Annotated in this window: 42 protein-coding genes and 2 tRNA genes (1 of these 44 running past the window's edge); 13 read left to right on the top strand and 31 right to left on the bottom strand. The window is 63.4% G+C overall.

The genetic code is table 11. From position 1 onward, the window contains the following. The 4 genes from KIH81_RS10530 to KIH81_RS10515 form a co-directional block, all read right to left on the bottom strand. On the bottom strand, positions 1-527 hold the beginning of the coding sequence (locus KIH81_RS10530; protein WP_214305274.1) for an autotransporter outer membrane beta-barrel domain-containing protein. The gene continues 2134 nt to the left of window position 1, outside the view; the window shows 527 of its 2661 coding nt (coding positions 1-527); it begins with the start codon at positions 525-527; its stop codon lies beyond the left edge, outside the window. An 888-nt stretch (positions 528-1415) separates the two neighbouring features. Further along, positions 1416-4763, bottom strand: a complete 3348-nt coding sequence (gene ileS, locus KIH81_RS10525; protein ID WP_214305273.1) for an isoleucine--tRNA ligase — start codon at positions 4761-4763, stop codon at positions 1416-1418. 514 nt (positions 4764-5277) lie between these two features. Then, positions 5278-6267, bottom strand: a complete 990-nt coding sequence (locus KIH81_RS10520; RefSeq protein ID WP_214305272.1) for an adenosine deaminase — start codon at positions 6265-6267, stop codon at positions 5278-5280. A gap of 99 nt (positions 6268-6366) precedes the next feature. Next, positions 6367-6453: transfer RNA gene (locus tag KIH81_RS10515), tRNA-Arg, on the bottom strand. Positions 6454-6575: 122 nt separating this feature from the next. Between KIH81_RS10515 and KIH81_RS10510 the strand changes: the two genes are divergently transcribed. The 4 genes from KIH81_RS10510 to KIH81_RS10495 all read left to right on the top strand — a co-directional run bounded on the left by KIH81_RS10510 (position 6576) and on the right by KIH81_RS10495 (position 8679). Next, on the top strand, positions 6576-7274 hold the full coding sequence (locus KIH81_RS10510; protein ID WP_214305271.1) for a hypothetical protein: 699 nt from the start codon (positions 6576-6578) through the stop codon (positions 7272-7274). Positions 7275-7373: 99 nt separating this feature from the next. After that, complete coding sequence (locus tag KIH81_RS10505; protein WP_214305270.1) at positions 7374-7709, top strand: helix-turn-helix domain-containing protein; 336 nt, start codon at positions 7374-7376, stop codon at positions 7707-7709. Further along, a complete protein-coding gene (locus tag KIH81_RS10500; RefSeq protein WP_109058085.1) occupies positions 7706-8158 on the top strand; it encodes a hypothetical protein in 453 nt (150 codons plus the stop codon). Before KIH81_RS10505 ends, KIH81_RS10500 begins: the two co-directional genes overlap by 4 nt. A gap of 17 nt (positions 8159-8175) precedes the next feature. Beyond that, positions 8176-8679: a hypothetical protein gene (locus tag KIH81_RS10495; RefSeq protein WP_214305269.1), complete on the top strand. Its 504-nt coding sequence runs from the start codon at positions 8176-8178 to the stop codon at positions 8677-8679. Positions 8680-9163: 484 nt separating this feature from the next. Here the strand turns inward: KIH81_RS10495 and KIH81_RS10490 are convergent, their stop codons facing one another. The 3 genes from KIH81_RS10490 to KIH81_RS10480 all read right to left on the bottom strand — a co-directional run bounded on the left by KIH81_RS10490 (position 9164) and on the right by KIH81_RS10480 (position 11865). Continuing rightward, positions 9164-10408, bottom strand: coding sequence for a tyrosine-type recombinase/integrase (locus KIH81_RS10490; RefSeq protein ID WP_217624925.1), 1245 nt, complete (start codon positions 10406-10408; stop codon positions 9164-9166). 2 nt (positions 10409-10410) lie between these two features. Further along, positions 10411-11628 (bottom strand): tyrosine-type recombinase/integrase, encoded by a 1218-nt coding sequence (locus KIH81_RS10485; protein ID WP_214305267.1) that lies wholly within the window; start codon positions 11626-11628, stop codon positions 10411-10413. A gap of 163 nt (positions 11629-11791) precedes the next feature. Beyond that, positions 11792-11865: transfer RNA gene (locus KIH81_RS10480), tRNA-Arg, on the bottom strand. 112 nt (positions 11866-11977) lie between these two features. Between KIH81_RS10480 and KIH81_RS10475 the strand changes: the two genes are divergently transcribed. After that, entirely contained in the window at positions 11978-13084 is a 1107-nt protein-coding gene (locus KIH81_RS10475; protein ID WP_214305266.1) for an ATP-binding protein, read from the top strand. 53 nt (positions 13085-13137) lie between these two features. Here the strand turns inward: KIH81_RS10475 and KIH81_RS10470 are convergent, their stop codons facing one another. Then, entirely contained in the window at positions 13138-14007 is an 870-nt protein-coding gene (locus tag KIH81_RS10470; protein WP_214305265.1) for a MurR/RpiR family transcriptional regulator, read from the bottom strand. Between the two features lie 248 nt (positions 14008-14255). Between KIH81_RS10470 and KIH81_RS10465 the strand changes: the two genes are divergently transcribed. Further along, positions 14256-16526 (top strand): alpha-L-arabinofuranosidase C-terminal domain-containing protein, encoded by a 2271-nt coding sequence (locus tag KIH81_RS10465; protein WP_217624923.1) that lies wholly within the window; start codon positions 14256-14258, stop codon positions 16524-16526. A gap of 208 nt (positions 16527-16734) precedes the next feature. On the opposite strand, the gene KIH81_RS10460 is transcribed toward KIH81_RS10465, so the two are convergent. After that, positions 16735-17913 carry an anion transporter gene (locus KIH81_RS10460; RefSeq protein WP_214305264.1) on the bottom strand — a complete coding sequence of 393 codons (1179 nt, stop codon included), beginning with the start codon at positions 17911-17913 and terminating at the stop codon, positions 16735-16737. A gap of 617 nt (positions 17914-18530) precedes the next feature. On the opposite strand from KIH81_RS10460, the gene KIH81_RS10455 reads away from it, so the two are divergent. From KIH81_RS10455 to phnX, 4 genes are all read left to right on the top strand, one after another. Beyond that, positions 18531-19358 (top strand): ABC transporter ATP-binding protein, encoded by an 828-nt coding sequence (locus tag KIH81_RS10455; RefSeq protein WP_214305263.1) that lies wholly within the window; start codon positions 18531-18533, stop codon positions 19356-19358. 1 nt (position 19359) lies between these two features. Next, the gene (locus KIH81_RS10450; RefSeq protein WP_214305262.1) at positions 19360-22242 is read left to right on the top strand and encodes an extracellular solute-binding protein; all 2883 of its coding nucleotides are present in this window, start codon (positions 19360-19362) and stop codon (positions 22240-22242) included. 445 nt (positions 22243-22687) lie between these two features. Then, the gene (locus KIH81_RS10445; protein ID WP_214305261.1) at positions 22688-23896 is read left to right on the top strand and encodes a 2-aminoethylphosphonate--pyruvate transaminase; all 1209 of its coding nucleotides are present in this window, start codon (positions 22688-22690) and stop codon (positions 23894-23896) included. A gap of 181 nt (positions 23897-24077) precedes the next feature. After that, a complete protein-coding gene (phnX, locus tag KIH81_RS10440; protein WP_214305260.1) occupies positions 24078-24860 on the top strand; it encodes a phosphonoacetaldehyde hydrolase in 783 nt (260 codons plus the stop codon). 200 nt (positions 24861-25060) lie between these two features. Here the strand turns inward: phnX and KIH81_RS10435 are convergent, their stop codons facing one another. The 9 genes from KIH81_RS10435 to alr form a co-directional block, all read right to left on the bottom strand. Further along, entirely contained in the window at positions 25061-26764 is a 1704-nt protein-coding gene (locus KIH81_RS10435) for an aminotransferase-like domain-containing protein (protein ID WP_214305259.1), read from the bottom strand. Between the two features lie 271 nt (positions 26765-27035). Continuing rightward, positions 27036-27677: a pyridoxal 5'-phosphate synthase glutaminase subunit PdxT gene (pdxT, locus tag KIH81_RS10430; RefSeq protein ID WP_214305258.1), complete on the bottom strand. Its 642-nt coding sequence runs from the start codon at positions 27675-27677 to the stop codon at positions 27036-27038. A 175-nt stretch (positions 27678-27852) separates the two neighbouring features. Then, positions 27853-28728 (bottom strand): pyridoxal 5'-phosphate synthase lyase subunit PdxS, encoded by an 876-nt coding sequence (gene pdxS / locus KIH81_RS10425; RefSeq protein ID WP_109057582.1) that lies wholly within the window; start codon positions 28726-28728, stop codon positions 27853-27855. Positions 28729-28955: 227 nt separating this feature from the next. Then, the gene (locus KIH81_RS10420) at positions 28956-29216 is read right to left on the bottom strand and encodes a helix-turn-helix domain-containing protein (RefSeq protein WP_214305257.1); all 261 of its coding nucleotides are present in this window, start codon (positions 29214-29216) and stop codon (positions 28956-28958) included. Positions 29217-29221: 5 nt separating this feature from the next. Then, complete coding sequence (locus KIH81_RS10415; protein WP_214305256.1) at positions 29222-29869, bottom strand: hypothetical protein; 648 nt, start codon at positions 29867-29869, stop codon at positions 29222-29224. 147 nt (positions 29870-30016) lie between these two features. Beyond that, positions 30017-32449: a transglutaminase domain-containing protein gene (locus KIH81_RS10410; protein ID WP_214305255.1), complete on the bottom strand. Its 2433-nt coding sequence runs from the start codon at positions 32447-32449 to the stop codon at positions 30017-30019. Positions 32450-33175: 726 nt separating this feature from the next. Beyond that, positions 33176-35278: a DNA primase gene (dnaG, locus tag KIH81_RS10405; protein ID WP_214305254.1), complete on the bottom strand. Its 2103-nt coding sequence runs from the start codon at positions 35276-35278 to the stop codon at positions 33176-33178. Between the two features lie 60 nt (positions 35279-35338). After that, positions 35339-36625 carry a deoxyguanosinetriphosphate triphosphohydrolase gene (locus tag KIH81_RS10400; protein ID WP_214305253.1) on the bottom strand — a complete coding sequence of 429 codons (1287 nt, stop codon included), beginning with the start codon at positions 36623-36625 and terminating at the stop codon, positions 35339-35341. 196 nt (positions 36626-36821) lie between these two features. Further along, positions 36822-38180, bottom strand: coding sequence for an alanine racemase (gene alr / locus KIH81_RS10395; RefSeq protein WP_214305252.1), 1359 nt, complete (start codon positions 38178-38180; stop codon positions 36822-36824). Positions 38181-38489: 309 nt separating this feature from the next. Between alr and KIH81_RS10390 the strand changes: the two genes are divergently transcribed. Continuing rightward, positions 38490-39950, top strand: a complete 1461-nt coding sequence (locus tag KIH81_RS10390) for an APC family permease (protein ID WP_214305251.1) — start codon at positions 38490-38492, stop codon at positions 39948-39950. A gap of 83 nt (positions 39951-40033) precedes the next feature. Here the strand turns inward: KIH81_RS10390 and KIH81_RS10385 are convergent, their stop codons facing one another. The 3 genes from KIH81_RS10385 to KIH81_RS10375 form a co-directional block, all read right to left on the bottom strand. Then, positions 40034-40576 (bottom strand): GNAT family N-acetyltransferase, encoded by a 543-nt coding sequence (locus KIH81_RS10385; protein ID WP_214305250.1) that lies wholly within the window; start codon positions 40574-40576, stop codon positions 40034-40036. Positions 40577-40720: 144 nt separating this feature from the next. Then, the gene (locus tag KIH81_RS10380) at positions 40721-41227 is read right to left on the bottom strand and encodes an S-ribosylhomocysteine lyase (RefSeq protein ID WP_214305249.1); all 507 of its coding nucleotides are present in this window, start codon (positions 41225-41227) and stop codon (positions 40721-40723) included. Positions 41228-41373: 146 nt separating this feature from the next. Continuing rightward, positions 41374-43029, bottom strand: coding sequence for a L,D-transpeptidase (locus KIH81_RS10375; RefSeq protein ID WP_214305248.1), 1656 nt, complete (start codon positions 43027-43029; stop codon positions 41374-41376). Between the two features lie 201 nt (positions 43030-43230). Between KIH81_RS10375 and recQ the strand changes: the two genes are divergently transcribed. After that, positions 43231-45192 carry a DNA helicase RecQ gene (gene recQ, locus KIH81_RS10370; RefSeq protein WP_214305247.1) on the top strand — a complete coding sequence of 654 codons (1962 nt, stop codon included), beginning with the start codon at positions 43231-43233 and terminating at the stop codon, positions 45190-45192. 36 nt (positions 45193-45228) lie between these two features. On the opposite strand, the gene KIH81_RS10365 is transcribed toward recQ, so the two are convergent. The 10 genes from KIH81_RS10365 to KIH81_RS10320 all read right to left on the bottom strand — a co-directional run bounded on the left by KIH81_RS10365 (position 45229) and on the right by KIH81_RS10320 (position 56395). Continuing rightward, the gene (locus tag KIH81_RS10365; RefSeq protein ID WP_214305246.1) at positions 45229-46413 is read right to left on the bottom strand and encodes a cystathionine gamma-synthase; all 1185 of its coding nucleotides are present in this window, start codon (positions 46411-46413) and stop codon (positions 45229-45231) included. 95 nt (positions 46414-46508) lie between these two features. Then, positions 46509-47531 (bottom strand): pyridoxal-phosphate dependent enzyme, encoded by a 1023-nt coding sequence (locus KIH81_RS10360; RefSeq protein WP_214305245.1) that lies wholly within the window; start codon positions 47529-47531, stop codon positions 46509-46511. 673 nt (positions 47532-48204) lie between these two features. Then, on the bottom strand, positions 48205-49236 hold the full coding sequence (locus KIH81_RS10355; RefSeq protein WP_214305244.1) for a twin-arginine translocation signal domain-containing protein: 1032 nt from the start codon (positions 49234-49236) through the stop codon (positions 48205-48207). Positions 49237-49238: 2 nt separating this feature from the next. Next, positions 49239-50180: an ATP-binding cassette domain-containing protein gene (locus KIH81_RS10350; protein ID WP_214305243.1), complete on the bottom strand. Its 942-nt coding sequence runs from the start codon at positions 50178-50180 to the stop codon at positions 49239-49241. Beyond that, positions 50177-50545 carry a GntR family transcriptional regulator gene (locus tag KIH81_RS10345; protein WP_214305242.1) on the bottom strand — a complete coding sequence of 123 codons (369 nt, stop codon included), beginning with the start codon at positions 50543-50545 and terminating at the stop codon, positions 50177-50179. Before KIH81_RS10345 ends, KIH81_RS10350 begins: the two co-directional genes overlap by 4 nt. A gap of 268 nt (positions 50546-50813) precedes the next feature. Continuing rightward, positions 50814-51689, bottom strand: a complete 876-nt coding sequence (locus KIH81_RS10340) for an ABC transporter ATP-binding protein (RefSeq protein WP_420829149.1) — start codon at positions 51687-51689, stop codon at positions 50814-50816. A gap of 64 nt (positions 51690-51753) precedes the next feature. Beyond that, positions 51754-52548 (bottom strand): ABC transporter ATP-binding protein, encoded by a 795-nt coding sequence (locus KIH81_RS10335; RefSeq protein WP_214305241.1) that lies wholly within the window; start codon positions 52546-52548, stop codon positions 51754-51756. After that, positions 52545-53486, bottom strand: a complete 942-nt coding sequence (locus tag KIH81_RS10330; protein ID WP_420829148.1) for an ABC transporter permease — start codon at positions 53484-53486, stop codon at positions 52545-52547. Before KIH81_RS10330 ends, KIH81_RS10335 begins: the two co-directional genes overlap by 4 nt. Before the next feature lie 101 nt (positions 53487-53587). Then, complete coding sequence (locus KIH81_RS10325) at positions 53588-54565, bottom strand: ABC transporter permease (protein ID WP_214305240.1); 978 nt, start codon at positions 54563-54565, stop codon at positions 53588-53590. 207 nt (positions 54566-54772) lie between these two features. After that, a complete protein-coding gene (locus KIH81_RS10320) occupies positions 54773-56395 on the bottom strand; it encodes an ABC transporter substrate-binding protein (protein WP_214305239.1) in 1623 nt (540 codons plus the stop codon). A 152-nt stretch (positions 56396-56547) separates the two neighbouring features. On the opposite strand from KIH81_RS10320, the gene KIH81_RS10315 reads away from it, so the two are divergent. After that, positions 56548-57318 carry a type III pantothenate kinase gene (locus KIH81_RS10315; RefSeq protein ID WP_214305238.1) on the top strand — a complete coding sequence of 257 codons (771 nt, stop codon included), beginning with the start codon at positions 56548-56550 and terminating at the stop codon, positions 57316-57318. The last annotated feature ends 353 nt before the right edge of the window (positions 57319-57671 follow it).

Below are 57671 nucleotides of genomic sequence, written 5' to 3'. Positions count from 1 at the left end.
CCACCATTTACGACGAAGATTGCGTCGCCGGTGGTAGAAGTCAGGGCCGGGTCTACGCCAGCGGCCGCGGTGAGCGTGATATCGCCGGCGATGGTGGTCGGGGCACCGTTCGTAGGCGCGGTGACGGTCTTGGTGATGGTGACGAGGCCTGACTGGCCTTTGGTCACACAACTGACAAGGGCGTCCCAGTCCTGCACGTCCTGGCAGTTGTCGATGGGCGTGACGTTAGCACTTGGAGTAGCAACCGAATCGGAAGAGCCTGTACTGTCAGCCGCATTAGAAGAGTCGGATGAATCACTGGACACACCGTCGGAGTTGGAATCGCCGAGAGCTCCGTCAGGCAGGGCGTCGACCTCGCCGTCGGCCTGGTCGGCCCAAGTACTGCTGCTGGAATCGCTGAAGGTGGTGCCGGGGAGGGTGAAGTCGTCGGCGAGGGCGGAACCGGCGTAGGTGAGGCCCAGGGCGGCGGCGGTCAGTACGCCTACGAGTTTGATCCAGCGCTTGTTGGGCTTGTTGTTGCGCTTCATTGGTTGCGTCCTTCCATGGCTGCGGCCTTGGTCGTCGTGCTGTTCATGTCTGTCTTGGATGTGCTGTCGGGTGCGTCGTTATATCGGCGTTCGGGTGGTTTCGTTGGGGGTGCGAAGTGGAACCGATATCTGGGGATGCGGCGGTTTCGGGCGCGCGAAACGTCAGGTACGGTGATTCGCGGGATGTGGGTCGGACCGGTATTCGCCATCGTTGCGAACCGGCGGATTCGATGCGTGATTGCCGTGATGTCTTGAAGGAGGGGTGTGGTGAGGGTGGTTGGTGCGCTTATGGAAGCATCCGATATGACCATCGGCATGTTTCGGCTTCCTCCTGCCCTTTTTGCCACGCGCTAGCACCACAGCGCTCGTCCGTGAGCGCTCACAAACGCGGGCGCACTTCGTTCTTCTATTAGGCTCTTATACCCCCCTTGAGGAGGGTTTGTCAAAGGAGAATGCGTGTTTGCAATGAATATGCAGGGGGCTTGTGCAAGTGGGATTTTGTTAGGGGAATTGACTATTTGGTGGGATGTGTCAGGTGGGGTTGGGAATTAGTTTGGCTCCGTTAAACCGAGATTGGCATTAATTCTACGGACTACCCCTCAGTCGGCTTCGCCGACAGCTCCCCTGACAAGGGGAGCCAAGGACCGGATATGACGAAGTTTGATCGTATCCTGTCAGCTCCGACAGCTCGCCCTGCAGTTACAGATGGGCTGCGCCCATTTTTTATTGCGGCTTTGGCCGCGGCCGCTACCCCTCAGTCACGCTGCGCGTGACAGCTCCCCTGACAAGGGGAGCCTAGGTTGGTCAAAACAAAAACAAGGTGGGCCGAACCCTTGCGGTTCAGCCCACCTTGTTGCATGTAGCTCTAGTCAATGGCTAGTCAGTCAGTCAGGCCTTGGCGACCTCGACGGACAGCTCCTTGGCAGCATCGTCGGCCTTGATGTCGAGCGACGTGGCGAGGGTTTCGTGAGCGATGAGGTCACGGAACTGCTCGGCCTTCGGCGCATCGGCGGCCGGCACGGTCAGCGTCAGGGCGATGCGGTCGGCGATGTCGAGACCGGCGTCCTTACGGGCGTCCTGCACGGCGCGGATGGCGTCGCGGGCGTAGCCCTCGGCCACCAGATCGTCGGTCAGGGCGGTATCGAGGATCACGAAACCACCGGTCGGCAGGGCGGCGGAGACGGAGGCCGCGGCCTCGGCGGCGTTCTCCTCCTCCACGCGGTTGATGAGCTCGTACTCGCCCTCCACCAGCGCGACCTCGCCGTTCGGGGTCTCGACCACCGGGGCGCCGGAGGCGTCCACGTGCCAGGCACCGGTCTTGGAGGCCTTGATGGCGAACTGCACCTGCTTGCCCAGACGCGGACCCGCGGCGCGCGCGTTCACCTTGAGCTGGTGCACGATCTTCAGACCCTGGGAACCGGCGTCCTCCATGGTGCAGAACTCGATGTCCTTGACGTTGAGCTCGGACTTCAAGACGTCAGCATAGGCGCGCACGTCGTCCACGTCCTCGACCACCACGGTGAGCTTGGCGAGCGGCTGACGCACGCGGATCTGCTCGGCCTTACGCAGGGACAGGGTGCCGGAGACGACCTCGCGGACCTTCTCCATGGCCTCGACCAGCTTCGGATCGTCCACGAGCACGCGGCCCAGCTCGGTGGCCTCGCCAGTCTCTTCGGAAACCACGAACGGCCAGTCGGCCAGATGCACGGACTCGCCGCCGGTCAGGCCGCGCCACACGGACTCGGCCTCCATCGGGGCGAGCGGCGCCAGCACGCGCATGAACACCTCGAGCACGGTGTACAGGGTGTTGAAGGCGTTGGCATCCTCGTTCCAGAAGCGGTCGCGGGTGTTGCGGATGTACCAGTTGGTGAGCACATCGATGAAGTCGGACGCGGCGTCGCAGGCATCGGAGATGGCGAAGTCGTTGAGCGACTGCTCCACCTTCTCCACCAGGCGGCGGGTGCGGGCCAGCAGGTAGCGGTCCATCTCGGGCAGGCCGGCCACCTCGTCCGCACGCAGGTGGCGCGCGTCGAAACCGGCCCCGCCGTTCGCCGCGTTGGCGTACAGCGTGAAGAAGTAGTAGGAGCTCCACACCGGCAGCATGACCTGGCGGACCGTGTCGCGGATGCCCTCGGCGGTGACGATGAGGTTGCCGCCGCGCAGGATCGGCGAGGACATGAGGAACCAGCGCATGGCGTCGGAACCGTACTTGTCGAACACGCCGTTCACGTCCGGGTAGTTCCTGAGGTGCTTCGACATTTTCTGGCCGTCGGAGCCGAGCACGATGCCGTGGCAGATCACGTTCTTGAACGCCGGGCGGTCGAACAGGGCGGTGGCCATGACGTGCAGCAGGTAGAACCAGCCGCGGGTCTGGCCGATGTACTCCACGATGTAGTCGGCCGGGAAGTGCTGCTCGAACTTCTCCTTGTTCTCGAACGGGTAGTGGAACTGCGCGAAGGACATGGAGCCGGACTCGAACCAGCAGTCGAGCACGTCGGGGATGCGGCGCATCGTGGACTTGCCGGTCGGGTCGTCCGGGTTCGGACGGGTCAAGTTGTCGATCCACGGACGGTGCATGTTGACGTTGCCGTCCTTGTCGCGCGGGTAGTCGCCGAAGTCGTTCTTCAGCTCCTCGAGCGAGCCGTACACGTCCACGCGCGGGTACTTCGGGTCGTCGGACACCCACACCGGGATCGGGGAGCCCCAGAAGCGGTTGCGGGAGATGGACCAGTCACGGGCGTTGGCGAGCCACTTGCCGAACTGGCCGTCCTTCACGTTCTCCGGAATCCAGTTGATCTGCTGGTTGAGCTCCAGCAGGCGCGGCTTGATCTTGGTCACGGAGACGAACCAGGAGGAGACCGGCTTGTAGATCAGCGGGGTGGCGCAGCGCCAGCAGTGCGGGTAGGAGTGGACGTAGCTCTTCTCCTGGAAGAGGATGGCGCGCTTGTCCTCGTCGATCTGGGCGAGCGGGCCGTCGCCGGCGCGCAGGTTACGCAGGATCGGCAGGTTGGCGTCGAACACGAACATGCCCTCATACTCCGGGCACTGCGAGGTGAAGCGGCAGCCGGCGTCGAGCACGTCGGTGCTCTTGATGCCCTTGGCGTTGAGCGTGTTCATATCGTCCTCGCCGTAGGGGGCCTGGTGGACCAGACCGGTACCTTCGACGGTGTCGACGTAGTCGGCGGTGAAGATGGTGTAGCCGTTCGGACCGGGCACGTTGCCCTCGGTCTCGGCCTTCTCGCCCGCGAAGTACGGGAAGACGGGCCAGTAGCGGCGGCCGGCCAGCTCGGAGCCCTTGAGCTCGCGCACGACCTCGTAGTTCTCGCCGAGTTCCTTGGTGTAGTGCGGCAGCAGGTCCTTGCCGAGGTAGAACTTCTTGCCGGCGAACTTGCCCTCGGTGGGCTGGACCTCGACGTAGTCGATGTCCGCGCCGACCACGATGGCGAAGTTGGTGGGCACGGTCCACGGCGTGGTGGTCCAGAAGACGGCGTAGGCGTCCTCGTCGCGCAGCTTGACGGCCACGGAGACGGTGGTGTCCTGGCGATCCTGGTACACGTCGGCGTCCATGCGCAGCTCGTGCGCGGACAGCGGCGTACGGTCCTTCGGGCAGTACGGCAGCACGCGGTAGCCCTGGTAGGCCAGACCCTTGTCGTAGAGCTGCTTGAAGGCCCACATCACGGACTCCATGTACGGGATGTTCAGGGTCTTGTAGCCGTGCTCGAAGTCCACCCAACGGGCCTGACGGTGCACGTAGTCCTGCCATTCATGCGTGTACTTGAGCACGGAGGCGCGGCAGGCGTCGTTGAACTTGTCGATGCCCATCTTCTCGATCTGGTCGACCGAGTCGATGCCGAGCTCCTTCTGCGCCTCAAGCTCGGCGGGCAGGCCGTGGGTGTCCCAGCCGAAGACGCGGTTGACCTTGCGGCCCTTCATGGTCTGGTAGCGCGGGATCACGTCCTTGGCGTAACCGGTCAGCAGGTGGCCGTAGTGCGGCAGGCCGTTGGCGAAGGGCGGGCCGTCGAAGAACACGAACTCGTTCTGGCTGTGGTCGCCGGAGGGGTTGCGCTCCACGGACTTCTGGAAGGTGTCGTCCTTGTCCCAGTAGTCCAGGACGGTCTCCTCCATGTGGGGGAAGCTGGGGTTCGGCGCCACGTGCGCGGTTTCGCCGCCCTCGTTCGCCTTGGGATATACGTTTTCGCTCACCGTAGATCTCCTCAATGGTTCTGTGTGGTCCATCAGGGGCGATTGGTGACGTTTCGGTGCGATTGGCCGGCTCGACCGTTCGTGTGTGCGCGGTCCGCCGGCAACCTCGCCGATTGCCCTCGTAGCCGGAAACCTTCGGGTTCCGTCCGGGGCGACCGTCGTGTCGTCGCTCCTGCTACGAGGACGATGCCGGACGATTGTTCGCCCGCCACCGCGGTACCACCTCGCTTGCCGCCTCCCGTCCGGGTGTTGCCCCGGTCAGGCGCGACCGCTTGCGTTCGGCTGTCTCGGGCCGATCCCGTCGGTTCTACTGGGCCACTTCCCCGCGATCGCTCGCGAAAGCCGCCGTTCTTCCGAAGGCTCCTCGCTGATAACGGATCATCGCCCTACAACGAGGCACATCGTAGCACGGGCGCGGGCCAAAGCCGGGCGGGTGTCCGGCGGACGGTTGATGGGCCGGACGCGGGGAGAACGCGGGGCGGGCGGCGAGCGGCGGGAGCTGCCCAGCCAGCCTGCACGTTCCCTGGCCTGACAGCCGTCCGGCCGCTCAGCCCAGCAGCGCCCGCTTGTCGGCTTCGGGCAGGAAGGATGCGCGGATGGAGTCGGCGGCGAGCGCCTTGAGCTCGTCGTACGTGAAGCCGATTTCCGCGAGCGCCTCGTAGTTCGCGCCGATGTAGCCGCCGAAGTAGGCGGGGTCGTCCGAGTTGACGGTGACCGTGACGCCGGCCTCGATGAGCTTGCGCAGCGGCAGGTCGCGCAGGTCGTGGACCACCTGCAGACGGCGGTTGGACAGCGGGCAGCAGGTCAGGGGGATGTGCTCCTCGGCGAGGCGCCGCGTCACGGCCGGGTCGTCGGCGGCGTGCACGCCGTGGTCGATGCGTTCGGCGTGCAGCAGGTCCAGCGCCTCGGTCACGTATGCGGCCGGGCCTTCCTCGCCGGCGGGGGCCACGCAGTGCAGGCCAAGTTCGCGGGCGCGGACGAACACGTCGGCGAACAGGGACGGCGGGTAGCCGACCTCGGCGGAGTCCAGGCCGATGCCGATAAGGTCCGCGGCGCGCGGGGCCGCGAGTTCCAGCACGTGCCGCGCGGATTCGACCGGCAGGTCGCGCACGATGCACAGGATGAGCCCGCCGCCGATGCCGTACCGTTCACGGCCGAGTCGCAGGCCTTCGAGCAGGCCGTCCATCACGGTGTCGAGGTCCAGGCCGTTGCCCAGGTGGACCTGCGGGTCGAAGAAGATCTCCGCGTGACGCACGCCGTCCGCGGCGGCGCGCTTCAAGTAGGCGAGCATGAGGTCGCGGAAGTCGTCGGCGGTCTTCAGCACGGCCATGAGCTGGTAGTACAGGTCCAGGAACGACTGCAGGTTCTCGAAGGCGTACTGGCGCTTGAGTTCGTCGAGGCTGGTCCACGGCAGCATGACGCCGTTGCGCTCCGCCAGTTCCAGTGCCAGTTCGGGCTCCAGCGTGCCCTCGATATGCAGGTGCAGCTCGGCCTTCGGCAACGCGCGCAGCGCCGCCCGCATCGATTCGTCCACCATCTTCGGCTCCTTGCCCGGCCCATGCGCCGTGAGTGTTCCGTTATGCAAACGGCGGAACCTCAAAGACTTGAAATTCCGCCGTTTTCATGATTATTGCCGTGACCCCGGCCGGGCTCGAACCGGCGACCCTGAGATTAGAAGTCACTGCCGTTTTCATCTGTAATGCCTTATTTTACAACGGGTTTCGACTAGAGCTGCAACCGCCTGCACCCTCCGTGCACCTCTACGCTTCAAAATATCCATTACGCATAGTCTCAAACTGAGGACTACAGCAGAAAAACCGGGGTAGTCTAGTCGGCATGGAAACCATGCACGAGATCACGCCGAGCGATACACGCCGTATCGCTCACGCCGTCGTGCTGGGAAACGGCGGGACGGCCCACGGTTCACATTGTCGTGATCTCGTGGCGCAACTGTCCAAGGTGCTGCAATCCGTCGAGGTTGCCCCCGCCGACACTGCCACAGGAAAGATCACCCCCGGCCGCGCAGGTGCCTTGTTCACTGCCTCGGTGACAGGACTTGACGACATGGCCCGCCGTTGCGCGCTGTTCGTCGGCATGGCTAACGGTTCCATCTCCGTTACCGCCGCCGCTGAACTTGTGCTTGACGACGATTTACAGCTAACGGCAGAGGAAACCGCCGAACTGTTCAACCTGTGGAAGCTGGAAGTAAGGCAAACGCCCGCCCCGGCCGAAACTGTCCGCCAGTGGGCGCGTATGCACGCCTTGGCGGCGCTTGCCCAGTACGCCATGGAATACACCGCCGCTGGGTTGCTTGAACTCCGCGCCGACTGTCTGCGCATACTGTCCGATAGCCGGGCGCATGTGGCCCCCGCCGCGTACGTCTTGGCTGCCCTTATGCTGCTCGCTGCGGTGCTGCAACAGCTCGCCGCGCTGCAATTCCCCGATACCGGGCTACCTCCTGACATTGCCCCCATTGTGTCTCTTCTGGTTATCGCGGCCATACTCGCGCCGCGCGCCCCTCAGTATTGCCCCTCAATGGCGTGAATCTTGGGGGATAGTGTCGGACGTGCCCGCGCATCGGCCTTAAGGGCATGACTCTATGACGTTCTGACGCTCCCCCGCATACTTGAGGGAGTAAAAACCATGTCTAAGCAAGTCCCCGGCGTGCCCGCCTTGCTTGTGAATCGAACCAACGCCGCCGCAATGCTCGGCGTGGAAGCCGTGACCGTGGATAGGTGGACGGCTACCGGCGCATTGCCTGTGGTCAAGGTGCCCGGTACGGGTAAAGCCGGGCGGCCCCGGAATATGTACGCCGTGGCTGATCTCAAGCGCTTTATCGAAGCGCACACAACCACGATGCAGCATCCCAGCGCCGCCCCGATACCTCGCCCGTGCCGACGCGCCGCGTCTTCTGCCGCTGATCTGCCACACAGCAGCGCCGCCGCGATTCTCTCCATGGGAAAGGCGGGCGAGCGATGACTAAGCGCAGTGCGATAGATCACAAGACCGGGCAGCTAAGGAATTACGCAGTAAAAGAGCTGTATTTGTATATCGCCCGGCAAGTCAAGGGCACAAAAGGTTATCAGCAATTCGACTATGCAAGGTTGGCGCACCTCGTGGGGTTGCCGTGGCATTTTGATTTGACCAGCGGGCGCAATGCTCCCGTGATCGTGCAATTGCGGGCGGGACTCGAACGCTTGGAGCGCGAACGGTGGATATTGGTAAAGCCCCACACCTATAACACGGTGCTCGTGCTGCTGACCGCTAATCCCGCGAAGCTAGCGCGCAAGTATGGCGAAAACCACATAGACCGCTGCTTGGGCTTCTTGCCCGAACAACAGAAACGCGAATGCCCCAGCCGCGAATATGAGTCAGCCTGTGCCCTTGAGACAAGCGAGCGGAACTCACGGCATGTGCAAGTGCGATAGTGGCGGGAGGTGCTGTTATGGCGAACCTCCCTAGCCTCGGGCGCATGATAGATAGCCTCATGCCGTTCTATCCACCCAAGGTGGTAACGCTCAAAGACTGGCTCGTGCTGCATTACATGGCCGATCATGTGAAAACGTCCGGCGACATGTGGACTGTCTATCGCTTCTTCGGGAGCCGTGACAAGTGGGCACGCAACATGTACCCCGACACGGCCCCGGCCAACGCTGTGCGCTACATCGGCAAGTCGTTACGGCATCTTGCCGCGGCCGGACTGATAGAGCAAACGCAAGACGCCGGGCGTGGCAGAACGGCGGAATACAAACTATTGATAGCCGAGCGCTACAAGGAACGCCGCCATGTTGTCGCGCTGCTGCAAGAAACGGCCCGAGTTCACTACGAACTAGGCATAGAGATAGCCAAGCAATGCCGGGACGGATTCACGCCTCGAAAAGGCCTTGAACCGGTTGCTGTGCCTCAGTGCCTAATCGCGGTGGATAACCCCGACTGGGAGTGTGGATAATCCACGTCGGGGCAACGTCTCACGGGATAACAGACATACACCAAACGGGATAATAAAAATCCCTATGGTGTATGTCTGTTATACACAATGGTGTATGTTCAATATCCCTAATGGTGTATGTCAGATATACACCCTAGTAAGAGATAGTTAGAGAGAGTAAGAGTTAGTTAGAACGTAGTGAGAGGAATCGGCGCGGCGGGCCGCCCGTTTTTTTAAAACGCCCTCCCCTGAAAAGACCCCGCGTCTAGTTTTTTATTTCCCCGGACTCAGAAAAAAAAATTTTGATAATCATTATCAAAAACTGCCGTTGCCGGACATGATGACGGCCGGCCGTACTCCTCGCCGCCCCACCTCCCGTGGCATTCGCCCCATATTAGATATTGATAATCATTTTTAATTGTTGTAGAGCGCGGCCGCCTTCGGTATATGGCGGGCCGATCTCTATGCGCTATGTCGTAGAACCGGCCCGTCGTGCGGCGCGTGCCTATCGGGTCATCTTGCTTGTGTATTCGGCCGCCAGCATGCCGGCAAGGCCGCAGAGCGTGGCCACGTCGAAATTGATCGTGCCGCGTATCTGCCCTAAGTGGTTGGGTACAAGATCGACCATGCCGGCCTTGCTGAGTCTGCGGGCCGCCGCCCGCACCACGCTTGAACGCCGCGCGTATCCGATGGCCCGCACCCTGTGCAGCTCCGCGAACCACTCCGCCGAGATATCGAACTCACGCGCCCCGCCCGCTCGGTGCTCGGCAAGGTAGAGCGTGAGCATAAGCGCCATGCGCACGGCCTCGGGCGTGGTCTGCGCCGTCTCACGGCCGTTCTTGCCCTCATACGGGTAACGGATATCGCCGTTGCTCCGTCGCGGCGGCGCGGGGCTGTCTTGGCGGCTGGGCGGTTCCATGCGCACCTTGTCGCCTTGCATGGCCGCCGCATTCACCAGCGAACACAAGGCATACTCAGGCAATGCCACGTAATGCTCCGTGGTCTTGGTGCTCGCGTGCCCGAGCGCGCGGGCCACGCCCAGCATGTCGTGAGACTGCGCATAGGCCACTGTGGCAAAGCGATGGCGTAATTTGTGCGCGCTCCACCCTTCGGGCAGCAGCCGAGAAATGTGTTTGCCCACGTAACCGTCGGCCACATGGCCGCCATTCCGGCCGGGGAACACGTAGCCGTCCGCCGCTCTGAGACGCTGTGCCAGATCGTCACGGATAGGCAATATGCGTTGCTTGTCGCCTTTGCCGTTGACCATGAGCGCCCAGCCGTTCTCACTCGGGATAACATCGTTGCTATGCACGCGGGCTATCTCGCCGCGCCTTAGCCCATATTCGGCCGCCAGCGCCAGCATGAGCCGTTCGGGTTCCGTGGCCTTGCCCAGCGCCTCGGTTATGTACTCCTCGGGGCATGGCCTCGGGTGCGGGCGCGGCATCTTCATTTTCGGTATGGCTGCCGCCAGATCGTCGCCGCGTATCCCCTCCCGATAACACCATGAGAAGAACGTGACCAAGGCACTACGCAGATTGCGGCGCGTCTCTTGCGCCTTGGCCGCCGCCAGCACCTCCACTATCTGCGCCGCCGTGACCTGTTCGGGCGGCGTGCCCGTAATACGCGCGAAACGACATAGCTGGATGCGCCGTGTGTTTAACGTGCTGTCCGCCATGCCCTGCGCCTTCTCATACTCCAGAAAGCCGTTCACGGCTTCACGCCACACCTCGGGTATCGGCTGAGATTTCATGCTCACAGAGACTCACCGCCCTTCACTCGCACGGCTACGGCCGGCGCGGAACCAACGCCGAGACCTGCCGCCATTGCGTCCATACGTGCCACAAGCCTCAAGTCGTCCTCTTCGGCCGCATGCTGGTAGATCAACGCCGCCCGCATGCTGCTATGCCCCATGCGCCGCATAAGTTCCTTGGTAGTGGCCCCGGCCTTGGCCGCCAACGTCGCGCCAGTATGCCTTAGATCGTGAAAACGCATATCGGGACGCCCGGCGATTACACGTGCACGCCGAAACATCTTGCCTACGGTGCTGCTAGTCATGGGGGTACCGTTGCGCGTGCCGAACACATACGCCGCATTGTCGGCCCCGGTGAACTTCTCCATGTGTGCCGTAAGCAAGTCCGTGAGATGAGCCGGCAAATACACCACGCGACGGCCTGCGTCGGTCTTGGGCAATGCCTCCTCGTACAGCTTGCCGCCCAACCGGTATGCCTGTTTATCGACGTTCAGCCGGTAGCAGATCACCCCGGAACCATCGACAACAAGCACCGCGTCGGCACGCCGCAAGCCCGCAAGCTCGCCAAAGCGCAAGCCTGACCACGCTGCCACATGGATAAGCGCCCGGTAACGCTCCGGCATGTTCGCCGCTATCGTGTCTAGTTCCTCAAGGGTGGCGGGCTTGCGCTCCGTCGCCTTGACGCGGGCCGCCCCCTTGATGACGCAAGGGTTATGCCGTATCACTTCGTCGCGCACACCCTCGGCCATGATCGTATGCAACAGCCTATAAGCCTGAGACGCGCGCGTTTTGCCCGTGCTGCGCTTATTCGGCATTTTCCCGGCCTTGGCCCGAGCCTCGAACATCTCCGCGATCTTGGCCCACCACTGCTTAACCACGAGTGGCGTTATATCATTCATCGGCAGCGCTCCCAGCAAGGGCAACAACAATTGATCGAGTAGTTCCGCATACATGCGTGCGGTTCCGGGCGCTAGGTTATCTTTATGCCCCTTGAGCCACGTCAGCGCGTACACCCTGAACGTCTGACCGGCTAAACGCGGGTCTACCCACTCATTGCGATTAATTGACGTTCGCACATCGCTAAGCCATGCGTCGGCGTCCGCCTTGCTGCCGAACGTATCGGGCGCGTTGAATCGCTCGCCGTTCATCATGTAGGAAGCCTGATAGCGCCCCGAACGCATCTTCACGACTTTTCCGAAACTCCGTCTTTTCTGCGGCATGTGTTCACCTCCGGCGTGTCGCGGGGCTTAGGGTGCTGAATAAGCCTTTGCACCCTCCGTGCACCCTAAGCCCTGTCGATTTTGGTTAATTTGAGATGAAAACAAGCAGAAAACGCAAATAGAAAAACCCTCGAAATCGGCATGATTCCAAGGGTTTCACTAGTGACCCCGGCCGGACTCGAACCGGCGACCAAATGATTAGAAGTCACATGCTCTATCCAGCTGAGCTACGGGGCCAAACCTGCCTTAGTCTACCCATAGGGGTGTAGAAACGTCCGGACGAAACGGATACGCGCATTTGCGCGGTGTTGCGCGTGTCCGCAACACAAGGGTACGTACCATCGAGAGCATGGGGACGAAGTCGCATATTCCGAATCAGCAGCCGACGAATCAGGACGTGCCGGATCAGGACGTGCCAGATCAGGCCACGTCGGAGCCGACGGATTCGCTGCAGTCCATGCTGCTTTCGGACCAGTGCCCGTTCGTGACCAAGGTCATCGTGTTCGACGGCGACGCCAAAACCACCATTCGCAAGCGCCGCACGTTCACCGGTTCGCTGCTCAAACAGCTCGACGAGGCGGGCGCGATGCTCAACCGGGCGAACGGGGACGGGCGATTCCCCGCCGTCGCGGTGCGCGAGGCGTTGGTGAACGCGCTGGAACACCGCGATTACGGATATTCGGGGCCCACGATCGTCAACGTGTTCGACTCGCGGCTGGAGATCATCTCGCTCGGCGGTCTTGCGGCGGGACTGGAAATCAACGACCTGCTCAACGGGGTCAGCCAGCCGCGCTATCCCGCGCTAGCCGAGCAGCTGGCGAACCTTGGCCTGTGTGAGGATTGCGGCACCGGCGTGCAACGTATCATGGACGCCTATGCGGACCAGCCGGTCAGCCCGCAGCTGCGCGTCGGGCCGACGTCGGTGGCGCTGGTGCTGCCGTCGCTGGTTCCTGCGAGCTCCGGGCCATCGCCGGACGGGCAGCGTACGAACAGAACCGCCGGCGAGCGGCAGGACGCGCCGACCGAGGACGACACAAGCGACACCCATACCAACGTGCTCCGCTTCCCCACCATCCAGCGCATGACCGATCAGGCTTCCGAAGCCCTGACGGGCGCGCGGGTCATCGGATGCGCGCCGATGCAGATCCTGGTGCTGGGCCGCGGATTCGACACGGAACTGCTCGGTATGGCCGCGGAGGCCACGGATACCGGCGAATCGCAGTCGGCTTTGGACGTGAAGCTGATGGACCAGTCGAACGAAGCGCTGGAACAGGCCACGTTGAACCTGATATCCGGCAGCGGCGTGCCGATGAGCCGACAGTCCATCCAGAACCAGATGCAGCTCAGCAAGGACAAGGCCAACCTGATTCTGCGGCGGCTGGTACATGACGGCAAGGTCGTCAGGAGCGGCAAATCACGGGCCACCACGTATTCGGCCGCGGAGGCCGGGCAGTAAGCCGGCCTTCTCCCCCGGCTCGGCGGCCGGCCGTTCAGCGCGCGATCTCAGCCTCAACCTTCGAAGACGCGGTCGCGGATCATGCGGCCGGACTCGTCCAAGGCGGTGGAGAACCGGCCGTAATCGGAGAGAATCACGCCCATGTACAGCATGTCCACGAGCGCGGTATCGGCCACGCGCGAGAAGATCGCATTGCCGTAGATGGTATGCGAGTCGCGCCCGGTCAGCAGCACTACATCAGCCCAGCCGGCCAAGGGAGCACCCACGGCGTTGGTGATCGCGATGGTTTTGACCCCACGCGACTTCGCCAACCGCAGCGCCTTGACCGTATCGGCCGAGCTGCCGGAGTGGGAGAACGCGATGGCAACATCGCCATGAGTGAGGTGGCCGGCACCGATCTGCTGCAGGTAGGCATCGGTATTGAGACGGCACGTCAGTCCCAGATACTCAAGCTTGGTGAACAGATCCATGGCCGGCGTCAGGGAGTTCTCCACGCCGAAAATGTCAATGAAACGCGCTTCGGCGATCAGCGCGATCGCCTTGCGGTAGGCCTTGCCGTCCAACGCGCTGTACAGCTCATCCATAAGCGATTTCGCGCTGTCCACGGCCTTGGCGGGGATGTCGTCCGCACTGTCCCACGGGTTCAGGTCGAACCCGGCCAGCGGGTTGAACGCCACCTTGTGCTCGGCATCCGGGTGACGCAGCACGTAGCGCAGTTCGCGGTAGCCGCCGAAGCCGAGCTTGCGGGCGAAACGAATCACCGTGGGCTGGCTCACGTGTGTGATCTCCGCCATCTGGCCCACGGTCAGGTCGGCCGCTTCCTCGATGTGGTCCCGGATGTACTGGGCCACGGACCGCTCCGCCGGACGGAGCGACGGATACACGTGGTCGATGCGCTCACGTATTCCCACCGAGGATTGCACGGGTCAGCTCCTTGACATGCTTCGTCTTGTCGTTTCTGTTTTACGAGCGTACCGGCTGAGGGCGGCGGATGCGCCGGATTGGATTGACTGCAATATGAACTGTGGGCGAACTTTGCCGTTTACCTTTATACAGGTGTTTGCTTTTGGCACCCCGGCCAGGAGGGAAGCCGCGGATGCCGCGGCGTGTGGGGCATGCAGGTCTCCAAGTGGCTCGACCGTCATGCCGGTCCGCTACTAGAATTGGTGCCATGGTGCGGATCAGCGTGGGTGCGCCCACCCATCACACAAGCGGCAGACTCTACGGCGTGTTCTTCGAGGACATCAATCACAGCGCGGACGGCGGACTGAACGCCAATATGGTGAACAACTACAGTTTCGACGGCGTCTACCTCGACCACCACACCTGGCGGCTCGCCGGCGCGGACCGATGGCGCACGCAGGCCGATCCCCTGCGGTTCTGGCGGTTCTCCGGCTGTTCGGCCATGAGCTGCGGCACCGAAATCAGGGGCGCGCACGGCCAGATCGTGGACACGTCCATGTCCTGCCCCGCTCCCCCGATCCACTCGCACAGCCGGTACGCGCGCATCATCGTCGGCGAGGCGGCCGGCGGCGATGTGACGTCTCGCGACAACGTTCGCACAGTCAATGACGTCACCGAGCCGACCGCGACCGCCGCGTTCATCGAAAACCTCGGATACAACGGCGGCGGCACGAACGGCGAGGAACCCGCGTTCTCCATCACGGACGGGCATACGTATGACGTGAGTCTGTGCGTCCGGCCGGTGTCCGGGAAGGCCGTGCTGTCCGTCGCGGTGGTCGACCGGTCCGGCCGACCGCTCACCGATACCGTTCGGATTACGCTCGATGATACCGACGGTGCCGTTGCCGCCGATGGCGCGACCGTCACCGCACTTGACGACGGCTGGGTGCGGGTCGACGCGCGGATTCATGGCAAGACGACCGACTATGGCAAACTGCGCATCGACATCGAATCCGCAACGGCCCCGGTCGCGTTCGACCTAGACCTCGTGCAGGTCATGGACGCGGATTACTGGGGCGCTGGCGACCCGAAGTGGCGGTATGGCAAGCTGCGACGCGATCTGGTGGAGGCCATCAGGGATCTGCATCCGTCGTTCATGCGTTTCCCGGGCGGCTGCATCGTGGAAGGTGTGACGCCGGGCAACGAATACCGTTGGAAGGATACGGTGGGCGCGCTGCAGGCACGCCGGGCCCAGTATTCGATGTGGTCGTTCAAGATGTCGGACGGGTCGAGCTACTGCCAGAGCTACCAAATTGGGTTTTACGAATACTTCTGCCTGTGTGAGGATTTGGGCGCGAAGCCTCTGCCCACGCTGTTCGCCGGCATCGCATGCCAGTCGCCGGGGCGTGATCCGCGGCATATGGACATCGATTCGGCGGCGTTCCAGCAGAACGTGGTTCAGGATTATTTGGACCTCATCGAATTCGCCAACGGCGACCCGGACACGAGCCCGTGGGCCGCGGTCCGACGCGACATGGGCCATCCCGAACCGTTCGGACTGGACATGATCGGCGTGGGCAACGAGAATTTCGGCGCCGACTACGTCGCCAAGTTCGACCGCATCTCGGCGGCCATCCACGAACGCTACCCGGACATACTATGCGTGATGAGCGCCGGACTGTTCCCGTTCCGGCCGGCCATGAAGCGTACGTGGGACCATGCCCGCGCCATCGCCGGCAACGCGCGTGACCCCAAGCTGGGCGCGGTCGGCTCGGCCACGGGCGACGCGATTCTGGTGGACGAGCACTCCTACCACTCCCCCGAATGGTTCGAATCGCAGGCCTCGCGCTTTGACCGTTACCCACGTTGCGGGGCCGGCGTGTATTTCGGCGAGTATTCGGCCAACGGCTACTTCGCCGGCCAGACGCAGACCGAGGAGGGCGCGAACACGTGGCGTTCCGCCTTGGGCGAGGCCGCGTTCCTGACCGGATGCGAACGCAATTCGGACGTGGTGCGTATGACCTCCTATGCGCCGCTGCTGGCGCACATCCCCGCCAAGGGCTGGGCGCAGAACCTCATCGAATTCAATCCCGCGCATGTGAACCCCACGGTGAACTACGAGGTAGAGCGGCTGTTCGCCGCGCATCTGGGACCGGAGACGTACGACATTACGGTGGAACGCGGCGATGCGGCACAGCACCTGTATGTCAGCGTCACCGGTTCGGATGGCGGAGACGCAGCCGGTGACGACAGCCCGTACCGGTACATCAAGATCGTCAATACCGGAGCCGGCTCGGTGGATGTGACGCTGGAAATCGCGCATGGGCTCGCCGGACTGACCGCCAAACGCCACGGTCCGGTGCATCTGGAGGTTCGGACGCTGACCGCCGCCCCGGACGCGAAAACCGTCATCGGCTATCGCGGCGAGGCCACCGAGGTCATCGAACGCACCGCCAAGACCTACGCGCTACCTTCGCCTTCGTCCCTGCTGGCGATGAAGATCCGCCCCTACAGCGTCACGCTGGTCATCTCTCGATAGGAATCGGCCTGCGGCCGATGCTGTGTTTCCGCGGCCGCACGGCCGCTTTCTACTACCCCTCAGTCTCGCTACGCGAGCCAGCTCGTCCTACAATTAAGGACGAACTGCGTTCGCGTTCTGCTGGCTCGACTGTCGTCTCGCACATTGCCTACAAACAGCTCCGCTGTTTGCTTTACGGCAATGTCCTTCAAGGGGAGCCGAGATATTGCTACTCGATGATCCAGCTCAGGCCTAGCAGGGCGATGAGGAAGAGGACGTTGACGGCGGAGTAGACGGCCAGGTAGCGGCCCTTGCGGTCCGGGTACTGGCGCACCACGTTCTTGTAGGAGATGAGCGAGGCCATCGAGGCGATGAGGGTGCCCATGCCGCCCAGATTGGTGCCGATGATGAGCTCGCGCCACTGGTCGCAGAAGCCGGAGAGCAGGATGGTGGTGGGCACGTTGCTGATCACCTGGCTGGAGGCCACCGCCACCTCGAGCGGGTGCCCGCCCACCAGCGAGCGCGCCAGTTCGTAGAATTCAGGCACGCGCTTCATGTTGCCGATGAAGATGAAGAACATGCAGAACGTGAGCGGCAGACCCCAATCCACGTACCGGAACACGCGGCGGTCGGTGAACAGGAAGGTCACCACCACGATCACGCACATGGCCCACAGCGGAATCACGTCGGACACGGCCAGCAGACACACGCCGAACAGCAGCGTGTAGACCACGGTACGCCAGCCGCCGTAGCCCGCGCCGTAGCCGGTGATGCGGATTTCGTCGGGCTGGTGCTTGTTGCGTTCGGGGGCCAGCACACCGGTTTCGAGATTGCCGAGGTCTCCGACCTCCTGACGGCCGAACACCACGGATATCACCACCACGAGCAGTATGGCGGCGGTGCATGAGTATGGTGCCATGATGCCGATCATTTCCGACGCCGGCATGCCGGTGAGGGCCTTGAGGTACAGGTTGTGCGCGTTGCCGATCGGGGTGAGCATGCTGCCGACGTTCGCGCCGATGGTCATAAGCGTGACCACCAGAATTGTCTTCTCGCCCTGCCCCGCCATGATGAGCACGGCCACCGCGAACGGCACGAACGTGACGAGCGCCACGTCATTGGTGATAAGCATTGCGGAGAAGAACGTGAGCGCCACGAGCGTGATCACGAGGCCACGCATGGTGCTGGTCTTCTCCAGCAGTCGGGAGCCGATGATGCGGAAGACGCCGATGCGCTGGAAGCCGCACACCACGATCATCAGGCAGATGAGCTGGCTGATGGTGCTCGCGTGGATGTAGCCCTTGTAATCGGCGTCCGGCGGGACGATGAAGCAGGAGATCAGGGCGAGCACCGAAGCGACAATGAGAATCGTTTCACTTTTCAGCAGCTTGATCAGCATGCGCCGCATCGATTCCTCCGGGTTTTCAAGCGTTTTTGCCGTGGTCAATAGTATCGGAACACGCCGTCGATTACGTAGTCTCGGCGTGCTGTTTTCCGACCGTTTTCGCGAAAATCGGCCGTGACACTTACTTCTTTCTGGGCTCAGCTTCCGACTTTTTGGTCGAAGCGTAGGTTACGAAAGAGTGAACGGCCGACAAATTATGAATATATGCATGATTGGTTTCGATGTCGGCCGGGACCAACCTTCGGCTGGCTTACTTGACTCCCTTCAGTCGCTACGCGACAGCTCCCCTCAGAGAGGGGAGCCGAAAACACGTTCTACATTGGCTCTGTCGCATCGAGGCATAAAAACTACGCCGGCTACATGTAATTCGTGTAGTTTCACTCGCTGTTCACCATCGCTTCCCTGAACTTTCCTCGATGTAAGACTCCCGTCGCCCGCCGCTGCACGACGATGGAGATATACGGCGTGAGGTTCGGCCGCGATAACTGAAATTCCCATAACTCAACACACCACAACTGAACACCGATCCCGATGCCGGCAATCGGCCCGGCACCATCACAACGGGCCCGCACACGCCAGACGGCGTACCACGGCCCGAACAGAAGGCAAGTTGACGAAATATGCTCGAACTCAAGAACATCACCAAGTCGTTCGGTGACACCCATGTCCTGAACGGCATCAGCCTCACGCTCGGCGACGGCCAGATCATGTCCATCCTCGGTCCCTCCGGCGGCGGCAAGACCACGCTGCTCAACATCATCCTGGGCATCACGGACGCCACCAGCGGCCAGATTCTGTACAACGGCGAGGACCTGACCCAGGTGCCGATGGAGAAGCGCGGCTTCAACATCGTGTTCCAGGACTACGCGCCGTTCCCGAACCTCACCGCGTACGAGAACATCACGTACGGCCTGCGCAACAACCCCGGCATCTCCTCCGAGGCCGAAATCAAGGAGATGATTCGACTGCTGGGTCTCGAGGAGCACCTCAACAAGCGCATCGATGAGCTGTCCGGCGGCCAGAAGCAGCGTGTGGCGCTGGCCCGCACGCTCGTCATGAAGCCGAAGCTGCTGCTGCTCGACGAGCCGCTCTCCGCCCTCGACGGCGTGATCAAGGAGTCCATCAAGGCCAAGATCAAGCAGATTGTGGACCAGTACAAGCTGACCACCATCATGGTCACGCACGACCCGGAGGAAGCCTGCACGATGAGCGACCGCGTGCTCATCATCAACCACGGCAAGATCGCCCAGTACGATACGCCGGAGAACATCATCGAGCACCCGGCCTCCGACTTCGTGAAGAAGTTCATCCTGCACCAGCTCGAGGTCAAGCGCAACAACATCTACTCGCTGTTCAACGAGGCCGCGGAGGACGCGGCGAAGGCCAAGGACGCCGACAACGCCTCCACCGCCCAGTCCGAGCCCGTCACCGCCGGTCAGGAGGCCTGAGATGTCGGTCGAATCGATTCAGGCGGGCAAGCAACTGCCCAACATCCGTCCGGAGATCGTCAACTACGAGCGCCGGCCCTCCAAGCCGAAGCAGACCGAGCTGTGGACGCTGCTGGCGATCGTGGCCTTCTGCTTCGCCGTGTTCCTGGTGGCGCCGATGCTGCTGGTCATCATACGCTCGTTCACCACCGCATCCGGCTCGGCCACGCTCTCCAACTACGCCGCCGTGCTCTCGCGGCCCGAATTCCTGCGCTCGATCACCAACTCGCTGGCCGTCTCGGCCACGTCCGCCCTGGTGGCTGTGCTGCTCGCGTTCCTGTTGGCGTACACCATCAACTGCACCAACGTGCCGGCCGGTTTCAAGAAGGCCGTGGGACTGCTCGCCCAGCTGCCGATGCTGCTGCCGACCATCACGTACGGCTTCGCCATCATCTACTCCTTCGGCAAGCAGGGCCTGATCACCCGGCTCTTCGGCCACCAGCTGTTCGACATCTACGGCTTCAACGGCCTGCTGATGGGCTACGTGATCTACACGCTGCCCACCTGCTTCCTGCTCATCAACAACAGCTTCCAGTTCGTGGACAAGAAGTTCATCATCGTCTCCCACATCATGGGAGATAAGCCGCTGACCACGTTCCTGAACACGGTGCTGCGCCCGCTCATCGGCACGATGGCCGTGGCGTTCATTCAGTCGTTCTTCCTGGCGTTCACCGACTACGGCATCCCGACCTCGGTGGGTGGCGAGTACGACGTGCTAGCCATGACCCTGTTCAACCAGATGCTCGGCTCCATCCCGAACTTCAACCGCGGCGCCGTGATCGCCGTGTTCATGCTCATCCCCTCGATCATCTCCATCATCCTGATGACCGTGCTGGAGCGCTTCGCCATCCGCTACAAGCAGATCAGCCAGGTGGACCTGCCCAAGGGACCGCGCCGTGACTGGCTGTGCGGCATCGCGTCCGTGGTGGTGCTGGTGTGCACGCTGTCGGTGTTTGCGGTGATCCTGCTGATCCCGTTCGTCACCGAATGGCCGTTCAACGTGGCGCCCACGTTCTCGCACATCGCGAACATGTTCACCGATTCCGAACTGACGCAGGTGTTCACCAACTCGCTGTACGTGGCCGTGATGACCGCCATCGTGGGCTGCCTGTTCGCCTACGCGGCAGGACTCGTGACCTCCCGCTCCAAGCTGCCGAACTGGGCCAAGCGCTCGGTGGACGCGATCTCCGCGATCATCAACACCGTGCCTGGCATGGTGCTCGGCATCGCCTTCCTGTTCGCCTTCTCCGGCTCCTCGCTGCAGAACACGTTCTGGATCCTCATCATCGCGAACATCATCCACTACTTCGCCACCCCGTACCAGATGATCAAGGACTCGCTGTCCAAGATGAACGCCGGCTGGGAGACCACGGCCAAGCTCATGGGCGACAACTGGATCAAGACCATCGTGCGCGTGGTGACGCCGAATGCATGGCCCACGATCTTGCAGGTCTTCGGCTACTACTTCGTCAACGCGATGGTGACCATCTCCGCGGTCGTGTTCCTGACCGGCGCGCGCACGCAGGTCATCACCACCAAGATCTCCGCACTGCAGCACATCGCCAAGTTCGACGACGTGTTCGTGCTCTCGCTGCTGATCCTCGTGACGAACCTCGTGGTCAAGGGCGTGATCGCCTTCGCCACACGCGACCGTTCCGCCGAACGAGCCCGCGCCCGCGCCGCCTCGCGTGTGACCGTACGGACCCCGCAGGTGGCAGCCGCCCGTTCCACCGTGACCGCCGACTCCCGACTGACCGCCGCCGCGCAGGCCGCGCACAACGGCACGCCCGACTTCCCGCTGCCCACCACCGGCAACCGCAAGGCCCGCAACGCCTTCACCGCAGGACTTTCCGCAGTGCTCACCGTACTGCTCGTCGGCTTCGGCTTCGGTGCCACGGCCACGGCCAGCACCAACGGTCAGGTGGTGATCTACACGAACGCCGACGACGAGGCCGTGGTGGCCTTCCAGCACGCGCTCGACGAGAACGGCTTCAAGAACCAGTACATCATCCAGAGCTTCGGTACCTCCGAGCTCGGCGGCAAGATGCTGGCCGAAGGCAAGGCGCTCGAGGCGGACATGCTCACCATGAGCTCCTACTACGTGGATTCCGCGCAGGATCGCAACCACATGTTCGCCGACCTGACCGACGTGCATTCCAAGCTGCTCGGCACCTCCGAGAACTCCAAGGCTCCCGCATACCGCTCCCCCACCACCGCGCAGGAAGGTGCGATCATCGTGAACACCACTGCGCTCAAGGAGGCCGGCGTGCCCGAGCCGAAGAGCTTCAAGGACCTGGCCGATCCGCAGTACAAGGGCCTGATCTCCGTGCCGGACATGGAGGGCTCCTCCACTGGATGGCTCATGATCCAGGCCATCGCGGACGCCTACGGCACCGGTGATGAAGGCAAGCAGATCCTGACCTCCATCTACCGCAACGCCGGCCCGCACCTCGAACAGTCCGGCTCGGGGCCTTTGAAGGCCGTGCGCTCGGGCGAGGTGGCGATCGGCTTCGGCCTGCGTCACCAGGCCGTGGCGGACAAGAAGAAGGGCCTGCCGATCGACTACGTGGATCCGGAGGAGGGCAACTACTCGTTGACCGAATCGGTGGCCGTGCTGGACAAGGGCGCCAAGACCAACCCCAAGGCGCAGAAGATGGCCGGCGTAATCATCGACAAGGGCCGTGCCGAGCTGCTCAAGACCTATCCGACGCCGCTCTACCAGGGCGAGAAGGCCCCGGCCAACGCCTCCAAGCGTTCCAAGACCTTTCCCAAGCCCCTGACCGTTGACCTGCTGCAGGAACATCAGGATTTCTCGTCCGAGTGCAAGCGCCGAGCCGAAAACTGAACAGTCCAGTGGACTGTTCATCGGCGAGGCCTGAGTGAGGCGACAGCCGAACGAAGGTAACGATGAGCCTCGCCGTAGGCGAGTCCATAATTGCCGCACAGGGCGAATAGTTTTCTCCCATTGCGCTTGGTCAGTGTGAAGTGGGTATGTGTGTTGTGCGACACGCTCAAGGCCGTTCGGCCAAGCCTACGGTCTTACAACACACATGCCCACTTCGCACTTCCCCGTTCCATCAGTTCTTGATGACCCTTAAGGCCTCTATGACGAGCTGATGGTTGTGATGCGTGTCAGGCATCACACACCCCAACCGAACACGTCAATCCCCATCACATACAGAACTACATACGACACTCCGTCTTTCTTCAACAAACTACGTAGAAGATTACAGACACTACGCAACTGATTAGACTCAGCCGCAGCAACCCCAAGAAAGGAAATCCCCACCATGGCAAACGAATACAAGCTGCTGACCCCCGGTCCGCTGACCACCACCCGCACGGTCAAGGAAGAGATGCTCTTCGACCACTGCACCTGGGACGAGGACTACCAGCAGATCACCCAGAAGATCCGCCGTCAGCTGCTTGAGCTGGCCCACGTGAACGCCGACGACTACACCGCCGTGCTCATGCAGGGCTCCGGCACCTTCGGCGTGGAAAGCGTGCTGACCTCTGTGATCGGTAAGGACGAGAAGGTGCTGCTGTGCACCAACGGCGCCTACGGCGACCGTCAGGCCAAGATCTGCGACCACGCCGGCATCGCCTACACGCAGTACGCCGAGCCGTACGATCGCATCCCGGACGCCGCCAAGGTTGAGGAATACCTCACGGCCGACCCGTCCATCACCCACGTCTCGATGATTCACTCCGAGACCACTTCCGGCCTGCTCAACGACATCCAGGCCGTGGCGGCCGTGGCCAAGGCGCACGGCTGCACCTTCATGGTGGACGCCATGAGCTCCTTCGGCGGCGTGGACATCCCGGTGGCCGACTGGGGCATCGACTTCCTGGTCTCCTCCGCCAACAAGTGCATCCAGGGCGTGCCCGGCTTCAGCTTCATCATCTGCAACAAGGCCAAGCTCGAGGCCTCCAAGGGCAAGGCCCGTTCCCTCTCCCTGGACCTGTGGGACCAGTGGAACACCCTCGAGAAGGCCAACGGCAAGTGGCGCTACACCTCCCCCACCCACGTGGTGCTCGCCTTCTCCAAGGCGCTGGACGAGATGTTCGCCGAGGGCGGCATCCCGGCCCGTTCCGCCCGTTACGCCCTGAACAACCACCTGCTCATCGCCCGCATGAAGGCGCTCGGCTTCCGCGTGTTCCTCAAGAATCACCAGGGCCCGATCATCACCACGTTCCTCTACCCGGAGGGCACCGCGTTCGACTTCCACGACATGTACGAGTTCATCAAGGAGCGCGGCTACGCCATCTACCCGGGCAAGCTCACCAACGAGGACACGTTCCGCCTGGGCAACATCGGCGAGATCTACACCGACGACATCGAGAAGGTGACCGAGCTGCTGGCCCTGTACATGGGCGAGCGCGGCCTGCTGAAGGCCGCCACCGGTTCCGATTCCGTGCCGGAGGCCATCGCCGCGATGGACGAGGCGGGCGCCCCAATCAAGGCCGCCGCCCCCGCCGGAGTCAAGCTCGTTGCCTGAATCCTGACGGCTTGGCGGTGCGGTGTGCGTCTCCCGACACACTCAAGGCCGTTTGGCCTCGCTCCGGCGTGTGCTCGCAGAGCTTAGCACACGCCTGCGCTGCTTATTACAGTCGGGCGACGCACACCGCACCGCCAAGCCTTCCGCATGACATTCATTCGATGACCAAAAAGGAAATACAATGACCAACCGTTTTGAAGCTGTTATTTTCGATTGGGCCGGCACCACCGTGGATTACGGCTGCTTCGCGCCGGTGCGCGCCTTCCAGGAGGCGTTCAAGGAATTCGGCGTCACGCCCACCATGGACGAGACCCGCAAGCCGATGGGCATGCTCAAGCACGACCACATCAACACCATGTTGCACATGAACCGCATCGCCCGCGCCTGGGAGGACGCCCACGGCGCCGCCCCCACCGACGCTGACGTGGATGCGGTCTACAGCCACTTCGAGCCCAAACTGCTCTCCATCCTCGACGGCTTCGCCGATCCGAAGCCGGGTGTGGTCGAGGCCGTGGCCGCTCTGCGCGATGCGGGCATCAAAATCGGCTCCACCACCGGCTACACGGATAAGATGATGGAGATCGTGGTGCCGAAGGCCGCCGAGAACGGCTACTCCCCCGACTTCTGGATTAGCCCGGACGGCACGAACGGCTTCGGTCGCCCCTACCCGTACATGGTCTTCCGCAATCTCGAGAAGCTGGGTGTGACCGATGTGCGCCGCGCCGCCAAGGTGGGCGACACCCTTTCCGACATCCGCGAAGGCAAGAACGCCGGCGTATTCACCATCGGCGTGACCGAGGGCAGCTCGCAGATGGCGCTGAGCCAAGACGAGTTCGAAGCGCTGTCCGAGGCCGGCAAGGCTCAGGCCCGCGCCGCCGCCCGCGAGGCGTTCGTGAACGCCGGTGCCGACGCCGTCATCGACACGATGGCCGAACTGCCGACGCTCCTCGCTCAGATTGTCTGAGCCGGTTTCACGCCGTTTCGGATTCACCTGCTTAAGCCCTCTGCTCACGCATCATCCGCAATGCATGAGCAGAGGGCTTTTCAGTGAACCCGTTAAACCAAGATTGACATGAATCCGAAAGAACTACCCCTCAGTCGGCCATGCCGCCAGCTCCCCTGACAAGGGGAGCCAAGATCTTGGTGTGACAGAGTCTTTTGCGTTCAGAACCTCGTCACCGTCTCGCCGATGATGCGGATGCCGCGCTCGATGTCCACAGCGGCCGGGCGCACGAAGTTGAGACGGATATGGGAATCGTCCATTTCATCAACATCGAAGACGCTGCCCGGCATGAACGTAACGCCCTGTGCTCGGCAGGCGTCCAGCACGTCCAGCGAGCGCACACCTTCAGGCAATGCAACCCACAGGTAATATCCGCCTTCCGGCACGGTCCAGTGCGTACCGGCCGAAGCGAATCGTTCCAATGCCTCGACCGCGGCGTTCCGCCGTTTTCCGTATGCGGCGGTCAGCGTGCGGACGTGTTCGGCGATACGTCCTTCCTTCAGCAGTTCCAGGCAGATGCGTTGCGAGGACGTGCTCGTATGCTGGTCCACCATGCGCCTGAGTCCTGCCAGCCGCGAGATCACATGCGGATCGGCCACGATCCATCCGGTCCGCAGGCCCGAAGTCACGGTTTTCGAGAACGTGGACAGGTACATCACGTATCCGGCGTTCTCCATGCCTTTGAGCGGTATTGGACGACGCTCCTTTTCCGTAGCAGCAAGCTGACCGATAGCGTCACGCGCGACGATTCCGTTTCCGGCAACGTCATCGGCGGCTCGGGAATCGCCTGCAACTGCCGTTCCCCCATACCACAGTTCGCCGTAGGCGTCGTCTTCGATGATGAGGCACTGGTAGCGGCGGGCCACGTCAATAAGTGCACGTCGGCGTTCCGGCGGCAACGTGGTGCCGGTGGGGTTCTGGAAGGTCGGGATGGTGTAGATGAGCTTGGGGTGGAATCGTGCGCAGTAGCCGTCCAGCAGGTCGGTGCGCATGCCGTGCTCGTCCACGGGCACGCCGATGATGCGCGCGTCGGCGGAGCGGAAGGCCTGCAGCGCGGGGAAGAACGTGGATTGTTCGACCAGCACGCAGTCGCCGGGGTTGACGAACGCGCGCACGCACAGGTCGATGCCCTGTTCGGAACCGGAGAGCACCATCACGTTGCGCACGTCGCATTGGACGCCACGGTCGCGCATGTGTTCGGCAAGCAGGGCGCGCAGCTCCGTGAAGCCTTCTATAGGCGATTCGGGTTGGCCGTCGAATTCGTGCGAGGCGAACGCCTCGATGCTCACCGCGCGCAGGAGGTCGTCCGGGATGTCGGCCGGGTTGGGCGATCCGGTGGCGAAGTCAATCACCGTGTCGCCGCGTTGCGCACGTTCGGCGGAGGCGATGTCGTGATAGGTGAATCGGTTGGAATAGTCGGAGAAGAGCACCGACCACGGCGGGCGAGCCACGGTCGGTTCGGTGGTTTCCGGAATCTCGTGCCGTGCCAGTCGCACGGGGGACGACGAGGATTGTCGTGATGCATCCGGACGTGACGGTGATGATGATGATTGAGACGCCGATTGCGATGCTACCGTTTCCGATGCCTGCAGCAATGGGCGTGAATCCGATGGAATCTGCGTCTCGCCGCGCGGCAGTACGAAAGTGCCTTTGCCGACCTTGGATGCGATCAGGCCTTCGTCCTTCAACTGCTGATAGGCCTGCAATATGGTGGTGCGGTTGACTTCGAGACGCGCGGCGAGCTCGCGTTCGGGCGGCAGGCGATAGCCTTCGGCGAGCGTGCCGGAGATGATCTGTTCGCGCAGTTCGGCGGCCAGTTGCCGGTACATCGGCATGCTGCTGTGCCGATTGAGTTCCAGTCGCATGTCCGCCGCCTTTCGTTATGCCATAGGTCGCCGCCGTACCCTGTGGACCATGATATGCGGCTGGACCGCGTGCATGTCGTTGCCGCCGACGCCACGCGGCCGGCGACAGCGGGCTTGTGCCGCTCCGTGGCACGTCGGATGTCTCATGGTGTAGGGAAATTCCCATGATGTAGGGAGCCGTTTTAGGGGAATGGCGGAATTCCGCCGTTTTGCATCCCTACATCATGTGAGGATCCCTGCACCATGAGATTTTGCCTACATCATGGGTCCCCTACAGCGAGAGGAACAGCTCGTGGATGCGGGTGTCGTCCGTGAGTTCGGGGTGGAACGCGGTGGCGAGGATGTTGCCCTGCCGCAGGGCCACCGGATGGCCGTCCACCTCGGTCTCCACGGTGGCATCCGGCCCCACGGAGACCACGTACGGGCCACGGATGAAGACCAGCGGGAAACCGGCGATGTACGCCTTACCGTCCTCGGGCTTGCCGAAGTCGGCGGTGGCGGCGAAGCTGCCGAGCTGGCGGCCGTAGGCGTTGCGGCGCACCACGGCGTCGATCGCGCCGAAGTACACGTTTGGGTCGTTGTCGAGCTTCCTGGCGAGCAGGATCATGCCGGCGCAGGTGCCGAACACGGGCTTGCCGGCCTTGATGTGCGCGTCGATCTTCTCGAACAGGCCGGTGGAGTGCAGCAGCTTGCCCTGCGTGGTGGACTCGCCGCCGGGCAGGATCACGCGGTCGATGGAATCATCGAAGTCCTCGGCGGCGCGCAGCAGCTTCCACGGCGCGCCCAGTTTGTCCAGCACGGCCGCGTGTTCGGCGAACGCGCCCTGGACGGCCAGGATGCCGGTCACGCCGTGCTTCGCGGTTTCGGCGTCGTCGGATTCTTCCTTGGATATGTATTCAACAGCTACAACCATTGTTACCTCTTTTGCGAGGCCTCCCCTCAGTCAGCGAAGCTGACAGCTCGTCCTGCAATTAGGGACGAACTTCGTTCGCGTTCTGCTGGCTCGACTGTCGTCTCGCACATTGCCTACAAACAGCTCTGCTGTTTGCTTCACGGCAATGTCCTAGAGAGGAGAGCCGAATGGAGTGTCACTCACCGCGGGCGGCCATGATGGTCTTGATCTCGTCCTCGTTGATGCCGACCATGGCCTCGCCCAGGTTCTCGGAAAGCTTGGCGAGTAGGTCCGCGTCCTGCCAGTTGGCGGTGGCCTTGACGATGGCGGCGGCGCGCTTGGCCGGGTCGCCGGACTTGAAGATGCCGGAGCCCACGAACACGCCTTCGGCGCCGAGCTCCATCATCAGGGCGGCGTCGGCCGGGGTGGCCACACCGCCGGCGGCAAAGTTGACGACCGGAAGACGGCCGTTGTCGTGCACGTACTTGGCCAGGTCGTACGGCACGGCGAGCTGCTTGGCAGCCTCGTAGACCTCGTCGTCGCGCAGGGAGACGAGCTCGTGGATCTGCTTGTTCATCGTGCGCATGTGACGCACGGCCTGGATCACGTCGCCAGTGCCGGGCTCGCCCTTGGTGCGGATCATGGCCGCACCCTCGGCGATGCGGCGCAGGGCCTCGCCCAGGTTCTTCGCACCGCATACGAACGGCACGTCGAACTGGTTCTTGTCGATGTGGTAGACGTCGTCGGCCGGGGACAGCACCTCGGATTCGTCGATGTAGTCGATGTCGATGGCCTGCAGGATGCGGGCCTCGGCGATGTGGCCGATGCGCACCTTGGCCATGACCGGGATGGAGACGGCCTCCTGAATGCCCTTGATCATAGCCGGGTCGGACATGCGGGAGACGCCGCCGGCCGCGCGGATGTCGGCGGGGATGCGCTCCAGGGCCATCACGGCGCATGCGCCGGCGTCCTGGGCGATCTTCGCCTGCTCGGGCGTGGTCACGTCCATGATCACGCCACCCTTGAGCATCTGGGCCAGGTTACGGTTGAGTTCCGCACGATTCTGCGTCATTATTTGTCCCCTTATGTGCGATGTATTGCGGTTATCGTCCCGCCCATTATCAGACACGCACATGTGGCACAACCAAACCAGTCCAATTTGGATGGGGCCAATCCGGTGTTTCTTGACCCAACCAATTTGCGGCAACGCCGATACCGACATCGGCACGACATCACGCAGAGCCGTCCCCGGCTGGCTTGGACGGCGGCATCGGCAAGGGAACCGAGGGAAAGCCCGGCTCAATCCCTGACGTATTCGAGGATGTCGCCGGGCTGGCAGTCGAGGGCCTCGCAGATGGCGGCGAGGGTGGAGAAGCGAATGGCGGAGACGCGGTTGTTCTTGATCTTCGACAGGTTGACATTGGTGATGCCCACCCGGTCGGCCAGCCAGTTCAGGGACCGTCCACGCTCGACCATGATGCGGTCGAGTCGCAGGACGATGCGGCCGCCACCCTCGCCTTCCGGCTCGTCCGACCCGTCGACGCCGCGCGCTCTGCTCATCTCGCTCACAGCAGGCCGTCCACTTCCCGCTCCAGCGACATGCCGTAGTCGAAGATACGGGAGAGCAGCAACAGCATGATGCCGATCATCACCAGCAGACCGCTCATCCACAGGCTGGCGCTGCCGGAAGCACCGGCGACCGCGCAGACGATGTAGTTGACGAATGCGACTGCGGGCGCGGCGATGAGATACCAGCCCATGCGGGAGAGCCGCTCGGAAATCACGGCGCGGAACGGCGAGGGATTGGCCGGATCGGCGTGTTCCACCCAGGTCTTGAGTTCGTCGCATAGCGCCGCAATCTGGCCGAACGCCAAGGCCAGCAGGACATAAACGGCCATACGGGCGAGCCCGGTGGCGATGACGGCCACCGCGTTGATCGGGGCATCGTCGTACTGCTGCAGGAAGATCGAATAGTCCAGCACCTGGCCGGTGAGGCTGATGCTGAACACGCCGCCGACGTTGAGATCCAGCCGGTTGTAGCCGGAAGTCAGCGCCCCGGACGCCACGATGAAGGCCACCAACACAACGGCGGTGGTCGCCGCGGCGATCCACAGGAGCACCGTGCCGATGCGCGCGATGACAAGGGCCGCGGTGCCCGCACGACCCAGCAGTTCGGCTTGCTTGGAAACGGAGCGGCTGGTTGTCGTTGCCATGATGGACCTCCATTCGATATTGCCCGGCATCCTTTCAGGATGAGGGCCAAGGTGGTTCCATTATAGCATTTTTATCGTTTGTCGTTAAATATTTAATGACAAACGACTATTATCGGAAAGTCCGGAACACAATACACGGGCGACCACTCACTTGTAGCGGGAGACCTGCGAGGCGAGGGTCCAACGGTCCCAGCCGGTGAAGTGATCCGTCACTTCGGACTGGGGCTTGAGCTGGTACCGGTCGGACGCGGTAGTTCCGTCATCGTCCCACGTGGAGTCCATGACCAGCCATTGGCCGTCGATGTTCACGAAGTTCCACGCATGGCCGGCGCTGGACCCACTCACATTGCCCGTCACCACGCGGGTGTCCAGTCCGGAGGCCTTGGCGAGCGCCTGATACGCATAGGCATAGGCCATGCATACTCCCTTGCCGTTGATCACGCCGAACGAACTCCACGCATCGGGATACTCCTTGCCGGAGCCGGCGTTGTCGAACGAGCTGCCCCGGCCGAAACCGACGGCAGCATAGGCATCGTAGTCGTAGGTGATATGCGCGGCAAGGAACTGGTCGATGGCGATGGCCTTGTCCCGGTCGCTGCCCTGGAACTGCCCGACGGCCGACTTGACGAACTGGTCAAGCTGCTGTTGACGGGCTTGGTAGTCGTCCGCGTACTTGACCCACATCACCAGCTTGTCGCCCTTCTTGCGCACGGTGTACTGCACGGCGTCCGTGCTCACACGCAGGTACGGGTTCTGGTAGATCACCTCATCCATCACGTCCTCGGTGCTGGACTGGTACTCGTCGGTGGCGTACTTGCTGATGTCGATGACCTGATGGCCGTTGAGGATGTTGTTGGCCAGATACTTGCCGTAATCGTTCGAGGCGAACGTGAAGTACGGCGATTCCTTGGTGTCCGAGTCGATCTTCTTGTCATCGTATCCGGTCCAGTCCACGTCGCCGCCCACGGCCCGCTGGCGGTCAAGCAGGCCGCCGGCCTTCGGCAACGATTGGAGGGCGGTCTGGGTGACCTGCGGGAACACGGCGTTCAGATCGCCTTCGTACCACACGCTGCCGGTATCGCTGAGCAGCGTTCCGGGCGCGCTGTACGTGAATTCCCAACTGCCGCTGCTGCCGTCCTTCCGGCGCAGGTCGCTGAATTCGCTCGGTACCGGCACGGTGGCGCCGTTCGCCATCTGCACGAACGTGTATACGTAGGCCTCCATATCCTGCTCGACGGTGTTGTCCTCGCCGAAGACGCCCCTGAGGTTGTAGGACCACTGGTTCGTCTGCGCCTGGCTGGCCACCCCGACGGGGATGGACGGCACCAGGTCATTGGCGTCTACGGCATGCCAGCGGCCTTCATGGCCATCAGCGTCCACGGCGGTGACCACGAAATAGAGTTTGCCGGCCGAATCCGCGTTCCACGAGCCGCCGGCGCGTTGCAGTAGGTCGGCGCAGTATTCGTCCGAATCCTGTTGGCACCGCTCGATGCTGTCCTGGCTTTCCACCATCAATGACCGGAATGCTTCGTTCTGGCTCACGACCGCCGGTCCGGTGACGTCCGAATCGCGCTTCTCCGGTTTGTCATAGTCCATGGAGAGCAGTTTCGTGGTCTTGGAAGCGCCGAGCTTCTTGATGGAGCCGTGCTCATCCGAATAGAAGGAGTCCCCAGGCTGACCGACCTGCGGGTAGACGATGTAGGTGTAGACGTTGTACGATTTCGCGCCGTCCACCTTGTTCCAGGAGATGTCCACGCCGCCGTTCTTGTTGACGGTCGGCTGGATGTTGCGCACGGCCGGCAGTCGCTCGATGTCCGTGTGCTCCTTGACGCGAAAGAACTGGACGATGGGTTTGGCGAGCTTCTTGCCGTCCTCGCCGAGGTATTGCACGTAGTAGTAGCCGTCCGAGGGCAGGAATCCGCGGTCCTTGCCGATGCTGTCGCCGTGCTGCATGTCCTCGGGGATGTCCATGCTGCCGTCGATGTCGATGGTGCCGGTGCCTTCCTTGTCGCCGATGGGAGTGCCGGCGAAGGCGTATGTGGGGATGGGCACCGACAGCGAGGAGTCCTGGAAAACACGGGCGCTTTCCTCCGCGGACAGTTCCGCACCCTTAAGTTCGAAGCCCATGCCATCATCGGCCACCACTTTGGCCGGGTTCTTCAGGATGATGCGGAATTTGTAGTACGTGTCCACGGCGATGGGATCACGTAGATCGTACTGGTCCGCGGGCATGCCGGCATAGGCCTGCTCCTTGGTGGGCAGGGTGGAGTCCGCCATGATGCCGTCCATGGCGCCGTCCGCCTTGAGCAGGAAGTAGCCGGCGGCGAACACCGTGGAGAAGACGAGGACGATGGACGCGAGGATGGCGACGGGGATGAGCCAAGGCTTGCGTTTGGTGAGGCTGAGCGTGGGAGCGCCGGGATATGCGGCGGCGTTGCCGCGTCTGTTCGATTTGCGGTTTGTGTTGGCATGGGCCTTATGCGAGGCTCGGTTCCGTCCGGCGACGTTACCGGTGGAGAAAGAAGCGGACGGATCCACGGGAGGTGTCGTCTGCTGGGGCATCGTGGGCTGGCCGGGCATGGAACGCCATTGCTGTTGCCCAGCCGGCGTCTGCTGTGGATATTGCGACGGGTATTGGTATTGCCGGCCGGGTGCCGGCTGCGCGAATGGTTGCTGAGGCTGGGACTGTTGTGGAGCCCAAGCCGATGGCTGCTGCCGCTGAATCGACGACGCCTGCTGTGCGGGCCATGGCTGCGCCGGTTGCTGCGGCGGGTAGGGCGCGCCCGCCATCGGCGGCTGTGGTTGCGGAGATTGCGGGGGCTGTTGGTGCGGGTACTGCTGAGGCTGCTGCGACGCCGGACATTGCCAAGCTGGATTCGGCATGGGTTGGTTCGGCCCGCCTTGGCCGGCCGGCTGGTATTGTCCCTGATTCGCCTGGTTTTGGTTCTGGTTGCCCTGCTGCGGATCCGCCATGGATTCCCCTTCTCACCCGCCCGGGCCGGCTGCTTGCCGGTTCGGGCACCCCATTGTTTGCGACCCTGCAGGACTACCCCTCAGTCGGCTTCGCCGCCAGCTCCCCTGACAAGGGGAGCCGAGAAAAGTCATTCCACGGCTAATCCAACAGAGTCATGTTTTGCGTTCCACTCCACTCTTGCGTTGGGCACGAGCTTAGCACTCGGATGCCCCGCTGTCAGGAGGTTGCTGTCGCTTTCCCCACATCGACAAGGTCAATTGGCGTTATATGGCCTCCCCCCACTTGGCCTGCGCCAATGGCTTCTTTCCACGGGAGCCAAGAAACAGTACCTCCTATCCGATGGTGTTGCCGTAGACCTGGGCTTGGAGATCCTTGCGGGCAGTCTCCATGCGAGCGATCTGTCCGAGCAGCGCGATTTTCTCCTCGCCGTCCGGCAGCTGGGCCATGCGACGCTTGGCCAGACCGATCTGGCGCATGAAGCCCATGTCCAGCAGCCTGGTGAGCAGTTCGGCGGCGTATCGCTGCTCCTCCTTGGTGGCGGGACGCAGCTGTACGGCGGCCGCACCTCCCGGCATGCCCTGCGCGTTCGGCTGCGGCGGCTGGGCGCCGGTCCCCTTGTCGTCGCCGGGCAACGGCAGCGGCATCACGGCCAGTTCGTTGATCACCTGATTGAGCATTGGTCCGCCGGCCTTGGTCAGATTGTGCATCCACAGACCCTGCGGGGTGTCGTCGGACGGCAGTCCCCCGGCCGCCGCGATGGCCTGGAACAGCGTGCGGAATACCGGGCTCATGAAATGGTCCAGTGTGAGCTGTCCAAACATGGTGCGGTCGATGGCACGCGGCACCTGAATGAGCGTGGCCATGAACTGCTGTTCGGCGATGAACACGGCGTCATCAATCTTGAAATAGGCCTGTTCTGCGGCGTCCCGGCGCTCCAGCGCCTTGCGCACGGCCGGGTTGGCGTACGGATTGGTACCCGGCTCTATGCGCGGCTCGTCCTCGCGGGCGAACCGGCGACGCGAGGCATAGGCGTCCTCGTCCCGCACATGCAATTGACGGCGGGCGGACATGACCTCGCGGCGCATCACCTCGAGATCCACGCCGATACGTCCGGCGGCCTTGCGCGCGTAGGCGTCCCAGAGGGAACGGTCGCGAATCTGGGCCACCAGCGGTGCCACGGCCTTCATGGCCCCCACCTGGCCGGGCGTGTAGGTCAGGTCGAAACGGTTGATGGCCGCGTCGATCACGAAGTCGTAGAGCGGCTTGGCCCCGGCGATGAGCGAGCGCACGGCCTCGTTGCCCCGTTCGATCCGCAGGTCGCACGGGTCGAGGTTGTCGTCCGCCACGGCCACGAAGGTCTGCGAGAGGAACGCGGAATCGAGTCCGAAGGCGTGCAGGGCGGCCTTCTGACCGGCCGCATCGCCGTCGAACGTGAACACGATGCGCGAGCTCAGTGGCTGGTCCTTGACCTTCAGGGGTCCGACCAGCTGGACCGCACCCAGCGAATCGTCGGCGATGAGTCGACGCACGATCTTGGCATGTTCGGCGCCGAACGCCGTGCCGCAGGTGGCGATGGCCGTGTCGATGCCGGCCAGATGCATGGCCATCACGTCCGTGTATCCCTCGACGATGACCACCTGACGTTTCTTGACGATGGCGGATTTCGCCAAATCGATGCCGTAGAGCACCTGGGTCTTGCGATAGAGCTGCGTATCCGGCGTGTTGATGTACTTGGCGGCGATCTGATCGTCCTCGTACAGCTTGCGAGCGCCGAAGCCGAGCGTGCGGCCGGTCGAATCGCGGATGGGCCAGGTCACGCGCCCGCGGAAGTAGTCGTAGATGCCGCGCTGGCCCTGACGGGCGAGGCCGGCATCCAGGATCTCCTTCTGTGTAAAGCCCTTGGAGGCCAGGTGCCGCACGAGGTTGTCCCAGCCCTGGGGCGCGTAGCCGCAGCCGAACCGCTCGCAGTCGGCCTGGGAGAAGTTGCGACCGCCCAACAGTTTGCGTGCGGGAAGGGCCTCCTTGGTGAGGATCTGCGAGACGAAGAAGCGTTGGGCCTCCTCGCAGGCCTCCAGCAGACGGGTGCGCTTGGAGCCGGTGCCGTCCGGCTGGCCGGGCGTCTTGCCAGAGTTCTCGTAGTGCAGTTCGATGTGGTATTTGTCCGCGAGCAGTTCCACGGCCTCACGGAAGTCGATGTTCTCGGCCTGTTCCACGAATTTGAACACGTCGCCGCCCAGGCCGCAGCCGAAGCAGTGCCAGACGCCGAGCGACGGGCGCACGTTGAAGCTGCCGGTTTTCTCATCGTGGAAGGGGCACAGGCCCACGAACGTGCCGGTGCCGGAAGGCTTGAGCGTTACGGTCGCGGATACGATGTCATACAGGTCCGCGGCGGCGCGCACCTTCTCAACGTCTTCCTTCTTAATCATCCCGACCATAGTTCTCTAGAGTACCGCCTGGTTCGGGACACGGTAAAATTTTACCGCCCCTGCTCCGGCTCAGCACAGGATGGAGTGGAGAGCGAGGGCGGAGTTGTCGGTCAGGGTGGCGACCTGGTCGACGGCCACACGCAGGCGCTCGTCGTCGTTGGTGGATTCGTACCAGTCGTCCAGGAACTGATCCTCCAGCGCGTCGGACGGCTTGGGTGAGCCGGCCATGAGCACGTCGACCAGATCCTCCACGATCTTGAGCTCCTCCTGGTGGAACGGCTCGCGTTCCTTCGGCGCCATCACGAAGTACACGGCAATCCCTTTCAGCGCCACGATCTCGTACGAGGTCTCCTCCGGAATCACGATGTTCGCGGAATACCGGGTCAGCGGCCCCGTGCCGTACGTATCGCGGGTGGCCGTCTCGACGGCCCAGCAGAACCGGCCGATAAGGTCGGAAGTGATGTTTTTGAGCTCCGCGAGCGCCCTGCGCGACCCGTTGAAATGCGAGGGGAACAGCTGCTCACGGCGCAGTCTGCGATAGGCATCAATCAGTCTGTCCGGATCCCATCGGGTCCCGTACCAGGCGCGCGTGGCCTCCACGATGCGGTCCAGCATGCGTGAGTCGGTGAGCACTATCGGATCGAACGCGCCGGTGGCGATGGAATCCTCCACGTCATGCACCGAGTAGGCGATATCGTCCGAGAGGTCCATGATCTGGCATTCCATCGGCTTGGTGGCCGCGGGGGCGTTGGTTTTGAGCCAGCGGAAGACCGGTTCGTCGTCCGGGTAGACGCAGAATTTCTTGGACCGCTCGCCTTTGGGGTGCTGGTCCGCCTCAGCAAGCGTCCAAGGGTATTTGACGGCGGCGTCAAGGGCCGCGCGGGTCAGGTTCACGCCGGCGGAACGGCCGTCCGGGTGGAACACCTTGGGCTCCAGACGGGTCAGGATGCGCATGGTCTGCGCGTTGCCCTCGAATCCGCCGATATTGCGTGCGATGTTCGCGAGCGCGCGTTCCCCGTTGTGACCGAACGGCGGATGACCGAGATCGTGGGCCAGACAGGCGCAGTCGACCACATCAGGGTCGCAGCCGAGCATCGCGCCGATCTGCCGGCCGATTTGGGCGACCTCCAGCGTGTGAGTCAGACGGGTGCGGGCGAAGTCGTCGGTGCCGGCCACGAGGATCTGGCTTTTCGCGCCGAGCCTGCGCAGGGCCGAGGAATGGATGAGCCGGGCACGGTCGCGTTCGAAGGCGGTGCGGGATTTGGATTTCGGGGGTTCCGGGGCCCAGCGTTCCTCGTCGAAGGCGTTATAGCCCTCGCCGGTCAGTACCGTTTCCCCATCCCGCGTCGTTTCCATGGTTTCAGCATAGGCAAAAGCCCCGGCTTTCACCGGAGCCTTATGAAACTTATGGAAAAGGCTCTGCTAAACCAAGATTGACATGAATTCCACCGGACTACCCCTCAGTCGGCTTCGCCGCCAGCTCCCCTGACAAGGGGAGTCAAGAATAGGGGCATGTCAAATCTTGGTTTAACAGAGCCTATGAAAAAGCGGCTTACAGCAGCGTGGCGGGGTCGAGCTTGGCGAGATCGGCGGCGGGCAGCACCTCGGCGGCGTGCTCATAGAGACGCGGGATGCGATTGCGCAGGCAGGTGAAGATCTCATAGCTGATGGTGTCGGCGGCGCGGGCCCAGTCGTCGGCGGTCGGCTCGGCGTAGTCCTCGCCACGGCCCGGTCCGAACAGTTCGACCGTATCGCCCTCATGCACGCCGAGTTCCGCGGCGGAACCGTGCAGGTCCACGATGAACTGGTCCATGCACACGCGACCGCACACACGCAGCAGGCGCGGGCCGGCGTTGGTCATGATGCGCACCGGGCCGCCCTCCTTCTCCACATGCTTGGCGCCCTCCATGTCGAAGCCGGAGGCAGAGCGGTGGATGCCGTCGGCGTATCCGAGCGGCACGATGGCGGTGGACGTGTTGTCCGGCGTCAGGTACGTGCGGCCATAGGAGATGCCGTGGCCGGCCTCCACATCCTTGACCGTGCCGAGCTGGGCCTGCAGGCGCATGGCCGGGGTCAGATGCCAGTCGCGTGGGGTGCCCATGGCCGGGTCCGGCTCGTAGCCGTACAGGCCGATGCCGGGGCGGGTGAGTTCGAAGTGGATTTCCGGACGGTCCAGCGTGGCTGCGGTGTTGGCCAGGTGGCGGATCTCCGGCGGGATGCCGGCGGCCTCCATGCGGCGCGTGAAGTCCTTGAACGTCTCGATCTGACGGTCGGTGGAAGCCACGAATTCGGGCACGTCGGGCGAATCGGCCACGGCCAGATGGCTCCACTGGCCCACAATGTGCAGCACGCCCTCCTTGGCGAGCGGCACCAGCTTGGCCAGCGCCGCGTCGAAGCCGGCCGGGGTGAAGCCGTTGCGGCCGAAGCCGGAATCGACCTTGACGTGCACGCGCGCGGTCCTGCCGAGCCTGCGGGCGGCGGCGGCCACGGCGTCGATACCCGGCAGGGAACCCACGGACACGTCGATATCCGCGGCGATCAGCTCGTCGAACGGAACCTGGGTGCCGTTGTAGACCCAGGTCAGGATGTGGCAGCGGTCGGGGCCGATGCCGAGTTTGCGCAACAGCAGCGCCTCATGCGACTGGGCGGTGCCGAGCCAGGTGGCACCGCCGGCGAGCGCGGCCAGGGCGGAGGGCAGCAGCCCGTGGCCGTAGGCGTCCGCCTTGACCACACCCATCACCGCGGTGCCCGAGCCCGCGCCTCCCACCATGGAGACCAGGTGCGCCATGTTGTTCCGCATGGCTTTGAGGTCCACGATGGCCTGTGCGGGGTATTGCCGGAGGGCGGCCGCGTAATTGGCCTTGCCCTGCTCGGACGAAAATGCGATTTCAGGTGCTGCGTTCATGCTCATAGGCACCTATTGTTGCGCGACAATGTGACGTGTCCGTGGAGACGCCTTCGGCGCCCGATCGCAGGCGACCTCGAATCCAGCCAAAACCCAGCGAATATCGACATAAAAGTAACCCAAACGTTACACACAAACGACCTGTATCGCGGAATCGAAACGGCGTTGTCCGTGCGTTCGGCGTAGACTGTCACAACTATACGGTTCACCGCATGATTATGCGCATCCGTTTTTGATTCCCGGCGTTGAGGCGTGCCGGGATCCCGGAAATCCGTCCGGTTTAGCCCCATAACCCAAGTTCACGAGAGAAGAACTATGGATCTCTTCCGTAAGAAAAACGTGGATCAGCTCGTATCCGAATCCACACCACTCAAGCGCACCATGCACACGTTCGATCTGACGATGCTCGGCATCGGCGCGATCATCGGCACCGGTATCTTCGTGCTTACCGGCAAGGGCGCGCTCACCGCGGGCCCGGCGCTGTCCGTCTCATTCCTGCTGGCCGCCATCTGCTGCGGTTTCGCAGGCCTGTGCTACGCCGAATTCGCTTCCATGGCCCCGGTTTCCGGTTCCGCCTACTCGTACGCCTACCTAGCCTTCGGCGAGCTCATCGCCTTCATCATCGGCTGGGACCTCATTCTGGAATACGCCCTGCAGGCGGCCACCGTGTCCGCCGGCTGGTCGGGATACTTCAACAAACTGCTTGAGGGCTTCGGCCTGCATCTGCCCGTGGAACTCACCGCCGCATACGGCACCACGCCGGGCGTCACCACCTACTTCAACCTGCCTGGCTTCGTGATCGTGCTGCTCATCACGTGGGTGCTGTCCATCGGCATCAACCAGACCAAGCGCACCAACGACATCATGGTGATGATCAAGCTCGTCATCATCGTGCTGTTCATCGTGTGTACCGTATGGTTCGTGAACCCGGCCAACTGGCACCCGTTCTCCCCGTACGGCATCTACACATTCCAGCCCGGCTCCACGCAGCCGTATGGCATCGTGCCGGCCGCCTCCATCGTGTTCTTCAGCTTCATCGGCTTCGACGCCGTGTCCTCCTCCGCCGAGGAGACCGTGAACCCGAACAAGACGCTGCCGCGCGGCATCCTGCTGTCCCTGGCGATCTCCACCGTGCTGTACATCGTGATGACGTTCATCATGACCGGTGTGGTGCCGTACAAGGAGTTCGCGAACTTCATCGACGCCCCGGTGGCCGGCGTGATTCTGGCGACCGGCCTCAACTGGCTGGCCGTGATCGTGAACCTCGGTGCCCTCATCGGCATGACCACGGTGATGCTGGTGCAGCTGTACGGCCAGTCCCGCATCTGCTACGCCATGAGCCGAGACGGCCTGTTCCCGGAGTTCTTCGGCCATGTGCATGAGAAGTACCGCACGCCGTTCAAGGGCACCTGGTTCTTCGGCATCCTGACCGCCATCGCCGGTGGCTTCATCAACATCAACGTGCTGTTCGAGCTGGTGAACATCGGTACGCTGACCGCGTTCATCATCGTGTCCGCCGGCATTCTGTGGATGCGCAAGACGCAGCCGGATGCTCACCGTGGCTTCAAGGCCCCGCTCGTGCCGTTCACGCCGATCGTCTCCATCGTGTTCTGCTTCGTGCTCATCGCCGGCCTGAACTGGGAGACCTGGGTGAGGTTCGCCGTGTGGTTCGGCTTGGGTCTGATCGTGTACTTCGCGTACAGCCGCAAGCGTTCCAAGCTTGATCCGGCGAACGCGAAGGCCGAGGCTAAGGCCGCTGCCGAAGCTAAGGCCTGATTCCGGCGATCCCTGCCGAAATGACAACAAAAGCTCCTCTTCGTGAGGAGCTTTTTCGTATTGCGCGTTATTCCGCGCTCAACTCACCACTCGTGGCGCTGGTAGGCGATTCTGGTGGTGTCGGTCGGACGGTCATGCAGCTGGATGAGGCCGCAGCGGGCGAAACCGGAGCTTTCCAGCACATGCTGCATGGCCTTGTTGTTGGGGTGGGTGTCGGCGCGCACGTTGCCGTAGTGCTTCAGGGCCCACTTGATGCAGTCTCGGGCCGCGTGCCGCGCCAGTCCGGAGGAGGCGATGCGGTGGATGGTCACGTAGGAATCGTCGTCGAGCCAGGCGCCGTCGATGGTGGCGTACGTGGGATCCTGCCCCGGACACAGGGCGAACTGGGCCAGGATACGTTCGCGCCCGTTGCATTCGTCCACGAGCAGCATGGTGCGCTGGTTGGCGATGTCGTCCAGAATCACCGATTCGCGGGGGAATTCGTTGCCCCACTGGGTCGGATTGCCACTCGCGGCCATCAGCACACGCGCATGGGCGTAGATTTTCTGCATCTGCGGGAAATCGCGCATGGTGGCGTGGCGGAAGCGGCGGGGCGATGCCTTGCCCGTGATGTTCGAATGGGTCACTGTTCACCTCTGACGGTTCGCGAACGTCGCCGGCGCGGACGCCGGTGGACAACTGACGGCAAACCTACCATGCGATAGGCACAAGAAACCCCGCCCGCGTTACATGGCGGACGGGGTTCGGCCAGCTAACGGACCCAGACGGGCTCAGACGACCTTGCGCTCGAACGGATCGGAGCTGATGCCCTCGGCCAGGATCTGCTTGCACCATTCCTTGGCGGTGAACAGGCTGTGGTCGCGGTAGTTGCCGCAGCTCTTCTCGGTGGTCGCGGGCACGTCGTCCCACGTGGCTTTGTAGGCGATGAACTCCAGCGACTCCTTCAGGGCCTTGGCCACCTCCTCGGTGGGGTGCTCGCCCCAGGTCAGCAGGTGGAAGCCGGTGCGGCAGCCGAACGGCGAGCAGTCGATGTATCCCGGGATGCGTTCGCGCAGGAGCACGGCGATGGTGTGCTCGATGGTGTGCAGACCTCCGGTGGGGATGGCTTGCTTATTCGGCTGGGTCAGGCGCAGGTCGTAATTGGAGATCACGTCGCCGTGCGGGCCCTTTTCGGTGTCGATGTAGCGTACGTACGGCGCCTTGACCTTGGTGTGATCCAGCTGGAAGCTCTCCACCACCGGCTTCTCGGCCGGCTGCGCGTTCGTCTCGTCCGTCATTCCGTTCCCCTTTCCGCATCGATGGCCGATGCGATTGCAGGTATTGTGCATACGTCTGCAATCGTAGTCGCGTTCGTCAGCTTGCGGCAGTCGCTTCGCTATAGGAATTGGTTAGGATGCGCTGGTACCGGCTTCGATGGCAACGATCAGTTGCCCCGCCAGCCGGTGGCGTCCGCTCCGGCGGCGCGAATCGCCTGACCGGAGGTCGGCGTCACGCCATCCACCACGACCTTGGTACCGATGGTGGCGAAGTCGTACATCCACTTGGCGTCGGCCACCTGCATGTTGATGCAACCGTGGGAACCGGGGATGCCCTGCTGCACGTAGATCGGGTGTTCGCCCCACATGTAGGCCGGGACGCCGTGCAGGGCCTCGCCCCCGTTGTAGTACGAAACCCACGGCGTGTTCGGCTGGTTGTAGCCTTCGCCGGACATGGTCTGGGACTCGTACTTCAGGTACACGTAGAACGTGCCGGTATCGGACAGCATGGAGCCGTCGGCGGTGGGCTTCCCGGAGGCGATGAGGAAGGTCTTGACCGGCGTGGTGCCCTGGTAGGCGGTGGCGGTCTGGTTCGTCAGGTCCACGTGGACCCACTTGTCGCCATTGGCCACGTCGAAGTTGTGCGGCACCTCCACTTCCTTGACCTCGTACGGGCTGTCGGTGACGGCCACGGTCGAGTCGGTGGACTGGTTCTGCTCGATGGCGGTGGCGAGCTTGGCGGGCGCGTCGCCCACTCCGGTCACCTTGATGCCGTCCACGCCCAGCGTCTTGTCGGCGCCGATGCGCACGCCGCCCTCGGACTTCGGGGTGATGTAGACCTCACGGTCCACCTTCTCGACGGTCAGCTCCTTGGTCACGGCCGCGCTGGACACGTAGGAGTTGATGGCGTCATGGTCGACGATCAGGCTCATCGTGCCGGTCTTCAAGTCGGTGGTGGGCTTGAGGAACTTGGCAATCTGCTCCACCGGAATCGTGATGCTCTTGTTCACGCCGTTGTCCACGGTCAGGTTCAGGCCCAGGCGCGCGTTGGCGTCGGCCGCGACCTGCTGGGCGCTGGCGGAATCAACCGGGTTCGTTCCGTTCTCCAGCTTGACCGCCACCGTGGTGTTGGTGCCGGGCGTGGCGACGGCCTGCTTGACGGCGGCCGTGACGGCCTGCATCTGCGGAGCCTTGCCATCGTGGCCCTCATCGAACACGAACTGCTTGGCGTTCTTGTCGTAGGAAACGGTCGTGACCTTCACGCGATCGGCCTCGTCGACCAGGTTGTCGGTCACATACTCTTCGGCCTTGGTGTCGTCCGTGGTGGCGGAGAGCGGGACGTGCACCTGGTTGAGGATGTTGAGCTTGGCGAAGTCGCCGGTCTTGGCGTTCATCAGCGCATCCACGGTCTTGTCTGCGTCGGCGGTCACGCCCATGTCCGCCAGCGAGGCCTCGGCGCTCTTGCCATCGGCGGTGAAGGTCACTGTGGTGGTCTTCAGCTGCTGCTTGACGGTGTCCGCCAGCTCGTCGCGGGTCTGGCCCATCACGGAGACGTCACCCAAGTACACGCCGGGCGCGGCCTTGTCCTGGAAGTACCAGCGGCCGACGAAGAAGTATGCGATGAACGCGGCCAGAATCACCGCGAACACGGAAGCCAGCACCACGATCCAGGCCTTGCCGTGACACTTCGCGTGGGCCATGTGCCCACCTGCCTTGACCGCGTCATTGGCGGCAGCCTTGGGCATGCCGTCGAAGCCCACGGGGCGCAGCACAGCGGTCTGCTCGTCATCCGGCCGCGGGAATGAAGTCGTTACGTCGGTCATATCCACCTTATTCTCTGAACAGCGTTCCTCGAAAAAAGACGTATAATATATCTTTTCCCTAGTCGCGATAGTAATACGGGCACGCTACCAGTCGGTCGTTACGCACGAAAATATGAGCCCGGAGCGCAACCGCTGTGAGCAAAGTCACGTGCGAAGGCGCCGCAACCCGACTGCACGAGCCAGACGCTACACTGGTCAACTATGGCAGCACAGGACGCTTTGGGGGCACTCAACCAGTATTTCGGCTACGATTCGTTCCGTCCAGGCCAGCAGGGAATCGTCGAATCGCTGCTCGCCGGCCGCGACGTGCTCGGCGTGATGCCCACCGGCGCCGGCAAATCCGTGTGCTATCAGGTGCCCGCCGCGCTCATGGGCGGCGTGACGATCGTGATTTCGCCGCTGATCTCCCTGATGCGTGACCAAGTGGACGCACTGAACGACCTGGGCCTCAACGCCGCGTTCGTCAACACCACGCAGACCCCGGACGAACAGTCGATGGTGCTCGCGCAGGCCGCCGCGGGTCAGGTCAAACTCCTGTATGTGGCCCCGGAACGCTTGGAAACCGGCCGATTCCGCGACTTCGCCGCCCGCACGCCGATCTCACTCATCGCCGTGGACGAAGCCCACTGCGTCTCCCAGTGGGGCCAGGATTTCCGCTCGTCCTACCTTGGCATCGGCGAGTTCATCGCCTCGCTGCCCGTCCGGCCGCCAGTCGGCGCCTTCACCGCCACCGCCACCGAGCGCGTGCGCCGGGACATCGTCTCGATTCTGGGCCTGCGCGATCCGGCCGTGACCGTGACCGGCTTCGACCGGCCGAACCTGTACTTCGACGTGGTCAAGCTGCAGACCAAATACAAAGCCGCATGGGTGGCCCGTTACGTGGCCGATCACCCGGACGAATCCGGCATCGTCTACTGCGCCACGCGCAAGGAGACCGAGGCGCTTGCCGCAACCCTGAACCAGATGGGTCACCCCGCCGTGGCCTATCACGGCGGCATGGCACCGGACGTGCGCGAACGGGCCCAACGCGACTTCATCACGGATCAAGTACCCGTGGTGGTGGCCACCAACGCCTTCGGCATGGGCATCGACAAATCCAACGTGCGGTTCGTGATCCACCACAACATGCCCGAATCCATCGAGGCCTACTATCAGGAGGCCGGCCGTGCGGGCCGTGACGGCGAGCCGAGCCGCTGCACGCTGCTGTGGAACGAATCGGACATCGTCACTCGCCGCCGGCTGCTGGACAGCGACTACGAGAACGAGCGGCTGACACCGGAGGAACAGGATATCGTGCGCCAGTCCAAGCGCCGTCTGCTCGACGGCATGGTGGGCTACTGCCGCACCACGGACTGCCTGCACCGGTATATGACGCGGTATTTCGGGCAGGAGATCGGCCCCGGCACCTCCGATGGTGCGAACGTTGGCGATGCCGGTTCTCCAGACAAGTCCGGCACCTACCGTTGCGGTGCCTGTTCGAACTGCGAAAGCACGTTCGAGACCATCGACGTGACCCGTGTGGCCCAGGCCATCAGCCGATGCGTGCATGACGTGAACCAGCGCGTGGGCTCGGGCAAGATCGTCAAGATCCTGCGCGGTTCCAAGGCGCAGGATCTGGCATGGCTGAATCCGGAGCAGATGCCCACATTCGGCATGCTCAAGGATGTGAACGAGGCCCGTATCCGCGACGTGCTGAGTCAGATGGCCACGGACGGCTACCTGTTCATCGCCGAGGGACGACTGCCCATCGTGATGTTCGGCAAACGCGCCGCGGAAACCGCCGCACCTGATTTCCACTATGAGATCAAGCGGGTGGAGCGCAAATCCGCGTCCGTGGGCGGAGTGGGTTCCAGTCGAGGCCGTAATGGTGCTTCCACCATGTCCGGCGACACCGCGGCCGGTGCCGCGCTCGGCTCGTACATCCCGGACGATGACGAGGAGGCGCTGTTCCAGAAACTGCGCGAGCTGCGCCGCACCATCGCCCAGGAGATCGGCAAGCCGCCGTACATCGTTTTCTCGGACAAGACCCTAAGGGACATGGCCCGCATCAAGCCGGTCACCAACGCGCAGTTCCTGGCCGTCAACGGCGTGGGCCAGCACAAGCTCGACCTGTACGGTCAACGCTTCATGCAGGCCGTAGCTTCGTTCAATGCGGGCGCATGAGTGCTACTAGGGCCTTGTCCTGACGCCAACGGCTCCTTACAAACGCTCCAGCGCCTGCTTGAGGTCGGCGATGAGGTCGTCCGCGTTCTCGATGCCCACGGAGATGCGCACCAAGTTGGCGGGCACCTGCAGGGTGGTGCCGGACACCGAAGCGTGGGTCATGGCGGCCGGCACCTCGATGAGGCTTTCCACGCCGCCCAGAGACTCGGCCAGCGTGAAGATCTCGGTGTGGTCCACGAATCGCTTGGCCGCCTCGGCACCGGCCGCGAGCTGCACGGACACGATGCCGCCGAAGCCGCCGTGCATCTGACGGGCGGCGATCTCATGGCCCGGATGGGATTCAAGGCCCGGGTACCAGACGCGCTCGATCACGTCGGACGGCTGGGATTCCAGCCACTGGGCCACCTTGAGTGCGTTGGCGCTGTGGCGCTTGACGCGCAGGTCCAGGGTCTTCAGGCCGCGAATGTCCAGCCAGGAATCGAACGGGGAGGGCACGGCGCCGGCGGCGTTCTGCAGGAAGGCCACCTTCTCGCGGGTCTCCTCGTCGTTCAAAACCACGGCGCCGCCCACCACGTCGGAGTGGCCGCCGATGTACTTGGTGGTGGAGTAGACCACCGCGTCCGCGCCGTCATCCAGCGGGTGCTGCAGGGCCGGCGAGGCGAAGGTGTTGTCCACCACCACCTTGGTGCCGTACTTGTGCGCCACCTCGGCGGTGGCGGCGATGTCCGTGATGTTGAGCAGCGGGTTGGACGGCGTCTCCACCCACACGTACTTGTACTGCTTGGCGGCCAGCGCCTGCTCCACGGCGGCCGTATCGGTGATGTCCACCACGTCCAGGCCGATGCCCCACGGCACGAACACTTTGGCGAGCAGACGGTAGGTGCCGCCGTACACGTCGTTGCCGAGGAGGATGTTGTCGCCGGGCAGGATGGTGGAGCGCAACAGCACGTCGATGGCGGCCAGACCCGAGGAGAAGCTCAGCGCGTACTTGGCGCCCTCCACCGCGGCGAGCTGTTCGTCGAAGCTGGTGCGGGTGGGGTTGATGGAGCGGGAGTAGTCGTGACCGCCCCTGAGTCCCAGCACGCCGTCCTGCTTGAAGGTGGAGGTGGCGAAAATCGGGGTCACCACGGCACCGGTGGTGGGGTCGGGCTCCTGGCCGGCGTGGATGGCGCGGGTGGCGAGGGCGGTATCGGCGAACTTGGCGTTGTATTCGGCGGACATGTTGGTTTTCCTTCTTATATCGATGAGTCTATGAATGGTTTTGGTTGATGATGGTTGACGGATTGCCGTGAAGCCTGTCGTGAGACGGCGGCGATTCACAGGTACTGTTCGGCCAGCGAGGGCTTGGTGGTGCGGTCCACGATATCGCCGTAGCCGTTGGCGCGCATCCAGTCGTCGTTGAAGATCTTCTCCAGGTAGCTGCGGCCGGAATCCGGGGCGAGCACCACTACAAGCTGGTCCTCGTCCAGATCGTTGGCGAGCGCGTACTTGATGGCGCTGGCCACGGCCATGCCGGAGGAGCCGCCCACTAGCAGGGCCTCCTCGCCGGCCAGTCGGCGGGTCATCTCGAAGGCCTCGGCGTCACCGACCTTGACGATGTCGTCGGTGATGTTCCGGTCGAAAGCCTTGGGGTAGAAGTCCTCCCCCACGCCCTCGATGTCGTACTGGTGGACGTCGGCCAGAGAGTCGGCGGAGTAGATGGAGCCTTCAGGGTCGGAGCCGATCACCTTGACCGCGCCGTCCGAGACTTCCTTGAGGTACTTGCCGGTGCCGGAGATGGTGCCGCCGGTGCCGATGCCGGCCACGAAATGCGTGACCTTGTGGTCCGTGGCCTCCCAGATCTCCGGGCCGGTGGTGTAGTAGTGGCTTTCCGGGCCGTTCGGGTTGTCGTACTGGTTCGGGCGGAAGCCGCCGGGAATCTCGTTGGCGAGTCGTTCGGCCACTTGGTAGTAGGAGCGCGGGTCGTCCGGGCCGGCGTCGGTGGGGGTCACGATGACTTCGGCGCCGTATGCGCGCAGCACGGCGCGCTTGGATTCGGAGACCTTGTCCGGCAGGGTGAAGATCGTGCGGTAGCCGCGCTGCTGGGCCACGAGTGCGAGACCCACGCCGGTGTTGCCGGAGGTGGGCTCGACGATCACACCGCCGGGCTTGAGCTGTCCGGAACGCTCGGCGGCGTCGATGATGCGCTCGGCGATGCGGTCCTTGGAGGAGCCGCCGGGGTTGAAGTATTCGACCTTGACGGCGATGGTGGCCTTGACACCGGCTGCCTGGGGGATGTGGTTGAGCTTGACGAGCGGGGTGTTGCCGATGAGTTCCGCGAGGCTGTTGTGAACGGTCATGTGTGGTCCTTTGTCCGGTTTGGTTGGGTTGACGATGATGCGGTTATGCTGCTTTCGTGAACCGACGTTCCCGGACGGGCGGTCGTTGACCTGTATTGATCGGAGCATCCGTCCCTTCTCGCGTAAGGGGTATGCCGTGTTTCCATGTGTTACGAACAATCCGATGAAGTGTTGTATGCGTTGTGCCAAACCACTGCGACCGCGCCAACTCCGCGGTATTCGGATTCATGGAAGATGCGCGGCGAACCTGCCGCGATTCGAATGCTCGTTCTCAAGTTATGCGTCACTGACCGTGCGCCCGGGGGCGTCGGTTAGCGACAACAACATGAGAAAATCTGCATGCCTCATACCATAGCACGTCTCTGGACATCCGCGTGTCGCATAGGGTCACATGACGGAAGATGCGCCCACAACCATTTTGTACGGCTCTGTTAAATCAAGATTGATATGCCCCTTATTCTTGGCTCCCCTTGTCAGGGGAGCTGGCGGCGAAGCCGACTGAGGGGTAGTCCAAGGAAATTCATGTCAATCTTGGTTTAACAGAGCTTTTTGTATTCGTCTCCCTCTCTCTGAGGAAAGCTGTCAGCAAAGCTGGCCGAGGGGAGCCATTGTGACCGCAACTGCCCTCAGTCTCACTCCGTTCGACAGCTCCCCTCAGCGAGGGGAGCCAATACTACGCGCGCTGTCGGGCGGGATGGATTTCGCGGCGGGCGGTCATCAGATACGTGATCCACATGCACAGCGCGAACAGCACCAGCGATTCGGCAACCGGGATCCACACCACATACGTTCCGATTTCCACGCCGGCGGACGGATGGCTGATGACACGGCCGCTGGCGGCCTGAACAAGCCAGTTGCCCAGCGCGCCGGCGGCAGCGAACCGCCCGAGCCATTCATCGGTCCACAGTACTGAACTGCTACCGAGCAGCTGGGAGGCGAGGCAGGCCACAAACAGCGCGGCAACGACGCCCCACGTGCCCTTGCTCGCCGCCCAGGCCAACACGGCTCCGAGCACTGTGCCCACCGCCACGTAGGCAAGCATCAGCGAAAGGAACTTGAGGAACATGAAGAGCACGCCACCCACCAGCATCGGCGAGAACCCCGACCCCGAAGCACCGCCCGTATACGACACCCGCTGCCAGGCGTACAGGAACTGCTCGGATCTCGGCAGATCGAACGGTTCGCCGAGGAAACAGCCCCTGATGCCAACGAAACAGGTCCCTTCCTTTCCGCTGGAGATGAGCACGTAACGTGCCGCGACCATCGACACGGACACTGCAATCGCCATCACGATTCCGCCGATCGCGGACGCCTTGACGAACGTACGCCTCGAGACGCCATGGCAGATGGCCGTGTCGAAGAACAGCCACTGCCAGGCCGCCGCTGCGAGCAGGAGGATCGGGAACCAGTACCGCTCGGCGTCGATGCTGGCCGATAGCCCGCCCGTTTCGTATCGCAGCGCCTGCAACCGCTGGTAGCAGAGCGCCACGAACAGCAGCAGGCCCAGCAGAAGCACCACGCCGTATACCGCGAGGTTGCGGACCAGCGTCAACCGGCACTGGCGGCTCATGCCGAGGAAGTCGTCGCCGCGCATCATGCCGCGTCCGCCACGGACCGATGCTTCCGATACGCCTGCGGCGGCATTTGCCGTACCGTGCGCGGATTCGCGTACGTTGTCATTCGTCGTCACAACCTTGCCGTCCATCGTTACTCCCCTTTGCTGCTCGATACGGCACCGGTCTCATCGCCGGCCTCTTGATGATCGGAGATATCCGGCATGTCCGGGCCGACCGCCCCGGACGTGACGCGGATGACGTAGTCCTGCAATCCGAGTGCGCTGGCGGCGATGCCGGAGGGCAGGTCGGCCGCCTCCACGGGCCCGCGCACGATGACGGTGGCCAGTCGTCCCATCGTTTCGCGGGAGATGACCTGCAATCCACAGTCCTCCACGAACGACCCGACGCACGCCGACTCCCCCGTAAGCACTGTGGCGCGGGAACCCACGGATTCGGCGTCGAATGCATCGATGATACGGCCGTGGTCGATGATGGCCGCGCGTTCCACGATGTGCGCGATCTCGTCGATGATGTGGGTGGAGATCACGATGATGCGGGGACGTTCGCCGTAGGATTCGAGCAGGAACCGGTAGAACAGGTCGCGGTTCACGGCGTCGAGGCCGAGCACCGGCTCGTCCAGGAGCAGCACGTCCGTCGGCACGCACAGGGCGGCGACCAGTCGCACGATCATACGTTGGCCGAGTGAGAGATGGCCGTATGCCCTGCCCGGTTCGATACCGAACGCGGCGAGCATGCGTGCGCTGAACGGCCAGTCGAAGCCGCCGTAGTAGCGCTCCTCCCGTTTGAAGATGGTGCTGATGCGCGCGCCGAGCAGGAACGGCAGCGTCTCGTTGACCAGGTAGATGCGCGATTGCGCGGATTCGTTCTCGCGAACGTTCGCACCGTCCAGTTCGACTGCGCCGCCGTCCGGGAGCAGTCGGTTGGCGATGACGCCGAGCAGCGTGGATTTGCCGGCGCCGTTGCGTCCGAACAGGCCGTGGATGGCGGGCCGGAGCGTGAGGTTCACGCCGTCCAGCGCCACGGTCGAACCGTACCGTTTGCTGAGGTCGGTGATGGTCAGGTTCGCATTCATGATGCGTACTCCTTCTCGATCAGCTCGGTCAGTTCCTTGGGACCGAAGCCGAGTCGTCGCGCTTCGGCGATGAACTGCGGAAGACGGTTGTCCAGGAACTCATCTCGTTTGGCGCCCCGTGCGCGGGCCGCGGCTCCGGGGGCCACGAACATGCCCAGTCCGCGGCGCTTTTCGAGCAGTCCGCGCTCCACGAGCAGGTTCATGCCTTTGAGCACGGTGGCGGGATTGATGCGGTATGTGGTCGATATTTCGGTGGTGCTGGGCACTTGCTCACCTTCCCGGTACAGGCCCGACACGATCGCTTCGTTGAGCTGGTCGGCCACTTGCCTGAACAGCGGCTCGCCGCTGGAATCATCGAAGTGCAAGGCTTGGCTCACCTCCTTGGGACGAAGCCGTCTTGGATGTGGATGGGCGGAGAAGCAGCGGTTTCACCAACCAAAATGCCCCTCCTCGGCTCCCCTTGTCAGGGGAGCTGTCGGCAAAGCCGACTGAGGGGTAGTCCAACCTGAGATTTACGGCAATCCTGGTTTGATCGGTCTCACGCCAACCTCATTGGTTAGTTACTCATGTAACTAACCATATAACCGAAAGCGTCCACCGTCAACATCATCAGCCACGCCGCGAGGCAAAGCGCTACAGCGATGCGGCGGCGATGAGCTGGCGGGTGTAGTCGGATTGGGGGTTGTCGAGCACCGCGTCGGTGGGACCGGATTCGACCACGTGTCCCTCGCGGAGCACCAGGATGCGGTCGGCGATGTGCTGGACCACGCCGAGGTCATGGGAGACCATGATGATGGCGGGCCGGATCGGCTGGCCCGTGGCGGTATCGACGGCGCCCGAGCCCTCGCCGGAAAGGATCGACTGGAAGGTCTCGAGGATCTGCACGCGGGCGGCCACATCGATGGCGCTCATCGGCTCGTCGGCCAGGATGAGCCGCGGGTTGGCCACGATGGCGCGGGCGATGGCCACGCGCTGCGCCTGGCCGCCGGACAGATCGCACGGGTACCGGCCGAGGAACACGCGCGGGTCGAGTCCCACGCGGGCGAGCGCCTGCGCGGCCTTGCCCTCCACCTCGTCCACGGCGAACCCGAGGGCGCGCCGACGCAGCCACAACGGTTCGGACACCGAACGTTCCACGGTCCAGCGCGGGTCGAGCGAGCCGAACGGGTCCTGGAACACGATGGACGATTCGGCGCGCAGCGCACGGCTGCCGACCGAACCGCGGCCGACCTCCTCACCGCGGTACTCGATGCTGCCGGAATCGGCGGCGGCCAGGCCCAGCATGATGCGGGTGAGCGTGGTCTTGCCGGAGCCGGAGGCGCCGATCACGGCCAGACACTCCCCCGCATGCACTTCGGCGGAGACGCCGAACAGCACCTGACGTCGGGAGGCATGGGACCGACCGAAGCCGAACAGGCCGCGATGCATGACACGGTCGGCGAACGAGGCGTTGATGTCACGCGCGACGAGCAACGGTTCGGTCTTCCCGGTATCACGGCGTTCCGTCATGGCAGCCTCTCCCCCGGTCAACCTACGGCCGCCAGCAGTCTCGACGGAAGCGGCCAAAACACGGTCAGTCATGGGATTCCTCCTTCCCGCCGGCACGGAGGGTGAGCAGACGGGCCGCGGAGACGAGTTCGCGGGCCTGTGCGGTCGCGGGCGAGGCCAGCAATTCCGCGGTCGGGCCGGACTCCACGATGCGTCCGGCGTCCAGCACGTAGCAGCGCGTGGTGGCGCGGGCGAGCACGGAGAAGTCGTGCGTGATGAACAGCATCGAGGCGCCGGCGCCGTCCACCAGCGAGGTCAGCAGGTCCACGATCTGGCGTTGCGTGACGGAATCGAGCGCGGTGGTCGGCTCATCGGCGATGATGAACCGGGGCGAGGTGATCAGGGCGGTGGCGATGCCGACGCGCTGCTGCTGCCCGCCGGACAGTTCATGCGGGTATTTGCCCGTCACCTCCCCGTCAAGGCCGACCTTGGCGAGCATCACGGCCACGCGCTCGGCCCGTTCGGCCTTGGTGAGGTCGTAATGGAGCTTCAGGGGCAGCGCGATCTGCTGGCCCACGGTCATCACCGGGTTCAGCGAGGCGGCCGGATTCTGGAACACCGTGCCCACATACCGGCCGCGGAGGTCGGCGAGCGCGCGTTCGTGCAGGCCGATCACGTCGGTACTTCCCATGACGATGGAGCCGGATGCCGTGGCGTTCCGCGGCAGCAGCCCCAGCATCGCCTTGGAGATCATGGATTTGCCGGAACCGGACGAGCCGATGAGGCCCACCCGCTCGCCGTCCGCGATGTCGAGATCCGCGTCGGAGACGATGGGCTTGCCGCCGATGGTGATGGTCAGGTCACGTACTTGGATGCTCATCGTTCGGCTCCTTCCCCATCATCTTCAGCAATTTCCGAGACGCCCGTATTCCGTGCAACCGGCGCGGCGGACGGATTGGTGGTCGCATTGTCCGCTGCACCGGCGGACTGCGCGACGGCCTGACGCAGCGCGGGATTGGCCACCGGATCGACGGCGTCGCGCAGCACGTCGCCGAACACGTTGAGGGCCACGACCACCACGGTGACGATGAGGCCCGGCCACAGCACGGTCAGGGGGAACACGTTGATGAGCTTGACCGACGTGGCCAGCGAATGGCCCCAGCTCGGCACGCCGGAGGGCACGCCGATGCCGAGGTAGGTCAGGCCCGATTCGGCCAATACCGCCGTTCCCGCGGACAGCGAAAGCTGCACGGCCAGCACGGGCAGGATGTTGGGGATGATGTGGCTGACGAGCACGCGCCGGCCGCTCGCGCCATTGGCCCTCGCCGATTCCACGTACGCCGAACGGGCAGCGAGCAGGGCGGCCGGACGCGCCACGCGGGCCAGGTTGAGCCCGTAGCCGAAGCCGCAGGCCACCACGATCACGGCGATGGATGCGCCCAGCGGCACGGCCAGAATCAGAGCGATGAGCACGGTGGGGATGGAGATGAGCGCGTCGACCACCACCACGGACGTGCCGGCGAGCGCGGGGGTGCGGGCCACCATCGCGGCGACCAGGGCCAGTCCCCATACGGCGGACAACGCCACGGTGAGCACCACGATGAGCAGGTTGGTGCGCGAGCCGGCCATGAGCCAGCTGAACACGTCGGCGCCGGTGCCGTCGGTGCCGAGCCAGTGCGAGGCGGAGGGCTTGGCCCACACATGGTATCCGTCCGTAGTCCACAGGGACTGCGGGGTCCAGACGAGGGAGACCAGCGCCACGGCGAGCCACAACGCCAGCACGATAAGCGTGAATTTGCCTTCGCCGCGCCGCCAGATGGACCGCAGAACGATGGAGAAACGACGCAAGGGCTTGTGCGCAACGGTGTGCGCAGCGGTTTCGCCGGCACCGGGCGAGCAGACTTTCCGCATGGTGTTGCTCATGCGGCCACCTCCGATACGGTATCCGCGGATTTGAGCCGCGGGTCGAGGATGCGGTGCAGCACGTCCACCACAAGGCCCACGCCCAGGAAGAACGCAGCGAGCAGGAACAGCTCGCTTTGCACGGCGATGAGGTCGCGGTTGCCCACGTCGGTCACGAGCCCGTTGCCGATGCCGGGCAGGGCGAATAGGTTCTCGATGACCATGACCCCGGTGATCATCGAGGCGAAGGTCAGGCCGATCACCGAGACGAGCTGCGGGGTGGCGAGCCGCAATCCGACGCGCAGCACGGCCTGGGTGCGTGTCATGCCGCAGGAACGCGCCATGTCGATGTAGCCGGAGTCCGCCAGGTCGCCCAATGCCGAACGGGTGTACCGCATGAGGGATGCGCCCACGATGATGCCGACCGAGAGGGCCGGCAGGATCAATGCGAGCAGCGCCCGGCCAGGAGTGGTCCAGCCGTCCATCGGGAATCCCTGTGAGGGCAGGATGCCGACGAGGCCCGTTCCCTTGCCGAACAGGAGGATGAGCAGCAGTCCGCTCCAGAGCGCGGGCACGGCGCCGCCGATGATGGCGAGTACGTGGAACGCCGCGCGCACGCGGGCCGAGCGGGCCAGCACGGCCGCGCATCCGAGCGGCAGGCCGATGGCGAGGGCGATGAGCAGGCCCAGGATAATCAGGGGGAAGGTGATGGAAGCGCGGGAGGCGACCAGCGAGGTCACGGAGCGGCCGGTCAGGATCGACGTGCCGAAGTCGCCGTGCAGGAGCGCGCCCATCCAGTCGAGGTATTGGATGACGAGCGGACGGTTGAGTCCCAGTTGCTCGCGCAGTTGGGCCGCCTTCTCAGGCGGGGCGTTCACGCCGGCCATGATGGATGCCACGTCGCCGGGCAGGATGCGCAGCGCCGCGAACACCACGACGGACAGGCCGAACAGCGCCGCCACGAACAGCAGCAGTCGGCGGACGACGAATCGCATTGCCGTGCTTCCTTTCTATTGGGCTTGCCAGTCGCCGATGACCTCGGCTCCCCTTGTCAGGGGAGCTGGCGGCGAAGCCGACTGAGGGGTAGTCCTACGCTGGTTGTGTTGATTCAGTTTCCGATGTTTTGCAACACGTCGTCATGAACTACCCCTCAGTCACCTGCGGTGACAGCTCCCCTGACAAGGGGAGCCGAGAACGATGGCCTACTTCGTATACGTCACGTTATACAGCGGCAGGACGGTCTGGTTGAGGTTGAACGGGAAGCCCTTCACGCCCTTGGCCGTGGCGGTGGTGATGCGGTAGTTGAACAGCCAGTCGGCCGGCGCGTCCTCGGAGATGAGCTTGGCGGCCTGGGCGAACTTGGCGTCGCGTTCCTCGTCCGTGGTGGCGGCGATACCCTCGGCATACAGCTTCTGCACGTCCTTGTTGTCGTACCCGAAGTAGTAGGTCGGGTCGGTCCAGGTGTAGAAGTCGTGGCTCTCGTTGTGGTCCACGAGCGAGAGGTCGAAGTCGTGGTTGGTGTACACGTCCTGCAGCCAGGTGGAGAACTCCACCACATTGACCTTGAGGTCGATGCCGATGGGCTTCAACTGCGAGCGCAGCTGGTCGCCGAGTTCGGTGCCGTAGATGTTGGCGTAGGTCAGGGTGAGCTGGAGCGGCTTGTCCTCGGAGTAGCCGGCCTCGGCCATGAGCGACTTGGCCTTGGCCTGGTCGTACGGGTACAGGCCGGTCAGGTCCTCGTAACCGGGGTCGAGGGACGGGATCGGGCCGCCGAGGGCCTTGTCCGCGCCGCCGCGGGAGGCGATGAGCTCGTCATGGTTGATGGCGTAGCGGATGGCCTGGCGGATGCGCTTGTCCGCGAGCTTGGAGCCGGAGGCGTTGTTGAAGCCGAGCACGTACTTGTCGGTGCCGTCGCCGGCCTTGACCACGTACTTGGACGGATCGGAGGTGAACGGCTCGGCCAGGTTCTCGGTGATCGGGGCGAGCACCTGCACGTCGCCGGACTTCAGCGCGTTGACCGCCGCGTTGTCGTCGGCCAGGTACTTGACCACGATGGTCGGGGTCTTGGCCTTGTTCTTGCCCCAGTACTTCGCGTTGGCCTTGAGGGTGATGGAGTCGTTCTCGACGAACTTGGCCACGGTGTACGGACCGGAGCCCACGGCCTCGGTCTTGAGGTCGTACTTGGCGTCCTTGTCGAACACCAGACCGGCGCGGCCGGTGAGGGTCCACAGGAGGTTCGAGTTCGGGGTCTTCAGGGTGATGACCACGGTGGAGGCGTCCTTGGCCTCGACCTTGCTGACGGATTCGAGCGCGTCGGCGTCGTGGTACTGCTTGGCGATGAGTTCGTTGATGGACCAGGCCACGTCCTCGGCGTCGAGCGTGTCGCCGTTGGAGAAGACCATGTTCTTGTTGAGGTGGAAGGTGTAGGTCAGGCCGTCCTTGGATTCCTCCCAGCTGGAGGCGATGGCCGGGGCCACCTGGTTCTTGGAGTCGCGGGCCACGATGCCTTCGTACACGTTGCCGATCAGGACCTGATCGAGCGCGGAGCCCGCGGTGTTGCGGATGTCGAGGTTGGTGGGGGCCAGTTTGAGGCCGATGGTGACGGTGCTGGCCGTTGCGGAACCGTCCGCCGATGACGTGCCGGCGTCGTCCTTCTTCGCGTAGGCCAGGGTGACGCCGATGACGACGGCGACCGCCACGATCACGGCGATCAGCGAGATCAGCCACCACTTCGGGCCGTTCTTCTTCGGCTGCTTCGCGCGCGATGCCAGGCTTGCGTCCGTGGTTGCGCCGTTTTCGACGTGCGCACCATTGTCTTGAGACATGATTCTTCCTCTTCGATTGTCGGTAAATGCGGTTGGCCGCCCGTACGGGTCGACCACCGGAGCCCCATCATAGACGCGGGACTGTAATTCACGAATACGGATCGGGGCGGTAGGATGGCCCGTGAAATCCATCTCGAAGCTGGAGGGTTATCATGCTGGTCGCCGTTGACATCGGCAATACGAACATCGTGCTTGGTTTTCTGGACGGGGGCCGTATCGCCGGCACCTACCGCATCACCACCAAGGCGAACCATACTTCGGACGAATACGGGCTGTTCCTGACCGAATTCCTCAGGATGAGCGGCTTCCGGCCGGCGGACGTGGATGACGTGATCATCTGTTCGGTGGTGCCGAAGGTCATGCATTCGTTCCGTTCGTCGATCGTCAAGTTCCTGGACATCGATCCGATGGTGGTGGGGCCCGGTATCAAGACCGGCATGAACGTGCGCGTCGACGACCCGAAGTCGCTCGGCGCGGACATCCTGGCCGATTGCGCCGGCGCGTACTATTCGTACGACGGTCCGGCGCTGGTGGCCGATTTCGGCACGGCCACCACGTTCACGCATGTGAGCGGCGACGGCGTGATCGACGCGGGCATCATCACCACCGGCATCCGTGCGGGCGCCGCGGCCCTGTGGGGCGACACGGCCCAGCTGCCCGAGGTGGAGATCACCCGGCCGGACACGATTCTGGGCACGAACACGAAGACATGCATGCAGGCCGGTCTGTATTACACGTTCCTGGGCGGCGTGGAGCGCACGATCACGCAGTTCCGCAAGGAGCTCGGCGGCGAGGACTTCAGGGTGATCGCCACCGGCGGGCTGGGGCGCGTGTTCGCCAACGACACGGATCTCATCGACGTGTACGACCCGGACCTGATCTTCAAGGGCATGGCGCATATTTACGCAAGGAATGTGAAGTAGTCAAATGGAATCGGCCTGATGGCCGATGCTGTCTGTTTCGCGGCTTCCGCCGCTCCCCTACTACCCCTCAGACCGCTTTCAGCGGCCAGCTCGTCCTGCAATTACGGACGAACTTCGTTCGAAGTCTATTCGCTCGACTGTCGTCTCGCACGTTGCCTACAAGCAGCTCCGCTGCTTGCTTCACGGCAACGTCCTGGCAAGGGGAGCCAAGACTCTATATAAAAAATGGCGCTTGTGTTGTTTTCGTGGGTGTGGGTTCGTCGTTGAGCCGTTGAGGGAGTAAGAGAAGAGCGCTTCCTGGGTAGGATGTTTTCGACCAAGATAAACAAGCAACCAGCAAGCGCCTGATGAAC

It is taken from the genome of Bifidobacterium miconisargentati (genome assembly GCF_019331675.1).
In the GTDB taxonomy this organism is placed as follows: Bacteria; Actinomycetota; Actinomycetes; order Actinomycetales; family Bifidobacteriaceae; genus Bifidobacterium; species Bifidobacterium miconisargentati.
The sequence above is the reverse complement of the archived record's forward strand: the minus strand, read 5'-3'. Positions and strand labels throughout refer to the sequence as shown.

Bases quoted from the DNA above. Each gene is read 5' to 3' on its own strand.
- dnaG (WP_214305254.1), bottom strand. From the start codon at position 35,278: ATGGTCGGGATGATTAAGAAGGAAGACGTTGAGAAGGTGCGCGCCGCC.
- KIH81_RS10475 (WP_214305266.1), top strand. From the start codon at position 11,978: ATGGGGACGAAGTCGCATATTCCGAATCAGCAGCCGACGAATCAGGAC.
- KIH81_RS10350 (WP_214305243.1), bottom strand. From the start codon at position 50,180: ATGAATGCGAACCTGACCATCACCGACCTCAGCAAACGGTACGGTTCG.
- alr (WP_214305252.1), bottom strand. From the start codon at position 38,180: ATGAGCATGAACGCAGCACCTGAAATCGCATTTTCGTCCGAGCAGGGC.
- KIH81_RS10455 (WP_214305263.1), top strand. From the start codon at position 18,531: ATGCTCGAACTCAAGAACATCACCAAGTCGTTCGGTGACACCCATGTC.
- KIH81_RS10460 (WP_214305264.1), bottom strand. From the start codon at position 17,913: ATGCGGCGCATGCTGATCAAGCTGCTGAAAAGTGAAACGATTCTCATT.
- KIH81_RS10495 (WP_214305269.1), top strand. From the start codon at position 8,176: ATGGCGAACCTCCCTAGCCTCGGGCGCATGATAGATAGCCTCATGCCG.
- KIH81_RS10390 (WP_214305251.1), top strand. From the start codon at position 38,490: ATGGATCTCTTCCGTAAGAAAAACGTGGATCAGCTCGTATCCGAATCC.
- KIH81_RS10415 (WP_214305256.1), bottom strand. From the start codon at position 29,869: ATGGCAACGACAACCAGCCGCTCCGTTTCCAAGCAAGCCGAACTGCTG.
- recQ (WP_214305247.1), top strand. From the start codon at position 43,231: ATGGCAGCACAGGACGCTTTGGGGGCACTCAACCAGTATTTCGGCTAC.
- KIH81_RS10420 (WP_214305257.1), bottom strand. From the start codon at position 29,216: ATGAGCAGAGCGCGCGGCGTCGACGGGTCGGACGAGCCGGAAGGCGAG.
- KIH81_RS10445 (WP_214305261.1), top strand. From the start codon at position 22,688: ATGGCAAACGAATACAAGCTGCTGACCCCCGGTCCGCTGACCACCACC.
- KIH81_RS10365 (WP_214305246.1), bottom strand. From the start codon at position 46,413: ATGTCCGCCGAATACAACGCCAAGTTCGCCGATACCGCCCTCGCCACC.
- KIH81_RS10325 (WP_214305240.1), bottom strand. From the start codon at position 54,565: ATGCGATTCGTCGTCCGCCGACTGCTGCTGTTCGTGGCGGCGCTGTTC.
- KIH81_RS10360 (WP_214305245.1), bottom strand. From the start codon at position 47,531: ATGACCGTTCACAACAGCCTCGCGGAACTCATCGGCAACACCCCGCTC.
- KIH81_RS10355 (WP_214305244.1), bottom strand. From the start codon at position 49,236: ATGGACGGCAAGGTTGTGACGACGAATGACAACGTACGCGAATCCGCG.
- KIH81_RS10400 (WP_214305253.1), bottom strand. From the start codon at position 36,625: ATGGAAACGACGCGGGATGGGGAAACGGTACTGACCGGCGAGGGCTAT.
- pdxT (WP_214305258.1), bottom strand. From the start codon at position 27,677: ATGGTTGTAGCTGTTGAATACATATCCAAGGAAGAATCCGACGACGCC.
- KIH81_RS10320 (WP_214305239.1), bottom strand. From the start codon at position 56,395: ATGTCTCAAGACAATGGTGCGCACGTCGAAAACGGCGCAACCACGGAC.
- KIH81_RS10485 (WP_214305267.1), bottom strand. From the start codon at position 11,628: ATGCCGCAGAAAAGACGGAGTTTCGGAAAAGTCGTGAAGATGCGTTCG.
- KIH81_RS10490 (WP_217624925.1), bottom strand. From the start codon at position 10,408: ATGAAATCTCAGCCGATACCCGAGGTGTGGCGTGAAGCCGTGAACGGC.
- KIH81_RS10375 (WP_214305248.1), bottom strand. From the start codon at position 43,029: ATGACCGACGTAACGACTTCATTCCCGCGGCCGGATGACGAGCAGACC.
- KIH81_RS10465 (WP_217624923.1), top strand. From the start codon at position 14,256: ATGGTGCGGATCAGCGTGGGTGCGCCCACCCATCACACAAGCGGCAGA.
- KIH81_RS10410 (WP_214305255.1), bottom strand. From the start codon at position 32,449: ATGCCCGGCCAGCCCACGATGCCCCAGCAGACGACACCTCCCGTGGAT.
- KIH81_RS10505 (WP_214305270.1), top strand. From the start codon at position 7,374: ATGTCTAAGCAAGTCCCCGGCGTGCCCGCCTTGCTTGTGAATCGAACC.
- ileS (WP_214305273.1), bottom strand. From the start codon at position 4,763: ATGGACCACACAGAACCATTGAGGAGATCTACGGTGAGCGAAAACGTA.
- KIH81_RS10500 (WP_109058085.1), top strand. From the start codon at position 7,706: ATGACTAAGCGCAGTGCGATAGATCACAAGACCGGGCAGCTAAGGAAT.
- KIH81_RS10435 (WP_214305259.1), bottom strand. From the start codon at position 26,764: ATGCGACTGGAACTCAATCGGCACAGCAGCATGCCGATGTACCGGCAA.
- KIH81_RS10520 (WP_214305272.1), bottom strand. From the start codon at position 6,267: ATGGTGGACGAATCGATGCGGGCGGCGCTGCGCGCGTTGCCGAAGGCC.
- KIH81_RS10510 (WP_214305271.1), top strand. From the start codon at position 6,576: ATGCACGAGATCACGCCGAGCGATACACGCCGTATCGCTCACGCCGTC.
- pdxS (WP_109057582.1), bottom strand. From the start codon at position 28,728: ATGACGCAGAATCGTGCGGAACTCAACCGTAACCTGGCCCAGATGCTC.
- KIH81_RS10380 (WP_214305249.1), bottom strand. From the start codon at position 41,227: ATGACGGACGAGACGAACGCGCAGCCGGCCGAGAAGCCGGTGGTGGAG.
- KIH81_RS10335 (WP_214305241.1), bottom strand. From the start codon at position 52,548: ATGAGCATCCAAGTACGTGACCTGACCATCACCATCGGCGGCAAGCCC.
- KIH81_RS10315 (WP_214305238.1), top strand. From the start codon at position 56,548: ATGCTGGTCGCCGTTGACATCGGCAATACGAACATCGTGCTTGGTTTT.
- KIH81_RS10340 (WP_420829149.1), bottom strand. From the start codon at position 51,689: ATGACGGAACGCCGTGATACCGGGAAGACCGAACCGTTGCTCGTCGCG.
- KIH81_RS10450 (WP_214305262.1), top strand. From the start codon at position 19,360: ATGTCGGTCGAATCGATTCAGGCGGGCAAGCAACTGCCCAACATCCGT.
- phnX (WP_214305260.1), top strand. From the start codon at position 24,078: ATGACCAACCGTTTTGAAGCTGTTATTTTCGATTGGGCCGGCACCACC.